Genomic DNA, 56,971 nt, shown 5'->3' with positions numbered 1-56,971 from the left:
GGTTCGACCTGTTCGCCAGCCGGCCGATGCGGGAGCAAAACCTGCTGTGGATAAGTCTGCGCGAAGTGGACCCACGGGCTGTTATCCACAAGCTTCTTCAAGCGCTGATTGAACGCGCGGCTCACCGCATATTGGCCACCCGACACAGTCCGGAATTGCGCCGTCAGCACCACGCCATTCAGGTCCATCTTGTCGACGCCAAATACATCGAGCGGCCCTTGCAGGTTGTACTTGAGGAACGTGTCGTCGCGGATCGAATCCCCGGCCTCGCGAATCAGCTCGATGGCCTTGTCGACGTCGGTGTCATAAGTGAACTGCACCGAGAAGAACGCATAGGCAAACTGCCGCGATTGGTTGGTCACAGCCTTGATCTGGCCGAACGGCACCGAATGCACAAAGCCCTTGCCGTCGCGCAGGCGCAAGGTGCGAATGGTCAGCCCTTCGACAGTGCCGGCGTGGCCGGAATCGAGCACCACCCAATCGCCAATCGACAGTGTGTCTTCGATGATGATGAACAGGCCGGTGATCACGTCTTGAACCAACTGCTGCGAACCGAAACCGATCGCCAGACCAACCACCCCGGCACCGGCCAGCAGCGGCGCGACGTTGATCCCCAGATTGGCCATGGTGGTGATCGCGCAAATCACCACGAGGATGATTTTGATCGCGTTGCGCAGCAGCGGCAGGATGGTTTTGACCCGCGTACTCGGCTGACGCGCCGAGCGTTTGTTGACCGGCGGTTTCAGCGCTTCCTGGATCGCGGTGTCGAGCACCACCCAGAACAGCCACGTCACCAACAGGATCAAACCGATGCTGCTCAGCGAATTGCTGATCGCCCGGCCAATCGAATTCTGCTCGGCGAATTCAAACAGCGACACGCCCCAGATGCGCCCGAGAATCTCGATGAACGCCACGGCCATCACGATGCGCAGCAAGGCGTGCAGCAAACTGAGAAAACGTTCCTTGTAGGCACTGCTGCGCTGCAGCCGCTCGGCTTTTCGCGACTTGAACAGGTGCTGGAAAATCGTGCTGAGGAACACCGTGGTAATCAGCAAAATGGTGGTGAACAACGCACAGCGCAGGGCTTTCTGGTTGTCCTCGCCGACGCCGATCAGGTTGATCGCCGAGACCATCACCATCAGCAGGATCGGCCAATACCAGAGCCCGGAAAAGATTCGCAGCGATTCCTGCAATGACGGTTGTTTCAGGCGTTGGCTCAGCGGACGGTTGCGGATCAGGTGCGCGACCGGGCGTCGCAGGCGAATCACCAGCAACCCGAAGATGATCGAGGCGAACAGCCCGGTGAACACCGCGACGCTGCTGGTGATGTTGCCGCCCAGTTGCCGGGCGATCTGCGGGCTGGTCAAGGCGTCGCTGAGCGCGGCGAGGAAGCCGATCAGGAACAGCGGTTTCGGGCAATAGTCGCGGATGATCCGCACTGCCGGGCGTTTGTGGCCGGTGTTGAACATGACGATGACGCACAGCAATATCGACGTTGAAAAGATGCCGCTGCTGGTCGCGTAGGCAAAACACAGCGCCAGCGCGCGGCCTACTGAAGCCGGGAGAAAGTGGCTGACGTATAGCGTCAGCGGCAGGCAGGCGATGGCCGGCAAGGTATACGGCATCAAGTAGCCGAGCAGGTCCTGGCTGCGTTGTCGGGTGCGCAGCCATTTGCCCTGGCTCAAGCGGCTGGCCGCGAGCCCGCCGAGTACGGTAAGCAAGGCAAACGTGCCGAGCCAGACTCCGGACAACATCATGAAATCGCCGGCCACGCTCCAACCGGAACGCGCCGAATGCTGGTTGACCAGTTTGTCGACTTCATCAGCAGCGCGATCAGCGCGCAGGCGCCAGGCATCGACGAGGTTTTCGTTGAGATCGAGTTTGTCCTGCACGTCATCGATGCTCGAACTGATGGCGCCGAGCAAACCGCCCTGCACCAGCGGCTCAGGTTTTTCGGCCTCTTCTGTCGCGGCCGGCATACCCGGCAACGCGGCGGCTTCCAACTCGTTGCTGCCCAGAATCAGCAACGCCCCCAGTAAAATCGCAGTCTTGAACTTGAGCAAAACACCGAACTCCTCGAAAAGGGTCTGTAAGGAACTGATCGGCAAATGCCCGGCAAGTTCGGTTTCCCCCAGATATAACCCCCGACAGCGTCGGCACTCGCAACATTGATGCGACTGACCCACCGCCATCGCGAGCAGGCTCACTCCTACATTTGTCCAAGGTTGAATCAGATAAAAGTCAATCACCGCCAACCCCTGTAGGAGCGAGGCTTGCCCGCGAAGGCGTCGGCACACCCAGCATCGCGGTGCCTGACCCACCGCCATCGCGAGCAAGCTCGGCTCCCACAGGGGCCGGGGTGATTCATTGCTATCTGATTCAACCCTGAGCAAATGTGGGAGCTGAGCTTGCTCGCGATGGCGGTGGGTCAGTCGCATAAATGCTGAATGTGCCGACGCCTTCGCGGGCAAGCCTCGCTCCTACATTTGATGCTTTCGTGGGCAAGTCTTGCTCCTGCAGGGGCGATGCGGGTTGTCGCTGACCGTCCGTAGCCCCGTCGAAACTTCTGGTTTGCCCGGCAGTCAGCAAAAGACGGAGGGCACTCGACGGGAGCACACATGGCGGCGATTCATATTGGTATTTCAGGCTGGCGCTACACACCGTGGCGCGGGGGGTTTTACCCGAAGGGGTTGACCCAGAAGCGCGAACTGCAATTCGCTTCACGGGCCGTCAACAGCATCGAAATCAATGGATCGTTCTACGCCCTGCAACGGCCCGAGCGCTATGTGCAGTGGTACAACGAAACCCCGCCGGGCTTCGTTTTCAGCGTCAAGGCGCCGCGCTTCATCACCCACATCAAGCGTCTGCGCGACGTGCACATTCCCATGGCGAATTTCTTTGCCTCCGGCGTGCTGGAACTCAAAGAAAAACTCGGCCCGATCCTCTGGCAGTTCCCGCCGAGTTTCAAATTCGACGCCGAGCTGTTTGAACATTTCCTCGAACAATTGCCCCACACCACTGCCCAAGCCGCCGCCCTCGCCCGCCAACACGATTCACACTTGCACGGCCCCGCCAGCCTCAAGGCCCACGGCAAACGTGCACTGCGCCACGCGGTGGAAATCCGTCACGAAAGCTTCGTCGACCCAGCTTTTGTGCGCCTGCTCAAGCGCCATAACGTTGCGCTGGTAATCGCCGACACCGGCGGCAAATGGCCGTATCGCGAAGACGTCACCAGCGATTTCGTTTACCTGCGCCTGCACGGCGCCGAGGAGCTCTACGCCAGCGGCTACACCCCACAAGCGCTGAAACGCTGGGGCGACCGCATCGAGGCGTGGAACCACGGCAGCCAACCCGGCGACCCGCAACTGATTGCGCCCAAGCAAAAGCCCAAGGCGCGCAAATCCCGCGAAGTGTTCTGCTATTTCGACAACGACATCAAAGTCCGCGCGCCTTTCGACGCGCGCAGCCTGCTGGAACGCTTCGACCTCGACCAGACGCTCGCCACCCGCCCCGGCGAACCCGTCGCTGAAGGAGTCCTGGCATGAGCATTACCGAACCGCTCGGCAGCACCGACGAGCAGCAAACCGTGCTCACTGCCGTGCGCCGCTTTACCGTGCTGTCGGTCAACACCCACAAAGGTTTCACCGCGCTCAACCGGCGTTTCATCCTCCCGGAATTGCGTGACGCGGTGCGCAGCGTATCGGCCGACGTGGTGTTTTTGCAGGAAGTGCACGGCACCCACGAACAACATCCGCAGCGCTACAGCAACTGGCCGACGATGCCGCAATACGAATTCCTCGCCGACACCTTGTGGCCGCAGTTCGCCTACGGGCGCAACGCGGTGTACCCGGACGGCGATCATGGCAACGCGTTGCTGTCGAAATTCCAGATCATTCGTCACGACAACCTCGACGTCTCGATCAGCGGCCACGAAAACCGCGGCATCTTGCATTGCGTGCTGCGCCTGCCGGGCGATGGCCTGGAAGTGCACGCGATTTGCGTGCACCTCGGGCTGCACGAAACCCATCGCACCGAGCAGTTACGGTTATTGGCCGAACGCTTGAAAGAGCTGCCCAGCGATGCCCCGGTCATTGTCGCCGGCGACTTCAATGACTGGCGCCAGCGCGCTGATGCTTTGCTTAAACCCTGCGGCTTGCGCGAAGTATTCGCCGAGCATCATGGCAAACCGGCGCGCAGTTTTCCCGCGCGTTTGCCGCTGTTACGCCTGGACAGAATTTATGTACGCAACCTCAAGGCCAGCCGTCCGCAAGTATTGGCGGCACGGCCCTGGTCACACCTTTCCGACCACGCACCGCTTTCGGTGGAGATCGAGTTATGAGCAGTCCATCGATGGAAAAAACCAGCGTGGAGCCTTTAGCTGCACCAATCGCCACCCCGCCAACCGTGCGCGAGCCCGGCGTGGTTGACGTTGAGTACGGTTGGCAGGGCAATAACCTGGTGAAAATGCTCGAGAACGGCGAGGCGTATTTCCCTCGGGTGTTCGAGGCGATGCGCGAGGCCAAGACTGAAATCCTCCTGGAGACCTTTATCGTCTTCGAGGACAAAGTCGGCCACGAGCTGCAACAAGTGCTGATCGAAGCCGCCCAGCGCGGCGTGCGCGTCACCGCCAGCCTCGACGGTTTTGGTTGTGGCGAGCTGAGCACCGGTTACCTCACCGCGTTGAGCGAGGCCGGCGTGCGCATCCAGATGTTCGACCCGGCGCCGAAGCGTCTGGGCTTTCGCACCAACTGGTTCCGGCGCTTGCACCGCAAGATCGTGGTGGTCGACGGCACCATCGCGTTTATCGGCGGGATCAACTTTTCCGGCGACCATCTGGCCGACTTCGGCCCCGAGGCGAAACAGGATTACTCGGTGGAAATCCAGGGCCCGGCCGTCGCCGACATTCATCACTTCGCGCTGCTGCAAGCCGGTCGTCCGGCGCGCGCCAAATACTGGTGGCAGCGGCGCCGGCAGAGGCGTTCGGAACTGGCGTTCAGCGACCATGACGGCCAGGTGCGGCTGGTCTATCGCGACAACGGCGACCATCGCACCGACATCGAAGAGGTTTATCGCCAGGTGCTGCGCAGCGCCCAGCGCCGCGTGATCATCGCCAATGCCTACTTTTTCCCCGGCTATCGATTGCTGCGCGAGATCCGCAATTGCGCGCGCCGGGGCGTCGATGTGCGGCTGATTCTGCAAGGTCAACCGGACATGCTGGTGGCGAAACTTGCCGCGCGCATGACCTATGACTATCTGCTCAAGGCAGGCGTGCAGATCTACGAATATTGCGACCGACCGCTGCACGGCAAAGTCGCGTTGGTTGACGAGGACTGGAGCACTGTCGGTTCGAGCAACCTCGATCCGTTGAGCTTGTCGATGAATCTGGAAGCCAACGTGCTGATCCGTGATCACGCGTTCAACCGCGACCTGTTCGAGCGCCTCGAAGAACTGAGCAACAACCATTGCAAAGCCATGTCCCCGGAGAAAGCGCCGCGCGGACGGGTCTGGCACATGACAGTGGGTTTTCTGGTGTTCCACTTCCTGCGGCATTTCCCAGCGTGGGCCGGTTGGCTGCCGGCGCACAAACCGCGACTCAAACCTTTCATTCATAAAACCGGGAGCGATCACCCATGAGCCAGTCTGACGCCCCGGCAGCGCATGCCGAAAGCCCTGACAAGTCGCGTTGGAGCCGCTGGAAAAAACCGCTGACCATGCTGTTTTTTCTCGCCTTGATCGTCTTGCTGACCATGCTCGCGCAACGTCTGGAATGGAACGAGGTGTTCGACACCTTGGCCGATTTCAAGGTGCGCACGCTGATCATTGCCTCGGGCATCACCCTGGTGAGTTTTCTGGTTTATGCCTCGTTCGACCTGATCGGCCGCACCTATATTCGCCAGGATCTGACCTGGAAACAGATCCTCCCAGTGGGCATCATCAGCTACGCGTTCAACCTCAATTTGAGTGCGTGGGTCGGCGGCATTGCCATGCGTTATCGCTTGTATTCGCGACTTGGCGTGAGCAAGGGCAACATCGCGAAGATCCTCGGTTTGACCCTGGCGACCAACTGGTTCGGCTACATGACAATTTCCGGCGCGGTGTTCGCCAGCGGACTGGTGCGCATGCCACCGGGCTGGAAGTTGAGCAGCGACGCCTTGCAAATTGTCGGCGTGGTGTTGCTGCTGGTGAGCGCCGGGTACTTGCTGGCGTGCCGGTTTGCCAAACGCCGCGAGTGGTCGATTCGCGGCGTCGAAATCGACTTGCCATCGCTGCGCATGGCCGTGCTGCAACTGGCGCTCGGCGCCTTGAACTGGTCGCTGATGGCGGCGGTGATTTTCACTTTATTGCCGAGCAAACTCGACTATCCGCTGGTGCTCGGCGTGCTGTTGATCAGCGCGATTGCCGGGGTCATCACGCACATTCCTGCGGGGCTTGGGGTGTTGGAAGCGGTGTTTGTCGCGCTGCTGCAACACGAGACCTCGCGCGGCAGTCTGGTCGCGGGTTTGTTGGCGTATCGGGCGATTTATTTCATCTTGCCGCTGCTGATTGCGCTGGTGATGTATCTGGCGGTTGAGGCTAAAGCCAAGTCGTTGCGGATCAAGAAGAAACCGGCTGAATAAGGGGCTGGGGCCTGTGACGTCTTCGCGGGCAAGCCTCGCTCCTACAGGGATAGCGCGAAACCTGTAGGAGCGAGGCTTGCCCGCGAATCGCCAAAGCACCGCAGATTCAGCTCGACTGAATAATGCTCAACCGCTCGCCCACGACCATTTCGGTAATCCAGTCCACCAGGATCGAGGTATAGGCCTGCTGCGAAACGGGATCACTCAGCGAATGGTCAGAGCCGTCGATGATCCGGTGCGTCAGCGAGTGGGTTTTCTGGCAGGCCGCGCGGTAGCTCATGATCGTTGCGTGCGGCACGTGATCGTCAGTTTCCGATTCCACCAGCAACACATCGCCAGTAAATTCCGAGCAGGCATGCAGCGCGCGGTTGTTCGCCGAGTGCACCAGCGTGCTGCGGTAATCAAGCAAATCGACCTTGTCCAACTGGCGTTTTGGCGTATGCCATTGTTCGTCGCGGTACAGCGCCGGCACGCGTAGCGCCAACCAGCGCACCGGGCGCAACGAGGTAAGAATCGCCGCCAGGTAACCGCCATAACTGGTGCCGACCACGGCAATCGCCGAGGTGTCGAGCGCCGGGTGCGCGAGCAAGCGGTCGTATGCCGCCAGCAGGTCGCGCAGGTTGTCTTCACGGGTGACCTGCGACAACGAAATCCCCTTGCCGCCCGTGTGCCCGCGCAGGTCGAAGGTCAGGCAGACACAACCCAGACCGGCGATGCCTTTGGCGCGTTCCAGATCGCGTTCCTGACTGCCACCCCAGCCGTGCACAAACAGCACGCCCGGGACTTTCGATTTGGGGCTGAGGAAATGCCCGGTCATCTGCTCGCCGTCGATGTCGATTTCAATGGTTTCGCTTCTAGCCGTCATAAGATTTGACCGTTACGTACTTGAGAAGAAAATCACCGTTTTCCGCCGGCCCGCGATACACCTCGATGGCGTCCGCCGGCAGCGCTTGTTCGGTGTAGGTTTCCACCGACGACACGCGAATCGCGCGCATCGCCGGGTCGTTGACGAAGCTCTGCAACGCCGCCACTTCGGCGCTGCTGGCGCCGCCCATGCGCCAAGACTGTTCGAGCACGCCGCTGCGTTGCTGGCCGTTGCTGTCGAGCCCTTGGGCGATGTCGTAGTTGCGCCGCGACGCGTAGAAACCCGGATAGGCTTCATCGGCGGCGCTGTCGAAAACCTGCGCTTGCTGGATCGCCAGACGTACGTCGTCGGGCAGGTCGAGTTCGAGCAAATCCTCGTAATAACCGCGCACCACCAACAGGTTCGAACCGCCGTAGACTTCCTCGCCGTGGCTGTCTTCGGTCAAGTATTGATCACCGCAGTAGCTCAAGACCTTGTCGCCGATAAACGCCTGGCCGACGCTGTGGGTCACGACGTTTTCCAGATGTTGCTCCAGCACTACGCCTTCAGCGAACAGTTGCGCGGCGTCGGCGCGCGCGAGAATGGCGCCGAACTGGTTGGGACTTTTGATCAGTTCCTGACCACGCCCGGCGCAGGCGTGAATCGGCTTGAGGCGAATCGGCCCGTTATCCAGCAAGCGCTCCGCCGCCTCGCGCGCATCATCGATGGAAAACACGCTGAAGCCGTCGAGCACGACTTTGCTGACCCGTTCGGAAAACAGCGTTGACCAGCCTTTCGGTGCTTGCGCGTAAGGCCCGAGCAAGCCGTGGCTGATGGCTTTGGTGCAGATGAAGTCGTGGTCGACATAGCCGCCCCACAGATCATCCGGACCTTTGACGCCCAGTTGCCGAGCGGCTGCGACGCCGACCAGAGTCTGCGTTGGCAGCACGTAAAGTTCTCGGCCGCTGTGCTGGCCGGCATCGTAACTGCCGCCAAATTTGAAACCGAGAATCTGCGCCAGCCACCGGGCCAGCGCGCGATTGGTTTCGACTTCGTGCAGCGGCGCTTCGGGCCGCACGGAGTGAGCGACGACCAGTTTCTTGCGGCCTGGTGGGGTCATGCATCCCCCTTCAAATTGCGCTGATGGGTTTAGCCTGAAGGTGCAGGGATCAGGCCAATCGTCCATTGAAAACAAATGACTTGCAGATCAGGCATTTGCCAAAGCCGTGATGGCTTTGCGCCTGTTTTATTCTGCACGACGCGTTTGATGACTCTAGCACTTTGCACGAAACCGGCTGCGCACAGGGCGCATGAGGCAACGCGTACCTGTAGGAGCGAGGCTTGCCCGCGAAAGCGGCGGGTCAATAGACGTTGATGTTGGCTGTGCAGGCCTCTTCGCGGGCAAGCCTCGCTCCTACATCAATTACGGTCGGACACCAACGGTGCATCCAGCAAAAATCCCCTGTGGGAGCTGAGCTTGCTCGCGATGGCGGTGGGTCGGTTGGCATATTCATCGACTGGATAACCGCCTTCGCGAGCAAGCTTTGCTCCCACAGGGTGGACGGTGCATCCACAAAAATCCCCTGTGGGAGCTGAGCTTGCTCGCGATGGCGGTGGGTCAGTTGGCATATTCATTGACTGAATAACCGCCTTCGCGAGCAAGCTTTGCTCCCACAGGGTGGGCGGTGCATCCACAAAAATCCCCTGTGGGAGCTGAGCTTGCTCGCGATCGCGGTGGGTCAGTTGGCATATTCATCGACTGGATAACCGCCTTCGCGAGCGCCATCACTGGCGAGGCGGCGTCACACCGAAGCGCGTGCGGTAGTCACTTGGCGCCTGCCCGGTGATTTTCTTGAACGTGGCGCGAAATGCGCTGGCGTCGGCATAGCCCACTGTCCAGGCAATGTGGTCGATGGTGCCGTTGGTGAATTCAAGCATTTCCCGCGCCTTGCCGACCCGCAGATGCTGGCAGTACTCGGTCGGTTTGAGCCCGGTCGCCGCGCGAAAACGGCGCAGGAATGTGCGCTCCTCCAGCCCGGCGCGCTCGGCCATCGCCGTCAGCGACACATCGGTGGCGCCGGTGCTTTGCAGCCAGTGCTGGACCTTGAGAATCGACGCATCGCCATGGCTGAGGATCGGCGCAAAGTTGCTGCCGCACTGGCTGGCGCTGTCGCTGTGCTCGATCACAAGAAACCGCGCAGTGCTGGCGGCGATGCTCGGTCCGAGCAAGCGATCAACCATGCGCAAACCCAGCTCGGACCACGCCATCAACCCCGCCGTGGTGATCAGGTCGCCGTCATCAACGATCGGCGTATCCGCTAACAGCTTGATCGCCGGGTAGCGTTCGGCAAAGGATTTTGTCGAAGTCCAATGCGTGGTCGCGCTGCGGCCGTCGAGCAAACCACTTTCGGCCAGCAGAATCGAACCGACGCAAACACCGCCGAGCGTCGCGCCTTGCGCATGTTGCTGACGCAGCCAAGGGATCAATCCCGCCGGCGACTGGCCTTCGGTAAATCCGCCAATCGACGGCGGGATCAGCACCGCAACCAATGCGCGATCCGCGCCGGGGTGGCTGTCGTAGCAGCGCGCGGGCGCCTGAGCATTGTCGACCTGCCAGTGACTGACCCGCAGCAACGGCAATTGCGCCGTTTGATGTTCGGCGGCAATCCGGTTGGCCACACCGAACAGGTCGGTCAAACCATGCACCGCAGCCATTTGCGCGCCGGGATAGATCAACACACCGAGTTCGGCGACTGCCCTTTCTACAGCCATTGTCAGTTTTCCCCCTTCAATTGTCGGTGCGGCCAATCCCCGAAACGTCGACCAGCGCCAATACTCCCCGCCACAGCAACGATCAGCCAACCACCGATCTCAAACCCAACCACTTCAAGGACACACCCATGGCCAAGCAAGCGCTCATCGTAGTCGATATCCAGAACGACTACTTCCCCCAAGGCAAATGGCCCCTGGTCGGCGCCGAGGCGGCAGCGGACAACGCGGTTCGGCTGCTCGACGCCTTCCGCGAGGCCGGTGATCCGGTGGTGCACATCCGCCACGAATTCACCTCCGACGATGCGCCGTTCTTCACGCCGAATTCCGAAGGCGCGAAGCTGCATCCCAAAGTGACGAATCGCGCCGACGAGCCGGTGGTGCTCAAACATTTCGTCAACTCGTTCCGCGAAACCGACCTCCAGGCCATTCTCGATAAGCAAGGCATCAAGCATCTGGTGGTGGTCGGCAGCATGAGCCACATGTGCATCGACGGCATCACCCGCGCCGCCGCCGATTTGGGCTACACGGTCACGGTCATCCACGACGCCTGCGCCACCCGCGACCTGGAATTCAACGGCGTCAGCGTGCCAGCCGCCCACGTTCACGCGGCGTTCATGTCGGCGCTGGGTTTTGCTTACGCGAGCGTGGTTTCTGCCGAGGAATTTCTCGCCGGCAAGCGCTGAGTCGGTGCAGCGCTGAACAAACAAAGCCCGGTGCCGTGCATCGGGCTTTTGCACGAAACGGCTTTCATTCAGGCTCAGAACCAGACAACGACAAGACATACGATTGAAAAGCCGGATAATGACGGCCATTTCGTCTATCCCGTTATTCTGGTAATCCCCCATGGAAATCAAGGTCAACTTTCTCGACAACCTTCGGCTTGAAGCAAAGTTCGATGACTTCACGGTGGTGGCCGATCAACCAATCCGCTACAAGGGCGATGGCTCGGCGCCAGGCCCGTTCGATTATTTCCTGGCCTCATCGGCGCTGTGTGCGGCGTATTTCGTCAAGCTGTACTGCGACACTCGCAGCATTCCCACCGACAACATTCGCCTGTCGCAGAACAACATTGTTGATCCGGAAAACCGCTACAACCAGATTTTCAAGATTCAGGTCGAGTTGCCTGCGGACATTTCCGACAAGGATCGCCAAGGCATCCTGCGTTCGATCGATCGCTGCACCGTAAAGAAAGTGGTGCAAGCCGGGCCTGAGTTTGTCATCGAAGAAGTGGAAAACCTCGACGCCGATGCCCAGGCGTTGTTGATGCCGGCGTCCAGTTCAACGGCGCACACTTTCATCGCCGGCAAAGACCTGCCGCTGGAGCAGACCATCGCCAACATGTCGGCGATTCTGGCGGACCTGGGCATGAAGATCGAAATCGCCTCGTGGCGCAATATCGTGCCCAACGTCTGGTCGCTGCACATCCGCGACGTGCACTCGCCGATGTGTTTCACCAACGGCAAAGGCGCGACCAAAGAAGGCGCATTGGCCTCGGCGCTGGGCGAGTTCATCGAGCGCCTCAACTGCAATTTCTTCTACAACGATCAGTTCTGGGGCGAAGACATCGCCAATGCGCCGTTTGTGCATTACCCGGACGAACGCTGGTTCAAGCCTGGCCGTAAAGACGCATTGCCGACGGAAATCCTCGACGCGCACTGCCTGAAGATTTACAACCGCGACGGCGAACTGCGCGGCTCGCACCTGATCGACACCAACTCGGGCAATGAAGAACGCGGCATCTGCTCGCTGCCCTACGTGCGCCAGTCGGACGGCGAAGTGGTGTATTTCCCGTCCAACCTGATCGAAAACCTGTTCCTCAGCAACGGCATGAGCGCCGGCAACACTTTGGAAGAAGCTCAGGTGCAATGCTTGTCGGAGATTTTCGAGCGCGCGGTGAAACGCGAAATCATCGAAGGCGAATTTGCCCTGCCGGACGTCCCGGCCGAGGTGTTGGCCAAATACCCGGGGATTCTCGCCGGAATTGAGGCGCTGGAAGCACAAGGCTTCCCGGTACTGGTCAAGGATGCGTCGCTGGGCGGCGAATTCCCGGTGATGTGCGTGACCTTGATGAACCCGCGCACTGGCGGCGTGTTCGCCTCGTTCGGCGCGCATCCGAGCCTGGAAGTGGCGCTGGAACGCAGCCTCACCGAACTGCTCCAGGGCCGCAGCTTCGAAGGCCTCAACGACTTGCCGCAGCCGACCTTTGAAGGCCACGCGGTGACCGAGCCGAACAACTTCGTCGAGCACTTCATCGACTCGAGCGGCGTGGTCTCGTGGCGTTTCTTCAGTTCCAAGTCGGATTACGACTTCGTCGAGTGGGACTTCTCCGGCCAGGGTGAAAACTCGAATGCCGAAGAAGCCGCAACCTTGTTCGGCATTCTCAAAGACATGGGCAAAGAAGTGTACATGGCGGTTTACGAGCACATCGGCGCGAAGGCTTGCCGCATCCTCGTGCCGGACTATTCGGAAATCTATCCTGCCGACGATCTGATCTGGGATAACACCAACAAAGCGTTGTTCTTCCGCGCCGACATTCTCAACTTGCATCGTCTCGACGAAGAAGAACTGCAATCGCTGGTCGAGCGCCTGGTCGAAAGCGAACTGGACGACTACACCGACATTACTTCGCTGATCGGCATTGAATTCGACGACAACACGGCGTGGGGTCAGCTGACCATTCTGGAATTGAAACTGCTGATTTACCTCGCCCTGCAGCAATATGAAGAAGCGAAGGAAGCGGTGGAAATGTTCCTGCAGTACAACGACAACACAGTTGAGCGCGGCTTGTTCTACCAGGCGGTCAACGTGGTGCTGGAAATGAAACTGGACGAAGACCTCGAACTGGAAGACTACGAAGCCAACTTCCGCCGGATGTTCGGCAACGAGCGAACCGATGCCGCTATCGGCTCGGTGGACGGTAGCGTGCGCTTCCACGGCTTGACGCCGACCAGCATGAAACTCGAAGGACTCGACCGGCATCTGCGGCTGATCGACAGCTACAAGAAATTGCACTCGGCACGGACGAATGTGACGGTTTCATAAAGCTGAATAACGCCCATAAAAAAAGCGAAGCCAGATAGCTTCGCTTTTTTTTGTCTTGCGGGTCTGAAAAAGAGCTACAGATCAGAACGGGATATCGTCATCAAAGCTGTCGAAATCCGGAGCCGGTTGCGGAGCGGCCTGCTGTGGAGCAGGTGCCTGGCGCTGTTGCGGAGCGGATTGCTGCTGCGGACGCGGAGCCTGTTGCTGGCGTGGTGCCGGCGCGGACTGCTGGTAGTTGTTGCCGCCGCCCTGCTGCTGGTCGCCCTGTTGTGGACGGCCGCCGAGCAGTTGCATGGTGCCTTGCATGTCGACCACGATTTCAGTGGTGTAACGCTTGATACCGTCTTTTTCCCACTCGCGGGTTTGCAGTTTGCCTTCGATGTAGACCTGCGAACCTTTACGCAGGTATTCGCCGGCGATTTCCGCAACCTTGCCGAACATCGACACACGGTGCCATTCGGTCTTCTCGACCTTCTGACCGGTTTGCTTGTCGGTCCACTGTTCGCTGGTCGCCAGACTCAGGTTGGTCACGGCGTTACCGTTAGGCAAGTAGCGAACTTCGGGATCCTGGCCGCAAGTACCGACCAATATGACTTTGTTAACCCCACGGGCCATAACGTTCTCCTAGGCTACGCACGCTGCCTCGGCCGGGTTGTTCACCAGGCGCTCAAGGGTCGTGCGATCCAATAGTTCTGTGTCCAATTTGATGTAAATCGCCGCTTCATCAGCAACGACCACTGCATCTGTTACCCCTACGACAGCCTTGAGGCGCTCGACCAGACCCGCTTCGCGGATTGCCTCGGGAGACAACGGCAAGCGCAGGCTTGTGACGTAAGGAGGTTCGCGCATGGTAACAGCAAAGACCAGCCAAAGTGCAGCCAGGCCGGCGCATCCAAGGAACACAACCGACAAACCGCCATGCTGGAAAAGCCAGCCGCCGAGGATGCCACCCAGCGCCGAACCGAGGAACTGGCTGGTGGAATAGACCCCCATTGCCGTGCCTTTGCCGCCTGCTGGTGAAACCTTGCTGATCAGTGATGGCAATGAAGCTTCGAGCAAGTTGAACGCGGTGAAGAACACCACCGTCCCGATCACCAGAGCCCGCAAGCTGTCACCGAACTGCCAGAAGAATAGCTCAGTGAGCATCAGCGTCGCGACGGCGCCCAATAAAACTCGTTTCATTTTGCGTTTCTTCTCGCCATAGATGATGAACGGGATCATGGCGAAGAAAGAAATCAGCAGCGCGGTCAGGTACACCCACCAGTGCTGCTCCTTGGGCAGCCCGGCTTTTTCGACCAGGGCCAGGGGCAATGCGACGAAGCTCGACATCAACATCGCATGTAACACAAAAATGCCCAGGTCCAGGCGCAGCAGGTCGGGATGCTTGAGTGTCGGGATCAGCGCCTGGCGCGCGACGCCGGACTCTCGATGCTGCAACGGCCCGGTGGCGCGCGGCACCATGAACATCACGATGACGATACCGAGCAGTGCCATGCCACCCGTGGCGTAGAACAGCCCGGACAAGCCGAAAGCACTGGTCAGCAACGGGCCGACGACCATGGCGACAGCGAACGACAGACCGATGGTCATGCCGATCATGGCCATGGCTTTGGTCCGATGCTGTTCGCGGGTCAGGTCTGACAGCAACGCCATGACCGCCGCAGAAATCGCCCCGGCGCCCTGCAGGATTCGCCCGGCGATGACGCCCCAGATCGAATCGGCGTTCGCCGCCAGCACACTGCCCAACGCAAAGACAATCAGCCCCAGATAAATCACCGGGCGCCGGCCAATGCGGTCGGAAATGAACCCGAACGGAATCTGAAACAGCGCCTGGGTCAGGCCGTAAGCGCCAATCGCCAGCCCGATAAGGGCCGGGGTCGCTCCCGCCAGATCCATCCCATAGGTCGCCAAAACCGGCAACACCATGAACATGCCAAGCATACGGAAGGCGAACACCAGGGCCAGACCGCTGGCTGCGCGGGTCTCACTGCCACTCATGCGTTCGCTGTGGGGATCGTGCATGGAAAAACCTCATGTGAACCGGCGGCGATTCTACCAGTCCCATCGATTGACGGGGTATATCGCGACGCTATGACGCGCATAGATGACGCAGTCTTCATGTAAGCCTGCGTTGCCCCGATTTGATAGTGTGCATCCATCCAGTATTTGGCCGTATACTCCTACGTTTTCGACGCCCGCCAAGCGAGGCCACTTTGGACAAGATCCTGATTCGTGGGGCCCGAACCCACAACCTGAAGAACATCGACCTGACCCTGCCACGGGACAAACTGATCGTCATCACCGGCCTGTCCGGATCCGGCAAGTCGTCCCTGGCATTTGACACGTTGTACGCTGAAGGCCAGCGCCGCTACGTCGAATCGCTGTCGGCCTACGCCCGGCAGTTCCTGTCGATGATGGAAAAACCTGACGTCGACACCATTGAAGGTTTGTCGCCGGCGATTTCCATCGAACAGAAGTCGACTTCGCATAACCCGCGCTCGACAGTCGGCACCATCACCGAAATCTACGATTACCTGCGCTTGCTGTATGCCCGCGTCGGTATTCCGCGTTGCCCGGACCACGATATTCCGCTGGAAGCGCAGACCGTCAGCCAGATGGTCGACCTGGTCCTCGCGCAGCCCGAAGGCAGCAAATTGATGTTGCTGGCGCCGGTGATTCGCGAGCGTAAAGGCGAGCATCTGTCAGTCTTCGAAGAACTGCGCGCCCAGGGTTTTGTGCGCGCGCGGGTCAACGGCCGGCTGTGCGAGCTGGACGAGTTGCCGAAGCTGGATAAACAGAAGAAGCATTCGATTGATGTTGTGGTCGACCGCTTCAAGGTCCGCGCCGATCTGCAGCAGCGCCTCGCCGAATCCTTCGAGACGGCGCTGAAGCTGGCGGACGGCATCGCGCTGGTTGCGCCGATGGACGACGAGCCCGGCGAAGAGATCATTTTCTCCGCGCGCTTCGCTTGCCCGATTTGCGGTCACGCGATCAGCGAACTGGAACCGAAGCTGTTTTCCTTCAACAACCCGGCCGGTGCCTGCCCGACGTGCGATGGCCTGGGCGTGAAGCAGTTCTTCGACATCAAGCGCCTGGTCAATGGCGAACTGACCCTTGCCGAGGGCGCGATACGCGGCTGGGACAGGCGTAACGTCTATTACTTTCAGATGCTCGGGTCGTTGGCGTCCCATTACAAGTTCAGTCTTGAAGTGCCGTTCAACGAACTGCCGGCCGACCAGCAGAAATTCATCCTGCACGGCAGCGGTTCGCAAAACGTCGACTTCAAATACCTGAACGACCGTGGCGACATCGTCAAACGCTCGCACCCGTTCGAAGGCATCGTGCCGAACCTGGAACGTCGTTATCGCGAAACCGAGTCCGCCTCGGTGCGTGAAGAGCTGGCCAAGTTCCTCAGCACCCAGCCTTGCCCGGATTGCCGTGGCACGCGTCTGCGTCGTGAAGCGCGGCACGTGTGGGTTGGCGAGAAGACCTTGCCGGCGGTGACCAATCTGCCGATCGGCGATGCCTGTGAGTACTTCGGTGTATTGAAGCTGACTGGCCGTCGCGGCGAAATTGCCGACAAGATTCTCAAGGAAATCCGCGAGCGCCTGCAGTTCCTGGTTAACGTCGGTCTGGATTATCTGTCGCTTGATCGCAGTGCGGACACCTTGTCCGGCGGTGAAGCGCAGCGAATTCGTCTGGCCAGCCAGATCGGCGCCGGTCTGGTTGGGGTTTTGTACATCCTCGACGAACCGTCGATTGGTCTGCATCAACGCGACAACGACCGGCTGCTCGGCACGCTCAAGCATTTGCGCGACATCGGTAACACGGTGATCGTGGTCGAGCATGACGAAGATGCCATTCGCCTTGCCGATTATGTCGTGGACATCGGCCCGGGCGCAGGCGTCCACGGCGGCCACATCGTCGCCGAAGGCACACCGGCCGAGGTCATGGCGCACCCGGACTCGTTGACCGGCAAATATTTGTCGGGCCGGGTGAAGATTGCTGTCCCGGCCAAGCGCACACCGCGTAACAAAAAACTGTCGCTGTCGCTCAAGGGCGCTCGCGGCAACAACTTGCGCAATGTCGATCTGGATATTCCGATCGGGCTGCTGACCTGCGTGACCGGCGTTTCCGGTTCGGGCAAATCGACGCTGATCAACAACACCCTGTTCCCGCTGAGCGCTACTGCACTCAACGGTGCAACCACCCTCGAAGCCGCCGCGCATGACAGCATCAAGGGCCTGGAGCATCTGGACAAGGTTGTCGACATCGACCAGAGCCCGATCGGTCGGACGCCGCGTTCCAACCCGGCGACCTACACCGGTTTGTTCACGCCGATCCGCGAACTGTTCGCCGGCGTGCCTGAGTCGCGGTCGCGCGGTTATGGCCCGGGGCGTTTCTCCTTCAACGTCAAGGGCGGACGCTGTGAAGCCTGCCAGGGCGATGGCCTGATCAAGGTTGAAATGCACTTTTTGCCGGACATCTATGTGCCGTGCGACGTCTGCAAGAGCAAGCGCTACAACCGCGAAACGCTCGAGATCAAGTACAAGGGCAAGAACATCCACGAAACCCTCGAGATGACTATCGAGGAAGCACGGGTGTTCTTCGATGCGGTCCCGGCACTGGCGCGCAAGCTACAGACGCTGATGGACGTCGGCCTGTCGTACATCAAACTCGGGCAATCGGCGACCACCTTGTCCGGCGGCGAGGCGCAACGGGTGAAACTGTCCCGTGAGCTGTCCAAGCGCGATACCGGCAAGACGCTGTACATCCTCGATGAGCCAACCACTGGTTTGCACTTCGCCGATATTCAGCAATTGCTCGACGTCCTGCATCGACTACGCGACCACGGCAACACTGTGGTGGTGATCGAGCACAACCTGGACGTTATCAAGACCGCCGACTGGTTGGTGGACCTTGGCCCGGAAGGTGGTTCGAAAGGCGGGCAGATCATTGCCGTCGGTACGCCGGAAGAAGTCTCGGAGATGAAGCAGTCTCACACCGGCTTCTACCTCAAGCCGCTGCTGGCTCGCGACAAGGCCTGAATCAGGCCCACGAAAAAGCCCCTGTCACTTCATCAGTGCCAGGGGCTTTTTTGTATGCGGGTGTTTTATTACTGCTGTGGTATCGGGGATCAGAACTGCGATTGCAGGTAGTTCTCCAGACCGATCAGCTTGATCAGGCCCAACTGCTTCTCCAGCCAGTAGGTGTGATCTTCTTCAGTGTCGTTCAGCTGAACGCGCAGGATCTCGCGGCTGACGTAGTCTTTGTGCAACTCGCAAAGCTCGATGCCTTTGCAGAGTGCGGCGCGGACTTTGTATTCCAGTCGCAGGTCGGCAGCCAGCATTTCCGGCACCGTGGTGCCGACATCGAGGTCGTCAGGACGCATGCGCGGCGTGCCTTCGAGCATCAGGATGCGGCGCATCAAGGCGTCAGCGTGCTGCGCCTCTTCTTCCATCTCGTGGTTGATACGTACGTAGAGCTCGGTGAAACCCCAGTCCTCATACATCCGCGAGTGAACGAAATATTGGTCACGCGCGGCCAGTTCGCCGGTCAGCAACGTGTTGAGGTAATCGATTACGTCTGGGTGGCCTTGCATCGCCCTACATCTCCCTGCTTGAAAGTCTGTAGTTTGAACCAACCGGACTGATTGGTCACCCTGCACGCGCGATAAAAGCGAAGATATTCAGAGAAAAGTGGCTTAAAAAACGCAAAAACCGCCCAAATGAGGGCGGTTCTGCTTCTCGTTTAGACTTCGTTAAGCTGTACGCCCAACGCCTTCGCGATTGCTTCTCCATACGCCGGGTCGGCGCGGTAGAAATGCTGCAGTTGACGATCAATCACGTCCGGCGTAACGCCAGCCATTGCACCGGCGATGTTGTTGATGAGCAGAGTTCTTTGCTCATCATTCATCAACCGGAACAGCGCACCGGCGTGGCTGTAGTAATCGGTATCTTCGCGGTGATCGTAGCGATCAGCCGCACCACTCAAGGCCAACGCCGGTTCGGCGTAACGCGGCGCTTGTTTTGGCGATTCGATGTAGCTGTTCGGCTCGTAGTTTGGCGCTGCACCGCCGTTGCTGCCGAACGCCATCGAACCATCGCGCTGATAGGTGTTGACCGGGTTGCGCGGCGCATTCACCGGCAGTTGCTGGTGATTGGTGCCAACGCGATAGCGGTGCGCATCGGCGTAAGCAAATACCCGTCCCTGCAACATGCGATCCGGAGACAGGCCAACACCCGGAACCATGTTGCTCGGGCCGAACGCGGCTTGCTCGACTTCGGCAAAGTAGTTCTGCGGATTACGGTTGAGTTCCAGTTCACCCACTTCAATCAGCGGGAATTCCTTCTGCGACCAGGTCTTGGTCACATCGAACGGGTTCTCGTAATGCGCTGCAGCCTGAGCCTCGGTCATGATCTGGATGCAGACCCGCCATTTCGGGAAATCACCGCGTTCGATCGCACCAAACAGGTCGCGCTGCGCGTAGTCCGGATCGGTCCCGGCCAAGCGAGCAGCTTCTGCCGGCGCCAGGTTCTTGATCCCTTGCTGGGTCTTGTAGTGCCATTTCACCCAGTGACGCTCGCCCGTCGCGCTGATCAGGCTGTAGGTGTGGCTGCCGAAGCCGTGCATGTGCCGGTAGCCGTCAGGGATGCCGCGATCCGAAAACAGGATCGTGACCTGGTGCAGCGCCTCTGGGGAATGCGACCAGAAGTCCCACATCATCTGCGCACTTTTCAGGTTGCTTTGCGGCAGGCGCTTCTGTGTGTGGATAAAGTCGGGGAATTTCAGCGGGTCGCGAATGAAGAACACCGGCGTGTTGTTACCAACAATGTCCCAGTTGCCTTCTTCGGTGTAGAACTTCAGGGCGAAGCCACGTGGATCGCGCTCGGTATCAGCCGAACCGCGCTCGCCACCGACGGTGGAGAATCGCAGGAAGGTAGGTGTTTGCTTACCAACGGATTCGAACAACTTGGCGCTGGTGTACTGAGTAATGTCGCGGGTTACGGTGAAAGTACCGTAAGCGCCTGAGCCCTTGGCGTGGACGCGGCGTTCCGGAATATTTTCACGATTGAAGTGAGCCAGCTTCTCGAGCAGGTGGAAATCGTCGAGGAGCAGCGGGCCACGCGGGCCGGCGGAGCGGGAATTCTGGTTATCGGCGACGGGCGCGCCACTGGCGGTGGTCAGCGTTTTATTTTGGCTCATGCGATCTCTTCCTCAGTCAGTCTTGAACTGCCGGCTAATCGGCGTGGGAGGAGTATTGACCACTGATCGGGTTGCTTACAAATTCATTAATTTGTGTCGATCAATAGAAAATTACTAACAACAATCCCGCGCACATAGTGATGGCATCGACCGCAAGGAAGCTTGTACGAACCGCGCATTTCTTACAGACACAAAAAACCGGGCACTAGGCCCGGTTCTTCGTTTCAGACTGACGTCTTACTCAGCGGATACAGCTTCACCGCCAACTGGACGATCAACCAACTCGACGTACGCCATAGGCGCGTTGTCGCCAGTGCGGAAACCGCACTTGAGGATGCGCAGGTAGCCACCCTCACGGGTAGCGTAACGCTTGCCCAGGTCGTTGAAGAGCTTGCCAACGATAGCTTTCGAACGAGTACGGTCGAAAGCCAGACGGCGGTTAGCCAGGCTGTCTGTCTTGGCCAAAGTGATCAGCGGCTCAGCAACGCGACGCAGTTCTTTAGCTTTCGGCAGTGTAGTTTTGATCAGCTCGTGCTCGAACAGCGACACTGCCATGTTTTGAAACATGGCCTTGCGGTGCGAGCTAGTGCGGCTCAGGTGACGACCACTTTTACGATGACGCATGGTTCATTCCTTACCAAACACAACGTTCGGTGATTACGACGATCAGGCAGTCGCCTTGTCGTCCTTCTTAAGACTTGCAGGCGGCCAGTTGTCGAGGCGCATGCCGAGGGACAGACCGCGGGAGGCCAGAACGTCCTTGATTTCAGTCAAGGATTTCTTGCCAAGGTTCGGAGTCTTCAACAGCTCTACTTCGGTGCGCTGAATCAGGTCACCGATGTAGTAGATGTTTTCCGCCTTAAGGCAGTTAGCCGAACGTACAGTCAGTTCCAGATCGTCAACCGGGCGAAGCAGGATCGGATCGATCTCGTCTTCCTGCTCGACAACCACTGGCTCACTGTCACCTTTGAGATCGACGAACGCAGCCAACTGCTGTTGCAGAATGGTTGCAGCGCGGCGGATAGCCTCTTCAGGATCCAGGGTACCGTTGGTTTCCAGATCAATAACCAGCTTGTCCAGGTTAGTACGCTGCTCGACACGGGCGTTTTCCACCACGTATGCGATACGGCGAACCGGGCTGAACGAAGAGTCAAGCTGCAAACGACCAATGCTGCGGCTTTCGTCTTCATCGCTCTGACGCGAGTCTGCCGGTTCATAACCACGACCACGAGCTACGGTGAGCTTCATGTTCAGGGCGCCGTTAGACGCCAGGTTAGCGATTACGTGATCGGGATTAACGATCTCGACATCATGATCCAGCTGAATATCGGCAGCGGTAACCACCCCCGAACCCTTCTTCGACAAGGTCAGCGTAACTTCGTCACGGCCGTGCAGCTTGATAGCCAGACCTTTAAGGTTCAACAGGATTTCAATTACGTCTTCCTGTACACCTTCGATGGCGCTGTACTCATGGAGCACACCGTCAATCTCGGCCTCGACTACTGCGCAGCCGGGCATTGAGGACAACAGGATGCGTCGCAGCGCGTTGCCCAGGGTGTGGCCGAAACCACGCTCGAGAGGCTCGAGAGTGATCTTGGCGCGGGTTGGACTGACAACCTGCACATCAATATGGCGGGGTGTCAGGAACTCATTTACCGAAATCTGCATGGATGCACCTATTTTCTAGCCCTTACTTGGAGTAGAGCTCGACAATCAGGCTTTCGTTGATGTCGGCGGACAGATCACTGCGAGCAGGAACGTTCTTGAAAACGCCCGACTTCTTCTCAGTGTCTACTTCTACCCATTCTACGCGGCCACGTTGGGCACACAGATCGAGAGCTTGGACAATGCGAAGTTGGTTCTTTGCTTTCTCGCGAATCGCTACCACGTCACCAGCACGAACCTGGTACGACGGCACGTTTACGGTCTGACCGTTAACGCTTACGGATTTGTGCGATACCAGCTGACGGGATTCGGCACGAGTAGAGCCAAAACCCATACGGTATACAACGTTGTCCAGACGGCATTCGAGCAGTTGCAACAGGTTTTCGCCAGTTGCACCTTTCTTGCCAGCAGCTTCTTTGTAGTAGCCGCTGAATTGACGCTCGAGAACGCCGTAGATACGACGGACCTTCTGCTTTTCACGCAGTTGGGTGCCGTAATCGGACTGGCGACCGCGGCGTTGGCCGTGGATACCAGGTGCTGCTTCGATGTTGCACTTCGATTCGATCGCGCGCACGCCGCTCTTCAGGAAGAGATCGGTGCCTTCGCGACGAGCGAGTTTGCATTTTGGACCAATGTAACGAGCCATTCTTTACAATCTCCTGGATTACACGCGGCGCTTCTTCGGCGGACGGCACCCGTTGTGCGGGATTGGCGTCACGTCGGTGATGCTGGCGATCTTATAGCCACAGCCGTTCAAAGCACGGACAGCAGACTCACGACCTGGACCTGGACCTTTGACGTTAACGTCGAGGTTTTTCAGGCCGTATTCCAGCGCAGCTTGACCAGCACGTTCAGCAGCTACTTGAGCAGCAAACGGGGTGGACTTGCGGGAACCGCGGAAACCCGAACCACCGGAGGTAGCCCAAGAAAGCGCGTTACCTTGACGGTCGGTAATGGTCACGATTGTGTTGTTAAAAGAAGCATGGATGTGGGCGATGCCATCAACCACTGTCTTTTTAACTTTTTTACGAGGACGAGCAGCAGGTTTTGCCATGATAATTTTCCTGTCGATTCGCTGGGGCGATTACTTGCGGATCGGCTTACGCGGACCTTTACGGGTACGCGCGTTAGTCTTGGTACGCTGACCGCGTACTGGAAGACCACGACGATGACGCAGACCGCGATAGCAACCGAGGTCCATCAAACGCTTGATTTTCATGTTGATTTCGCGACGCAGGTCACCTTCAGTGGTGAACTTCGCCACTTCGCCACGCAGCTGTTCAATCTGCTCGTCGCTCAGATCTTTGATCTTTGCTGCTGGGTTTACCCCAGTCACTGCACAGATCTTCTGTGCAGTAGTGCGACCAACACCATAGATGTAGGTCAGCGAGATAACAGTATGCTTGTTATCTGGAATGTTAACGCCTGCAATACGGGCCATTCAGTGGGACTCCAATTGACAGCTACCTACGCCCCGGAAGCCAAGAAATAGGGCGCGAGATAATATCGCTGTAATAACAAATAATCAACCCGGTAGCGCACTAGCTACCGGGCTTGAAGCACAATCACACTCAGCCTTGGCGCTGTTTGTGACGCGGTTCCGCGCTGCAAATTACTCGAACAACACCTTCGCGGCGAATAATCTTGCAGTTACGGCACAGCTTTTTCACCGATGCACGAACTTTCATCACCAACTCCTCGAACCTTATGGGTACTCAGCGCAACATGCCGCTGCCGTAACCCTTCAGGTTGGCTTTCTTCATCAGGGATTCGTACTGGTGCGAAACGAGGTGCGATTGTACTTGGGACATGAAGTCCATCACAACCACGACGACGATCAGCAACGAGGTCCCGCCAAGGTAGAACGGTACGTTTGCTGCAACCACCAGGAACTGGGGCAGCAGGCACACGGCCGTCATGTAAAGAGCACCGAACATGGTCAAACGAGTCAGAACGCCATCAATGTAGCGCGCAGACTGCTCGCCTGGACGGATGCCCGGAATAAAGGCACCGGACTTCTTCAGGTTTTCCGCTACGTCTTTCGGATTGAACATCAACGCCGTATAGAAGAAGCAGAAGAAAATAATCCCTGCACTAAACAGCAGAATATTCAACGGCTGACCAGGAGCGATCGACTGCGAGATGTCCTGCAACCAGCCCATACCTTCAGACTGACCAAACCAGGCACCCAACGAAGCCGGAAACAGCAAAATGCTGCTCGCGAAAATAGCCGGAATAACACCGGCCATGTTCACTTTCAGCGGCAAGTGGCTAGTCTGCGCAGCAAAAACCTTACGGCCCTGCTGACGCTTGGCGTAGTGAACAGCAATACGACGCTGACCACGCTCAATGAACACCACGAAACCGATAATCGCTACTGCCAGCAAACCGATGGCTACCAAAGCGAAGATGTTGATATCGCCCTGACGTGCAGACTCGAAAGACTGCCCGATCGCTCTCGGAAGACCGGCGACGATACCCGAAAAAATCAACATCGAGATACCGTTGCCAACACCACGCTCAGTAATCTGCTCACCCAGCCACATCATGAACATCGCACCAGCCACAAAAGTGGATACCGCGACGAAATGGAAGCCAAAGTCACCATTGAACGCAACACCCTGCCCCGCCAGACCTATGGACATGCCAATAGCCTGAACGAGAGCGAGGATGACAGTGCCGTAGCGGGTGTACTGGCTTATCTTGCGACGGCCAGCTTCACCTTCCTTCTTCAACTGTTCCAGCTGCGGGCTGACGGCGGTCATCAGTTGCATGATGATCGATGCCGAAATGTACGGCATGATCCCCAGTGCAAAGATGCTCATCCGTTCCAGCGCGCCGCCGGAAAACATGTTGAACAAGCTAAGAATGGTCCCCTCATTCTGTCGAAACAGGTCCGCGAGTCGGTCCGGGTTAATACCTGGAACCGGGATGTGTGCGCCTATTCGGTAGACGATAATCGCCAGGAACAGAAAACGCAGACGAGCCCAGAGTTCAGACATACCGCCTTTGCCGAGCGCAGAGAGAGCACCTTGCTTAGCCATTTATTCCTCGAACTTGCCGCCAGCTGCTTCGATAGCCGAACGCGCACCTTTGGTGGCGCCGATTCCCTTTCCGATGGTGACAGCGCGAGTAACTTCGCCGGACAACATGATTTTCACACGCTGTACGTTGACGTTAATTACGTTGGCATCTTTCAGGGACTGCACGGTAACGATGTCGCCTTCCACTTTGGCCAGCTCGGACAAACGCACTTCTGCGCGATCCATGGCTTTCAGGGAAACGAAACCGAACTTCGGCAGACGACGATGCAGCGGCTGTTGACCGCCTTCAAAGCCTGGTGCGATGGTGCCACCGGAGCGGGAGGACTGACCTTTGTGGCCACGGCCACCGGTCTTGCCCAAACCACTACCGATACCACGGCCCGGACGATGCTTTTCGCGACGGGAACCCGGCGCTGGACTCAGATCATTGAGTTTCATCGATTAACCCTCGACACGCAGCATGTAGTAAGCCTTGTTGATCATCCCGCGATTCTCGGGAGTATCAAGTACTTCTACAGTGTGACCGATGCGACGCAGACCCAAACCCTTAACGCACAATTTGTGGTTAGGGATGCGGCCGGTCATGCTTTTGATCAGCGTAACTTTTACGGTAGCCATGATCAGAAGATCTCCTTGACGCTTTTGCCACGCTTGGCGGCAATGGATTCAGGAGACTGCATAGCTTTCAAACCTTTGAAAGTGGCGTGAACCACGTTTACCGGGTTAGTCGAGCCGTAGCACTTGGCCAGAACGTTCTGAACGCCAGCAACTTCGAGGACAGCACGCATAGCGCCGCCAGCGATGATACCGGTACCTTCAGAAGCAGGCTGCATGTACACCTTCGAAGCGCCGTGACCGGACTTCATTGCGTACTGCAGAGTGGTGCCGTTCAGATCAACTTGGATCATGTTGCGACGAGCAGCTTCCATTGCCTTCTGGATCGCAGCAGGCACTTCACGTGACTTGCCACGGCCGAAGCCAACACGCCCTTTACCATCACCAACCACGGTCAACGCGGTGAAAGTGAAGATACGGCCGCCTTTAACGGTTTTGGCTACGCGATTAACTTGAACCAGCTTCTCAATGTAGCCTTCGTCGCGCTTTTGGTCGTTATTTGACATAACTTAGAACTCCAGCCCAGCTTCACGAGCAGCATCAGCCAGCGCCTTGACGCGGCCATGGTACTTGAAGCCAGAGCGGTCGAAAGCCACCTGCGAGACGCCAGCGGCTTTTGCACGCGTAGCGACCAGCTGGCCAACCTTAGTGGCCGCGTCGATGTTGCCAGTGGCGCCATCACGCAGTTCTTTATCCAAAGTCGAGGCAGATGCCAGGACTTTGTTGCCGTCGGCCGAAATGACCTGGGCGTAGATGTGCTGCGACGAGCGGAACACGCAGAGACGCACGACTTCGAGTTCGTGCATTTTCAGGCGTGCTTTGCGAGCGCGACGCAGTCGAGTAACTTTTTTGTCGGTCATTTGCTATGCCCTACTTCTTCTTGGCTTCTTTACGACGGACGACTTCGTCCGCGTAGCGCACACCTTTGCCTTTGTACGGCTCTGGTGGACGGAAGTCGCGGATCTCGGCGGCCACTTGACCTACCAGCTGCTTATCGATGCCCTTGATCAGGATATCGGTCTGGCTAGGAGTCTCAGCGGTGATGCCTTCCGGCAGTTCATAATCCACTGGGTGCGAGAAGCCAAGAGCCAGGTTCAGCACTGTGCCTTTTGCTTGCGCTTTGTAACCAACACCGACCAGCTGGAGCTTGCGCTCGAAGCCTTGGCTTACGCCTTGGACCATGTTGTTTACCAACGCACGAGTGGTACCAGCCATTGCGCGAGTTTGTTGATCGCCATTGCGAGCAGCGAAACGCAGCTCACCAGCTTCTTCAACAATCTCAACGGACGAATGGATGTTCAGTTCGAGAGTGCCCTTGGCACCCTTCACCGAAAGCTGTTGGCCTGCGAATTTTACTTCGACACCGGCCGGCAGCTTAACGGGGTTCTTAGCGACGCGTGACATGCTTATCCCCCCTTAGAACACAGTGCAAAGAACTTCGCCGCCGACACCGGCAGCGCGCGCAGCACGATCCGTCATCACACCTTTGTTGGTGGAGACGATAGACACACCGAGACCGCCACGAACTTTTGGCAAATCATCGACGGACTTGTACTGACGCAGGCCTGGACGGCTAACGCGCTTCACTTCTTCGATAACCGGACGGCCTTCGAAGTATTTCAGCTCGATAGACAGCAGTGGTTTTGTTTCGCTGCTGATCTGATAACCCGCAATGTAACCTTCGTCCTTCAGGACTTTGGCAACAGCTACCTTCAACGTAGAAGATGGCATGCTTACGACGGACTTTTCAGCCATCTGGGCATTACGGATTCGAGTTAGCATGTCCGCTAACGGGTCCTGCATACTCATGGGCTAGGCGCTCCTAATACAAAAAAATAAGCCTTGCGGCTACTACCTTCGCCGAGAACCTCCGCGCGAAAAAAGCACGGGCTCAGGCGAGCCGGGTATTCTAGACACACCCCACAAATGAATCAAGCCCCAAAAGGGGCTTGATTCAAGTTCTAGGTCACCGGCGGTCAGTATCTTGCGAAACCGAACGCCGAGACTTTGATAGTGCTTACCAGCTGGCTTTAACCAGACCAGGTACGTCACCACGCATTGCAGCTTCACGCAATTTGTTACGGCCGAGGCCGAACTTGCGGTAAACGCCGTGTGGACGACCGGTCAGGCGGCAGCGGTTACGCATGCGCGAGGCGCTTGCGTCACGTGGCTGCTTCTGCAGAGCTACTGTAGCTTCCCAACGCGCTTCTGGACTTGCGTTCAGATCAACGATGATAGCTTTCAGTGCTGCACGCTTTTTGGCGTACTTGGCAACCGTGAGCTGACGCTTCAGCTCGCGGTTTTTCATGCTCATCTTGGCCATTTTCCTACTCCAATCAGTTGCGGAACGGGAATTTGAAAGCACGCAACAGGGCGCGACCTTCATCATCGTTCTTGGCAGTGGTGGTCAGGGTAATGTCCAGACCGCGGAGAGCATCGATCTTGTCGTAGTCGATTTCCGGGAAGATGATCTGCTCTTTAACGCCCATGCTGTAGTTACCACGACCATCGAAGGACTTGGCATTCAGGCCGCGGAAGTCGCGGACCCGAGGCAGGGAGATCGACAGCAGACGATCCAGGAATTCGTACATACGCTCACGGCGCAGGGTCACTTTGACGCCGATCGGCCAACCTTCACGGACTTTAAAGCCAGCGATGGATTTCCGAGCGTAAGTCACAACGACTTTCTGACCGGTGATCTTTTCCAGGTCGGCAACAGCGTGCTCGATGACTTTTTTGTCACCGACCGCTTCGCCCAGACCCATGTTCAGGGTGATTTTGGTAACGCGTGGAACTTCCATCACGTTCGAAAGCTTAAGTTCTTCCTTAAGTTTCGGTGCGATTTCCTTCCAGTAAATCTCTTTTAGTCGTGCCATGGTCTTCTACCTAGCAGTGTTCAAGCATCAACCGCTTTTTGGGTCGACTTGAAGACACGAATTTTCTTGCCGTCTTCTACTTTGAAACCAACGCGATCAGCCTTGTTGGTTTCGCCGTTGAAAATGGCGACGTTAGAAGCGTCCAGTGGAGCTTCTTTTTCGACGATACCGCCTTGTACGCCCGACATCGGGTTAGGCTTGGTATGACGCTTGACCAGGTTCAGACCGCCGATAACCAGACGGTTATTAGCGAGAACCTTAAGCACCTTACCGCGCTTACCTTTGTCTTTGCCGGCGATCACGATGATCTCGTCGTCACGACGAATCTTTTGCATGTCGGATCTCCTTACAGCACTTCTGGGGCGAGCGAGACGATCTTCATGAACTTCTCAGTACGAAGTTCACGGGTCACTGGCCCAAAGATACGGGTGCCGATCGGCTCTTGCTTGTTGTTCAGAAGAACAGCAGCGTTGCCATCAAAGCGGATAATGGAGCCATCAGCACGACGTACGCCGTGACGAGTGCGGACTACAACAGCAGTCATCACTTGGCCTTTTTTCACTTTACCGCGAGGAATTGCTTCCTTGACGGTAACTTTGATGATGTCACCGATACCAGCGTAACGACGATGGGAGCCACCCAGCACCTTGATGCACATAACGCGGCGTGCGCCGCTGTTATCGGCCACATCGAGCATGGATTGAGTCTGAATCATATAATTTCTCCGACCCCTAGTCCTTAGACTTCCACAGCGCGTTCGAGAACATCAACCAGCGCCCAAGACTTAGTCTTGGCCAAAGGACGAGTTTCACGAATAGTGACTTTGTCGCCGATGTGGCACTGATTGGTTTCGTCGTGCGCGTGCAGCTTAGTCGAACGCTTAACGTATTTACCGTAGATCGGGTGCTTAACGCGACGCTCGATCAGAACGGTGATGGTCTTGTCCATTTTGTCGCTGACAACACGGCCAGTCAGCGTACGGACGGTTTTTTCGGCTTCAGCCATGATTACTTACCTGCCTGCTGTTTGAGCACAGTCTTCACGCGAGCGATGTCACGCTTAACTTGCCGGAGCAGGTGAGACTGCCCCAACTGGCCAGTTGCTTTCTGCATGCGCAGATTGAACTGGTCGCGCAGCAGGCCGAGCAGTTGCTCGTTAAGCTGCGGCGCGTCTTTTTCACGAAGTTCGTTCGCTTTCATCACATCACCGTCCGTTTAACAAAGGCGGTGGCGAGCGGCAGCTTTGCAGCAGCCAGGGCAAAAGCCTCACGCGCCAGCTCTTCAGAAACGCCCTCGATTTCATACAGGACTTTGCCTGGCTGAATCTGGGCAACCCAGTACTCCACACTACCCTTACCTTTACCCATCCGAACTTCGAGTGGCTTCTTGGAAATAGGCTTGTCCGGGAATACACGGATCCAGATCTTGCCGCCACGTTTAACGTGACGGGTCAGTGCACGACGCGCTGACTCGATCTGACGAGCGGTGAGACGACCACGAGCTACAGACTTCAGCGCGAACTCGCCGAAGCTGACTTTGCTACCGCGCTGTGCCAGACCACGGTTGTGGCCTGTCATCTGCTTGCGGAACTTCGTACGCTTTGGTTGCAACATTTGGCGTACCCCTTACTTAGCAGCTTTTTTACGAGGCGCTGGTGCTTGTGGTTTCAGTTCTTCTTGGCGACCACCAATTACTTCGCCCTTGAAGATCCAAACCTTTACACCGATCACACCATAAGTGGTGTGAGCTTCGTAGTTGGCATAGTCGATGTCGGCACGCAGGGTGTGCAGTGGCACACGACCTTCGCGATACCATTCAGTACGTGCGATTTCAGCACCGCCGAGACGACCGCTCACTTGGATTTTGATGCCTTTGGCACCAATGCGCATGGCGTTCTGTACAGCGCGCTTCATAGCGCGACGGAACATTACGCGGCGCTCCAGCTGCTGAGCTACGCTCTGCGCAACCAACATACCGTCGAGTTCCGGCTTGCGGATTTCTTCGATATTGATGTGCACAGGCACACCCATTTGCTTGGTCAGGTCCTGACGCAGTTTCTCAACATCTTCACCTTTCTTCCCGATAACGATACCTGGACGAGCGGTGTGGATGGTGATACGTGCAGTTTGAGCCGGACGATGGATATCGATACGGCTTACGGACGCGCTTTTTAGTTTGTCTTGGAGATACTCACGCACCTTCAGATCAGCGAACAAATAGTCCGCATAAGTCCGACCGTCTGCGTACCAGACGGAGGTGTGCTCCTTGACGATTCCCAGGCGAATGCCAATGGGATGTACTTTCTGACCCATCTCTTCGACTCCGTTACTTGTCAGCAACCTTGACAGTGATATGGCAAGACCGCTTGACGATGCGATCAGCACGGCCTTTGGCACGTGGCATGATTCGCTTCAGCGAACGCCCTTCGTTGACGAAAACGGTGCTGACTTTAAGGTCATCAACGTCTGCGCCTTCGTTATGCTCGGCGTTGGCTACGGCCGACTCCAGCACTTTCTTCATGATCTCGGCGGCTTTCTTACTGCTGAAAGCCAACAGGTTGAGCGCTTCGCCCACCTTCTTCCCGCGGATCTGGTCGGCGACCAAGCGGGCTTTCTGGGCGGAGATTCGAGCGCCCGACAACTTAGCGGCTACTTCCATCGTTCCTTACCCCTTAACGCTTGGCTTTCTTGTCTGCCACGTGCCCACGATATGTGCGGGTACCGGCAAACTCGCCTAGTTTGTGGCCGACCATGTCTTCGTTCACGAGAACTGGAACATGTTGACGACCGTTATGCACTGCAATGGTCAAACCGACCATTTGTGGCAGGATCATCGAACGACGCGACCAGGTTTTCACCGGTTTGCGATCGTTCTTTTCCGCCGCCACTTCGATCTTCTTCAGTAGGTGAAGATCAATAAAAGGACCTTTTTTCAGAGAACGTGGCACTGTCGTATCCCTCTATTTACTTGCGACGACGGACGATCATTTTGTCGGTACGCTTATTACCACGAGTCTTCGCGCCCTTAGTCGGGAAGCCCCATGGCGATACCGGATGACGACCACCAGAGGTACGACCTTCACCACCACCATGTGGGTGGTCAACCGGGTTCATGGCAACACCACGAACGGTTGGGCGAACGCCACGCCAGCGTTTGGCACCAGCCTTACCCAGCGAACGCAGGCTGTGCTCGGAGTTCGAGACTTCACCCAGGGTCGCGCGGCATTCAGCCAGCACTTTACGCATCTCACCAGAACGCAGACGCAGGGTCACGTAGACACCTTCACGAGCGATCAGCTGAGCCGAAGCACCAGCGGAACGAGCGATTTGCGCGCCTTTACCTGGCTTCAATTCGATGCCGTGTACGGTGCTACCAACTGGAATGTTACGCAGTTGAAGAGCGTTGCCCGGCTTGATCGGTGCCAAAGCACCTGCGATCAGCTGGTCGCCAGCACTCACGCCTTTAGGGGCGATGATGTAGCGGCGTTCGCCATCTGCGTACAGCAGCAGAGCAATGTGAGCAGTACGGTTTGGATCGTATTCAATACGCTCGACAGTGGCAGAGATGCCATCTTTGTCGTTGCGACGGAAATCGACCAGACGATAATGCTGCTTATGGCCACCACCGATGTGACGAGTGGTAATGCGACCATTGTTGTTACGACCACCAGTCTTCGATTTTTTCTCGAGCAGCGGTGCGTGAGGAGCGCCTTTATGCAGCTCCTGGTTGACCACCTTGACCACAAAACGGCGGCCAGGGGAAGTCGGTTTGCATTTAACGATTGCCATGATGCACCCCTTCCTTACTCAGCACTGCTGCTGAAATCGAGATCTTGGCCTGGCTGAAGGGAGATAACTGCCTTCTTCCAGTCATTACGCTTGCCCAGACCGCGAGCAGTGCGCTTGCTTTTACCCAAAACATTCAGGGTAGTAACACGCTCTACTTTCACGCTGAACAGGCTTTCGACGGCCTTCTTGATTTCCAGCTTGGTTGCGTCAGTTGCAACCTTGAAAACGAACTGGCCTTTCTTGTCAGCCAGAACCGTAGCCTTTTCGGAAACGTGCGGGCCAAGCAGAACTTTAAATACGCGTTCCTGGTTCATCCCAGCAGCTCCTCGAATTTCTTCACGGCCGACACGGTGATCAACACCTTGTCGTATGCGATCAGACTAACTGGATCGGAACCTTGCACGTCACGTACATCAACGTGTGGCAGGTTACGAGCAGCCAGGTACAGGTTCTGATCAACAACTTCGGACACGATCAAGACGTCAGTCAGGCCCATGCCGGTCAGTTTGTTCAGCAGATCTTTGGTCTTCGGTGCATCAACAGCGAAGTCCTGAACCACAACCAGACGATCAGTACGCACCAGCTCAGCAAGGATGGAACGCATTGCTGCGCGATACATCTTCTTGTTCAGCTTCTGGGTGTGATCCTGAGGACGAGCTGCGAAAGTGGTACCGCCGCCACGCCAGATTGGGCTACGGATAGTACCGGCACGAGCACGGCCAGTACCTTTCTGACGCCAAGGGCGCTTACCGCCACCACGAACGTCGGAACGGGTCTTTTGCTGCTTGCTACCTTGACGGCCGCCGGCCATGTAGGCCACGACTGCTTGGTGAACGAGCGTCTCGTTGAATTCGCCGCCAAATGTCAGTTCGGAAACTTCGATCGCTTGAGCGTCATTTACATTTAATTGCATGTCAGCTTCCCCTTAACCGCGAGCCTTGGCTGCTGGACGTACAACCAAGTTGCCGCCAGTAGCGCCAGGAACAGCACCCTTGACCAACAACAGATTGCGTTCAGCGTCCACGCGCACTACTTCGAGGGACTGCACGGTCACGCGCTCAGCGCCCATATGACCGGACATTTTTTTGCCCTTGAATACACGACCAGGAGTCTGGCACTGGCCGATAGAGCCTGGAACGCGGTGGGACACGGAGTTACCGTGCGTATTATCTTGCCCGCGGAAGTTCCAACGCTTGATCGTACCCTGGAAGCCTTTACCCTTGGACTGACCGGTTACATCAACCAGTTGACCAGCGGCGAAGATTTCAGCGTTGATCAGATCGCCGGCCTGGTACTCGCCTTCTTCAAGACGGAATTCCATTACGGTACGACCAGCGGCAACGTTCGCTTTAGCGAAGTGGCCAGCTTGAGCAGCTGTAACACGCGAAGCACGACGCTCACCTACAGTGACTTGCACTGCACGATAGCCATCGGTCTCTTCAGTTTTGAACTGGGTGACGCGATTCGGTTCGATCTCAATGACCGTGACCGGAATGGAGACACCTTCTTCGGTGAAAATACGGGTCATACCGCATTTACGACCGACTACACCAATAGTCATGTTGTAAACCTCATGAGTGTACGGGGCTTTCACCCGCTATGGCCGCCCATTTCAGAGCGTTACACGACTAAGACCGAGTCTTAGCCGAGGCTGATCTGTACTTCCACACCGGCCGCAAGGTCGAGCTTCATAAGAGCGTCAACGGTTTTATCCGTTGGCTGGACGATGTCCAGAACGCGCTTGTGAGTACGGATCTCGTACTGGTCACGCGCGTCTTTGTTGACGTGCGGGGAGACCAGAACGGTGAACCGCTCTTTGCGGGTAGGCAGTGGAATAGGACCACGCACTTGAGCACCAGTACGTTTCGCGGTTTCCACGATTTCCTGGGTGGATTGGTCGATCAGGCGATGGTCAAAAGCCTTCAACCTGATACGGATTTGCTGATTTTGCATTGGATTTCAGACTCCGGCTGCTATTCCCAGCGAGCGCAATACGCCCGTTAAAAGGAGGCGCAATTCTATAGACGGGCTACTACAGTGTCAACCCAATAAAAAAGCCCCCGCTAGGCGGGGGCTTTTTCAAGTCATCACTTATTAAGCGATGATTTTGGCTACGACGCCAGCGCCGACGGTACGACCGCCTTCACGAATAGCGAAACGCAGACCATCTTCCATTGCGATGGTTTTGATCAGGGTGACAACCATTTTGATGTTGTCGCCTGGCATTACCATTTCAACGCCTTCCGGCAGTTCGCAGTTACCGGTCACGTCAGTGGTCCGGAAGTAGAACTGTGGACGGTAGCCTTTGAAGAACGGAGTGTGACGACCGCCTTCTTCTTTGCTCAACACGTACACTTCGGCTTCGAAGGTAGTGTGCGGCTTAACCGAACCCGGCTTGACCAGAACCTGGCCACGCTCAACGTCGTCACGCTTGGTGCCGCGCAGCAGCACGCCGCAGTTCTCGCCAGCACGACCTTCGTCGAGCAGCTTACGGAACATTTCAACACCGGTGCAGGTGGTGACGGTAGTGTCACGCAGACCAACGATTTCCAGTGGATCCTGAACCTTGACGATACCGCGCTCGATACGGCCAGTTACAACAGTACCGCGACCGGAGATCGAGAATACGTCTTCGATTGGCATCAGGAACGGCTTGTCGATAACACGGACTGGATCTGGGATGTAGCTGTCCAGAGTCTCAACCAGTTTACGAACGGCAGTGGTGCCCATTTCGTTGTCGTCTTGGCCGTTCAGAGCCATCAGAGCCGAACCGATGATGATCGGAGTGTCGTCACCTGGGAAGTCGTAAGTGCTCAGCAGATCGCGCACTTCCATCTCAACCAGTTCCAGCAGCTCAGCGTCGTCAACCATGTCAGCCTTGTTCAGGAAGACAACGATGTACGGAACGCCAACCTGACGGGACAGCAGGATGTGCTCACGGGTTTGTGGCATCGGACCATCAGCGGCCGAACAAACCAGGATAGCGCCGTCCATTTGAGCAGCACCGGTGATCATGTTCTTCACATAGTCAGCGTGACCTGGGCAGTCAACGTGAGCGTAGTGACGGATCAACGAGTTGTATTCAACGTGTGCGGTGTTGATGGTGATACCACGAGCCTTTTCTTCTGGAGCGCTGTCGATTTTATCGAAAGCAACAACAGCCGAACCGAAAACTTCGGAGCAGACGCGAGTCAGAGCAGCGGTCAGCGTGGTTTTACCGTGGTCAACGTGACCAATGGTGCCAACGTTGACGTGCGGGAGGGTACGGTCAAATTTTTCTTTAGCCACGACAATTAACTCCTAGCCTAAAGGGGCTGAATCAGCCTTGTTTTTTGGTAACGGTTTCGACGATGTGCGACGGAGCCGTATTGTATTTTTTGAATTCCATAGAGTAGCTTGCGCGACCTTGGGACATGGAACGGACGTCGGTCGCATAACCGAACATCTCACCCAGCGGAACCTCGGCACGAATTACTTTGCCGGAAACCGTGTCTTCCATACCCAGGATCATGCCGCGACGACGGTTAAGGTCGCCCATCACGTCACCCATATAGTCTTCAGGTGTAACAACCTCTACTGCCATGATTGGTTCAAGCAACTCACCACCGCCCTTCTGGGCCAGTTGCTTGGTAGCCATGGAAGCAGCCACCTTAAACGCCATCTCGTTGGAGTCGACGTCGTGGTAGGAACCATCAAACACAGTAGCCTTCAGGCCGATCAGCGGATAGCCGGCAACAACGCCGTTCTTCATCTGCTCTTCGATACCCTTCTGGATAGCCGGGATGTATTCCTTAGGAACCACACCACCCACTACTTCGTTCACGAATTGCAGACCTTCCTGACCTTCGTCAGCAGGAGCAAAACGGATCCAGCAGTGGCCGAACTGACCACGACCGCCGGACTGGCGAACGAACTTGCCTTCGATTTCACAGTTCTTCGTGATGCGCTCACGATACGAAACCTGAGGCTTGCCGATGTTGGCTTCGACGTTGAACTCACGGCGCATCCGGTCAACCAGGATGTCCAGGTGAAGCTCGCCCATGCCGGAGATGATCGTTTGACCAGTCTCTTCATCAGTCTTGACGCGGAAAGATGGATCTTCCTGAGCAAGTTTGCCCAGTGCGATACCCATTTTTTCCTGGTCATCCTTGGTCTTAGGCTCAACGGCAACCGAAATAACCGGCTCCGGGAAGTCCATACGAACCAGGATGATTGGCTTGTCAGCGCTGCACAAGGTTTCGCCAGTGGTGACGTCCTTCATGCCGATCAAGGCCGCGATGTCACCAGCGCGTACTTCCTTGATTTCTTCACGGGCGTTTGCGTGCATTTGCACCATACGACCCACGCGCTCTTTCTTGCCTTTAACCGAGTTGATCACGCCGTCGCCGGAGTTCAACACGCCCGAGTAAACGCGGACGAAGGTCAAGGTACCCACGAATGGGTCGGTAGCGATCTTGAACGCCAGAGCCGAGAACGGCTCGTCATCGTTTGCATGACGCTCCATCTGCTTTTCCTCGTCATCCGGGTCAGTACCCTTGATGGCAGGAATATCAGTTGGAGCAGGCAGGTAATCGATAACGGCGTCGAGAACCAGGGGAACGCCCTTGTTCTTGAAGGAAGAACCGCAAACAGCCAAGACGATCTCACCAGCGATAGTACGCTGACGCAGAGCGGCCTTGATTTCCGCGTTGGTGAGTTCTTCACCTTCGAGGTACTTGTTCATCAGCTCTTCGCTGGCTTCGGCCGCAGCCTCAACCATGTTGCCGCGCCACTCGTCAGCCAGCTCCTGCAGTTCAGCAGGGATAGGCTTACGAACTGGAACCATACCTTTGTCGGAATCGTTCCAGTAAACAGCTTCCATAGCCATCAGATCGATCTGACCCTGGAAGTTGTCTTCGGAACCGATAGCCAACTGGATTGGCACCGGGGTGTGACCCAGACGCTGTTTGATCTGACCGATCACGCGCAGGAAGTTCGCACCAGCACGGTCCATCTTGTTTACGTAAACAAGACGTGGAACGCCGTATTTGTTGGCTTGACGCCATACGGTTTCCGACTGAGGCTCAACGCCCGAAGTACCACAGAACACAACGACCGCGCCGTCGAGTACACGCAGGGAACGTTCAACTTCAATAGTGAAGTCAACGTGGCCCGGGGTATCGATTACGTTGAAGCGGTATTGGTCTTTGTGCTGCTTCTCGGAACCCTGCCAGAAGGCGGTAATAGCAGCAGAAGTAATGGTAATACCACGCTCCTGCTCCTGAACCATCCAGTCTGTGGTCGCGGCGCCGTCATGCACCTCGCCCATCTTGTGACTTTTGCCAGTGTAAAAAAGGACGCGCTCGGTGGTGGTGGTTTTACCAGCATCCACGTGAGCGACGATACCGATGTTACGGTAGCGACTAATCGGAGTAGTACGAGCCATAAAGCCCTCGCAAAATTAGTGAAGCTGAAATTAGAAGCGGTAGTGCGAGAAAGCTTTGTTGGCTTCGGCCATACGGTGCACGTCTTCACGCTTCTTAACAGCAGCACCTTTACCTTCAGCAGCGTCCAACAGTTCGCCAGCCAAACGCAGAGCCATAGACTTCTCGCCGCGCTTGCGGGCGAAGTCTACCAACCAGCGCATTGCCAGGGCGTTACGACGGGACGGACGAACTTCGACCGGAACCTGGTAAGTAGCACCGCCTACACGGCGCGACTTTACTTCGACCAGCGGAGCGATGGCGTCGAGAGCTTTCTCGAAGATTTCCAGGGGGTCGCTGTTCTTGCGTTCTTTAACCTTTTCCAGCGCGCCATAAACGATACGCTCGGCAACGGCTTTCTTGCCGCTTTCCATAACGTGGTTCATGAACTTGGCCAGAATTTGGCTTCCGTATTTTGGATCGTCAAGCACTTCGCGCTTGGCTGCTACGCGTCTTCTTGGCATGGATAAGCCCTCAAACGGTCTTCAGGTTCGCTCGGAATCGGTGCCCTTTCGGGACGCCTCCGACCTTACTCTTATCGACTCAGAAAAATAGAAAATCAGTTCTTACAAAAAGCCGCTACTACTTAGGCTTCTTGGTACCGTACTTCGAACGACCCTGGTTACGACCTTTAACGCCGGAAGTATCCAAAGAACCGCGCACGGTGTGGTAACGAACACCTGGCAAGTCTTTTACACGACCGCCGCGGATCAGTACCACGCTGTGCTCTTGCAGGTTGTGGCCTTCACCGCCGATGTACGAGGAAACCTCGAAACCGTTGGTCAGACGCACACGGCATACTTTACGCAGTGCCGAGTTAGGTTTTTTCGGCGTGGTGGTATACACACGGGTGCATACGCCACGACGTTGCGGGCAGTTCTGCAGCGCAGGTACGTCGGATTTCTCGACGATACGCTTACGCGGCTGACGTACCAGCTGGTTGATAGTTGCCATCTACTAGCTCCACTGTTGTCTTGCGACGCTATTGTCTTGCAAGAAAAGCAAAATGGCAGGAACGAATTCCCGCCAAATTTAGGGGTACAAGAGTCTAAAGAGGATCTTGTCCCCAGTCAAGGCAAGGCCCCGACCTCCCCGCTCATCCAACCTCGACAAATTGTCTCGATTCGATGAACGGCTAGACCGGGGCCCCACGCTCATTTACCGCAGAACTCAGTTACCGCTCGAGTTCAGTGCTTCGGTCAGTGCAGCTTCCACTTCACTGGCGCTAACGCGCAACGGTTTGTCAGCATCACGGCGGCGCTTACGCTCGCTGTGGTAAGCCAGACCGGTACCGGCCGGGATCAGACGACCCACGACTACGTTTTCTTTCAGGCCGCGCAGGTAATCGCGCTTGCCGGTTACCGCCGCTTCGGTCAGTACACGGGTGGTTTCCTGGAAGGAAGCCGCCGAGATGAACGATTCGGTGGACAACGACGCCTTGGTAATACCCAACAGCACGCGAGTGAACTTGGAAACGAACTTCTCGTCGCCCGCCAGACGCTCGTTCTCTACCAGAACGTGAGTCAATTCCATCTGGTCGCCCTTGATGAAAGTGGAATCGCCGGATTCAGCGATTTCAACTTTACGCAGCATCTGACGCAGGATGGTCTCGATGTGCTTATCGTTGATCTTCACGCCTTGCAGACGATAAACGTCCTGGATCTCGTTCACGATGTACTTGGCCAGCGCACTCACACCCAGCAGACGCAGGATGTCGTGTGGATCGCTCGGGCCGTCGGAGATAACTTCGCCGCGGTTTACCTGTTCGCCTTCGAAGACGTTCAGGTGACGCCACTTCGGAATCAGCTCTTCGTACGGATCGCTACCGTCGTTCGGGGTAATGACCAGACGGCGCTTGCCTTTGGTCTCTTTACCGAACGCGATGGTGCCGCTGACTTCAGCCAGAATCGAGGCTTCTTTCGGACGACGGGCTTCGAACAAGTCGGCAACACGCGGCAGACCACCGGTGATGTCACGGGTTTTCGAAGTTTCTTGCGGGATACGGGCGATAACATCACCGATCGCAACCTGCACACCATCCGCTACACCGACCAGGGCGTTAGCCGGCAGGAAGTACTGAGCCGGTACGTCGGTACCTGGCAGCAGCAGATCCTTGCCATCGACACCAACCATCTTCACGGCAGGACGGATGTCTTTACCGGCAGCTGGACGGTCTTTCGCGTCGAGTACTTCAATGTTGGTCATACCGGTCAATTCGTCAGTCTGACGCTTGATCGTGATGCCTTCTTCCATGCCCACGTAGGTCACGGTACCTTTCATTTCGGTAACGATTGGGTGAGTGTGCGGATCCCACTTGGCCACGATTGCGCCAGCGTCGACCTTGTCACCTTCTTTAACCGAAATCACAGCACCGTACGGCAGCTTGTAACGCTCGCGCTCACGACCGAAGTCATCAGCGATTGCCAGCTCACCGGAACGGGACACAGCAACCAGGCAACCATCCACTCGCTCAACGTGTTTCAGGTTGTGCAGACGGACAGTACCGCCATTCTTCACCTGAACGCTGTCAGCTGCGGAGGTCCGGCTTGCCGCACCACCGATGTGGAACGTACGCATGGTCAGCTGGGTACCCGGCTCACCGATGGACTGGGCAGCGATAACGCCGACCGCTTCACCGATGTTCACCTGGTGACCACGAGCCAAGTCACGGCCGTAGCACTTGGCGCAGATGCCGTAGCGGGTTTCGCAGCTGATCGGCGAACGCACGATCACTTCGTCGATGCTGTTCAGCTCGATGAACTCGACCCACTTCTCGTCTACCAATGTGCCGGCAGGAACGATGATTTCTTCGGTACCTGGCTTGAACACGTCACGGGCAATAACTCGACCCAATACGCGCTCACCCAGTGGCTCAACAACGTCACCGCCTTCAATGTGCGGAGTCATTACCAGGCCGTGCTCGGTGCCGCAATCGATCTCGGTCACAACCAGATCCTGCGCCACGTCTACCAGACGACGAGTCAGGTAACCGGAGTTCGCAGTTTTCAACGCGGTATCCGCCAAACCTTTACGAGCACCGTGAGTAGAGATGAAGTACTGAAGTACGCTCAAACCTTCACGGAAGTTCGCAGTAATCGGCGTTTCGATGATGGAACCGTCCGGCTTGGCCATCAGGCCACGCATACCGGCGAGCTGACGGATCTGCGCAGCAGAACCCCGTGCGCCCGAGTCGGCCATCATGTACATCGAGTTGAAGGACTCTTGATCGACTTCGACGCCATGACGGTCGATGACTTTCTCTTTCGAGAGATTGGCCATCATCGCCTTGGAAACTTCGTCGTTCGCCTTGGACCAAAGGTCGATCACTTTGTTGTACTTCTCGCCCTGGGTTACCAGGCCGGAGGCGTACTGACTTTCGATCTCTTTCACTTCATCAGTAGCAGCATTGATGATGCGGGCTTTTTCATCCGGGATAACGAAGTCGTTAACGCCGATGGAAACGCCGGAAATGGTCGAATAGGCGAAACCGGTGTACATCAACTGGTCAGCGAAGATCACGGTCTCTTTCAAACCAACCACGCGGTAGCACTGGTTGATCAGCTTGGAGATCGCCTTTTTCTTCATCGGCTGGTTGACGACGTCGTACGACAGGCCAGGTGGAACAACCTGGAACAACAGCGCACGGCCGACAGTGGTGTCGACGATACGAGTGTTCTTGACGCTGCCACCATCACGATCGTTAACGGTTTCGTGGATCCGCACTTTGACTTTAGCGTGCAGTGCGGCTTCGCCAGCACGGAACACACGGTCAACTTCTTGCAGATCCGCGAACACACGACCTTCGCCCTTGGCGTTGATCGCTTCACGAGTCATGTAGTACAGACCCAATACAACGTCCTGCGACGGAACGATGATTGGCTCACCGTTGGCTGGCGACAGAATGTTGTTGGTCGACATCATCAACGCACGCGCTTCCAACTGGGCTTCCAGTGTCAGCGGTACGTGCACGGCCATTTGGTCGCCGTCGAAGTCGGCGTTGTACGCAGCACAGACCAGAGGGTGCAGCTGGATAGCCTTGCCTTCGATCAGTACCGGTTCAAACGCCTGAATGCCCAGACGGTGAAGGGTCGGTGCACGGTTGAGGAGAACCGGGTGTTCACGGATCACTTCAGCGAGAACGTCCCAAACCTCTGGCAGTTCGCGCTCGACCATTTTCTTGGCAGCTTTGATGGTGGTCGCGAGACCACGCATTTCCAGCTTGCCGAAAATGAACGGCTTGAACAGCTCGAGAGCCATCTTCTTCGGCAGACCGCACTGGTGCAGACGCAGGGTCGGACCTACGGTAATTACCGAACGACCGGAGTAGTCAACACGCTTACCGAGCAAGTTCTGACGGAAACGACCTTGTTTACCCTTGATCATGTCAGCCAGGGATTTCAGAGGACGCTTGTTCGAACCGGTGATAGCGCGGCCACGACGACCGTTATCGAGCAGTGCATCGACAGCTTCCTGCAACATACGCTTTTCGTTGCGCACGATGATGTCCGGAGCGGACAGATCAAGCAGGCGCTTCAAGCGGTTGTTACGGTTGATCACTCGACGATACAGATCGTTGAGGTCGGAAGTCGCGAAGCGACCGCCATCCAGCGGGACCAGTGGACGCAGATCTGGCGGCAGAACCGGCAGAACGGTCAGCACCATCCATTCTGGAAGGTTGCCGGAACCCTGAAAGGCTTCCATCAACTTCAGACGCTTGGACAGCTTCTTGATTTTGGTTTCGGAGTTGGTTTGCGGAATTTCTTCGCGCAGACGGCCAATCTCGTGTTCCAGGTCGATAGCGTGCAGCAGTTCGCGGACAGCTTCGGCACCCATGCGGGCATCGAAATCGTCGCCAAACTCTTCCAGCGCTTCGAAGTACTGCTCGTCGTTCAGCAGCTGACCTTTTTCAAGGGTGGTCATGCCTGGGTCGATAACGACGTAGCTCTCGAAGTAGAGAACGCGTTCGATATCACGCAGGGTCATGTCCATCAGCAAACCGATACGCGACGGCAGCGATTTCAGGAACCAGATGTGAGCAACCGGCGAAGCCAGTTCGATGTGCGCCATGCGCTCACGACGAACTTTGGCCAGTGCGACTTCAACGCCACACTTCTCGCAGATCACACCACGGTGCTTCAAGCGCTTGTACTTACCGCACAGGCACTCGTAATCCTTTACCGGGCCAAAGATCTTGGCGCAGAACAGGCCGTCACGTTCTGGTTTGAACGTACGGTAGTTGATCGTTTCCGGCTTTTTAACTTCACCGAACGACCACGAACGGATCATCTCAGGCGATGCCAATCCAATACGGATGGCGTCGAACTCTTCGACTTGACCCTGGTTTTTCAGCAAATTCAGTAGGTCTTTCAAGGCCTTTCCTCCTGGCGGAGCAGAGAGCGGGCAATCCAGCCCCGCTCTCGATTCGCGTCACGTGTTATTCGGTTTCCAGATCGATATCGATGCCGAGGGAACGAATTTCCTTGATCAACACGTTGAAAGACTCGGGCATGCCCGGCTCCATACGGTGATCGCCGTCCACGATGTTTTTGTACATCTTGGTACGGCCGTTCACATCGTCCGACTTCACTGTGAGCATTTCTTGCAGAGTGTAAGCAGCACCGTATGCTTCCAGTGCCCAGACCTCCATCTCCCCGAAACGCTGACCACCGAACTGTGCCTTACCACCCAGCGGCTGCTGGGTAACCAGGCTGTACGAACCGGTAGAACGAGCGTGCATCTTGTCGTCTACCAAGTGGTTCAGCTTCAGCATGTACATGTAGCCAACAGTAACCGGGCGCTCGAACTTGTTGCCGGTACGGCCGTCGGTCAGCTGCATCTGGCCGCTTTCTGGCAGGTCAGCCAGTTTCAGCATGGCCTTGATTTCGCTTTCCTTGGCACCGTCGAACACTGGAGTGGCCATTGGAACGCCGCCACGCAGGTTCTTCGCCAGATCCAGGATTTCCTGGTCGGAGAAGCTATCCAGATCTTCGTTACGACCGCCGATCTGGTTGTAGATCTCGTCGAGGAATTTACGAAGCTCGGCGACTTTGCGCTGCTCTTCGATCATCCGGTTGATCTTCTCGCCCAGACCTTTGGCCGCGAGGCCGAGGTGGGTTTCAAGGATCTGACCAACGTTCATACGCGAAGGTACGCCCAACGGGTTGAGGACGACGTCGACCGGGGTGCCATTGGCATCGTGCGGCATGTCTTCAACCGGCATGATCACGGAGACCACACCTTTGTTACCGTGACGACCGGCCATCTTGTCGCCCGGCTGGATGCGGCGACGGATTGCCAGGTAAACCTTGACGATTTTCAGCACGCCTGGAGCCAGGTCATCGCCCTGCTGCAGTTTGCGCTTCTTGTCTTCGAACTTGTCGTCCAGCAGACGGCGGCGATCAACGATGTAGGCCTGAGCCTTCTCGAGCTGCTCGTTCAGAGCATCTTCAGCCATGCGCAGTTTGAACCACTGACCATGCTCAAGACCGTCGAGAACTTCGTCGGTGATGTCCTGACCTTTCTTCAGGCCGGCGCCGCCTTCAGCCTTGTGGCCTACGAGAGCGGAACGCAGACGTTCGAAAGTTGCGCCTTCAACGATACGGAACTCTTCGTTCAGGTCCTTGCGGATCTCGTCGAGTTGAGTCTTCTCGATCGACAGTGCACGAGCATCACGCTCAACGCCGTCGCGGGTGAAGACCTGTACGTCGATGACGGTACCCTTGGTGCCGGTAGGCACGCGCAGGGAGGTGTCTTTAACGTCGCTGGCTTTTTCACCGAAGATGGCACGCAACAGCTTCTCTTCTGGAGTCAGTTGGGTCTCGCCTTTCGGAGTGACCTTACCGACCAGAATGTCGCCTGCGCCAACTTCAGCACCTACGTAAACGATACCGGCTTCGTCCAGCTTGTTCAGTGCAGCTTCACCCACGTTCGGGATGTCTGCAGTGATTTCCTCTGGCCCAAGCTTGGTGTCACGTGCCACACAGGTCAGTTCCTGAATGTGGATCGTGGTAAAGCGATCTTCTTGAACAACTCGTTCCGACAGGCAGATGGAGTCTTCGAAGTTGTAACCGTTCCAGGCCATGAACGCGATGCGCATGTTCTGACCCAGCGCCAGTTCACCCATGTCGGTGGACGGGCCGTCAGCCATGATGTCGCTACGCTGAACCCGATCACCTTTACGCACCAGCGGACGCTGGTTGATGCAGGTGTTCTGGTTGGAGCGGGTGTATTTGGTCAGGTTGTAGATGTCGACACCAGCTTCACCGGTCTCAACTTCATCATCAGCAACACGAACCACGATACGGCTGGCGTCGACGGAATCGATAACGCCGCCACGACGAGCCACGACGCAAACGCCGGAGTCACGAGCTACGTTACGCTCCATGCCGGTACCGACCAGCGGCTTGTCAGCGCGCAGGGTTGGTACAGCTTGACGCTGCATGTTCGAACCCATCAACGCACGGTTGGCGTCATCGTGCTCGAGGAACGGGATCAGCGACGCTGCAACAGAAACAACCTGCTTCGGCGAAACGTCCATCAGGGTGACGTCTTCCGGCGCCTTGACGGTGAACTCGTTCAAGTGACGAACAGCTACCAGTTCGTCGACCAGCATTTTCTTGTCGTTCATCGTGGCCGAAGCCTGAGCGATCACGTGATCAGCTTCTTCGATGGCGGACAGGAACACGATCTCGTCGGTGACCAGAGCGTCTTTCACCACACGGTACGGGCTCTCGAGGAAGCCGTACTGGTTGGTGCGCGCATAAGCGGCCAGGGAGTTGATCAGGCCGATGTTCGGACCTTCCGGCGTTTCAATCGGGCATACACGACCGTAGTGAGTCGGGTGTACGTCACGAACTTCAAAGCCAGCACGCTCACGAGTCAAACCGCCAGGGCCGAGTGCAGACACACGACGCTTGTGGGTGATCTCGGACAGCGGGTTGTTCTGGTCCATGAACTGGGAAAGCTGGCTGGAACCGAAGAACTCTTTCACCGCCGCAGCCACTGGCTTGGCGTTGATCAGGTCTTGCGGCATCAGGCCTTCGCTTTCAGCCATCGACAGACGCTCTTTGACCGCACGCTCAACACGTACCAGGCCAACGCGGAACTGGTTCTCGGCCATTTCGCCTACGCAGCGAACACGACGGTTACCCAGGTGGTCGATGTCATCGACGATGCCTTTACCGTTACGGATGTCGACCAGAGTCTTCAGTACCGCGACGATGTCTTCCTTGCACAACACGCCCGAACCTTCGATCTCGGTACGACCGATACGACGGTTGAACTTCATCCGGCCGACCGCAGACAGGTCATAGCGCTCAGGGCTGAAGAACAGGTTGTTGAACAGAGTCTCGGCAGCGTCTTTGGTTGGCGGCTCGCCTGGACGCATCATGCGATAGATCTCGACCAGCGCTTCCAATTGGTTGCTGGTGGAGTCGATCTTCAGAGTGTCGGAGACGAACGGTCCGCAGTCGATATCGTTGGTGTACAGAGTTTCGATGCGAACAACCTGAGCCTTGGCAATTTTTGCCAGGATCTCGGTGTTCAGCTCGGTGTTGCACTCTGCCAGGATTTCGCCGGTTGCCGGATGCACGATGGCCTTGGCGGTAGTGCGACCCAGGACGTAGTCCAGAGGCACTTCCAGGGTCTTGAGACCGGCTTTTTCGATCTGGTTGATGTGGCGCGCAGTAATACGACGACCCGCTTCAACGATGACCTTGCCTTTCTCGTCCTGAATATCAAGAACAGCGATTTCACCACGCAGACGCGAAGCAATCAGTTCCAGACTGAGGGTTTCGCCGCTCAGGTGGAAAACGTTGGTGGTGTAGAACGCGTCCAGCACTTCTTCGGTGGTATAGCCGAGTGCGCGCAGCAGCACGGATGCCGGCAGCTTGCGACGACGGTCGATACGCACGAACACGCAGTCTTTCGGGTCGAACTCGAAGTCCAACCACGAACCGCGGTAAGGAATGATGCGCGCGGAGTACAGCAGTTTACCGGAGCTGTGCGTCTTGCCACGGTCGTGGTCGAAGAACACGCCCGGGGAACGGTGCAGCTGGGAAACGATTACACGCTCGGTACCGTTGATTACGAAGGTACCGTTCTCAGTCATCAGGGGGATTTCACCCATGTAGACTTCTTGCTCTTTGATGTCCTTGATCGCTTTGTTCGACGATTCTTTGTCGAAAATGATCAGGCGCACTTTTACCCGCAAAGGTACGGCGTAAGTTACACCGCGCAATACGCATTCTTTGACATCAAATGCCGGTTCGCCCAGGCGATAACCGACGTACTCCAGCGCAGCATTGCCGGAGTAGCTGATGATCGGGAAAACGGATTTGAAGGCCGCATGCAGGCCCACGTCGCGGAACTGATCTTTAGTCGCTCCCGCTTGCAAGAATTCACGATACGAATCCAGCTGGATGGCCAGGAGGTACGGCACATCCATGACGTCCGGCAACTTGCTAAAGTCCTTGCGGATACGTTTTTTCTCAGTATATGAGTAAGCCATCAGCGTTCCCCAGCTTGGTCACCTGCTTGTTTGGCCCCTCCCGACGGGAGCAGCCAGAAAATCGTGCAAACCCCATGGTTTGCTCCACCGCATCGGGTGGTTACAGCTCGTTATCAGCACCGACCCAGTCGGCTGCCAATAACGGAAAAAGGCCGGTGGCAAGAGCCACCAGCCATCAGCCTTTCGCTTAACGCTCGGGCTGGAGACGCAAAGTCGATGCTTACTTCAGCTCGACTTTAGCGCCTGCTTCTTCCAGAGTGGCTTTGGCTTTGTCAGCTGCGTCTTTCGATACAGCTTCCAGAACCACGCCAGGAGCGCCGTCAACTACAGCCTTGGCTTCTTTCAAGCCCAGACCGGTCAGTTCACGTACTGCCTTGATCACGTTAACTTTCTTCTCGCCAGCTTCCAGCAGCATGACGTTGAATTCAGTTTGCTCTTCAGCAACGGCAGCAACAGCAGCTGGACCAGCGGAAGCAGCGGCAGCGGAAACGCCGAACTTCTCTTCCATAGCCTTGATCAGCTCAACGATTTCCAGAACGGATTTTTCGCCGATTGCTTCGATGATTTGGTCGTTAGTCAGAGACATGACTATAAATTCCTGTATTGGGGTGACAGCCTACGCGGCCATCGAAATAAACAATAAACGCTGAAAGGAGTTGCTCAGCCTTAGGCTGCGGCAGCTTCTTTCTGGTCGCGAAGGGCCGCCAGAGTACGAGCCAATTTGCTGGTTGCGCCTTGAATCACGCTCATCAGCTGAGAAATTGCTTCGTCACGGGTCGGCAGACTTGCCAGTACGTCGATCTGATTAGCTGCGAGGAACTTGCCCTCGAACGCAGCTGCCTTGATCTCGAACTTATCCTGACCTTTTGCGAACTCTTTGAAGATACGAGCAGCAGCGCCCGGATGTTCTTTGGAGAATGCAATCAAGGTCGGGCCAGTGAACACGTCGTTGAGCACGTCATATTGAGTGCCAGCAACGGCGCGCTTGAGCAGGGTGTTACGTACAACACGTACGTAAACGCCAGCTTCACGAGCCTCTTTACGGAGTCCGGTCATAGCGCCAACTGTCACGCCGCGGGCATCAGCCACAACAGCAGACAGGGCAACATTGGCAGCCTCGTTGACTTCAGCGACGATGGCCTTCTTGTCTTCGAGTTTAATTGCCACGGGTTTAACTCCTGCTTGTTACCGTTTCATCCAACCGAAGCCGGATGTCGTTTTGGTGTCTGATTCGGTAAGGAACCGGGAGCACCATCTGCGTAGGCTTGAGGTTTAAGACTTGCGTCGCCTACGGTCTTGGATAGCCCCCGCCAGGCAGGGACCCCAATCTTTCAATTGGCGCAATCACTTGCGCCAACCTTTGTCTTACGCGTCGAGCGAGCCTTGGTCGATGACCAGACCTGGACCCATGGTGGTGCTCAGGGTAACGCGCTTGACGTAAATGCCTTTCGAGGAAGCTGGCTTGATACGCTTCAGATCAGCGATCAGGGCTTCAACGTTTTCCTTCAGCTTGACAGCGTCGAAACCGACTTTGCCAACGGAAGTGTGGATGATGCCGTTTTTGTCGGTGCGATAACGAACCTGACCAGCCTTGGCGTTTTTAACCGCGGTAGCTACGTCTGGAGTTACGGTGCCGACTTTAGGGTTAGGCATCAGGCCACGTGGACCGAGGATCTGACCCAACTGACCAACAACGCGCATTGCATCCGGGGATGCGATAACTACGTCATAGTTCAGGTCGCCGCCTTTCATTTCGGCAGCCAGATCGTCCATACCTACACGGTCAGCGCCGGCAGCCAGAGCGGCCTCAGCAGCTGGACCCTGGGTGAACACTGCAACGCGAACAGTCTTGCCAGTACCGTGTGGCAGCACAGTAGCGCTACGAACGACCTGATCAGATTTACGCGGGTCAACGCCCAGGTTTACAGCAACGTCGAAGGACTCGCTGAACTTGACAGTCGACAGCTCAGCCAACAGAGCAGCAGCGTCTACAAAGTTGTAGGACTTGCCAGCTTCGATTTTGTCGGCGATAGCCTTTTGACGTTTGGTCAACTTAGCCATTACACACCCTCCACGTTAAGGCCCATGCTACGAGCAGAACCGGCGATAGTACGCACGGCTGCGTCCATATCAGCTGCAGTCAGATCCGCGTTTTTGGTTTTCGCGATTTCTTCCAGCTGAGCACGGGTCACGGTGCCAACCTTAACGGTGTTCGGACGAGCGGAACCGCTAGTCAGACCAGCAGCTTTCTTCAGCAGAACCGAAGCAGGTGTGGATTTTGTTTCGAAAGTGAAGCTACGGTCGCTGTAGACAGTGATGATCACTGGAGTCGGCAGACCTGGTTCAATACCCTGAGTACGGGCGTTGAAAGCCTTGCAGAATTCCATGATGTTCACGCCGTGCTGACCCAAAGCAGGACCAACAGGTGGGCTTGGGTTAGCCTGAGCGGCCTTCACTTGCAGCTTGATGTAAGCGGTAATCTTCTTGGCCATGAGGCACTCCAATTACGGGTTCGAACGCCTCGAAAGGCTCCCCGGTTACTTGCGCGTTTATCCCAGTGACGACAAAACCCCACAGCCTAGGGCTGCGGGGTTGGGATGCTTGCTCAGCTAGACCTTTTCGACCTGGCTGAACTCTAGCTCTACCGGAGTAGAGCGACCGAAAATGAGCACCGCCACTTGGATCCGGCTCTTTTCGTAGTTAACTTCTTCAACCGTGCCGGTGAAATCAGCAAACGGCCCATCGTTGACGCGTACCGACTCGCCTGGCTCGAAGAGTGTCTTCGGCTTCGGCTTGTCACTACCATCAGCGACACGACGCAGAATCGCTTCTGCCTCTTTATCTGTGATCGGTGCAGGTTTATCAGCGGTACCGCCGATGAAGCCCATCACCCGAGGAGTATCCTTGACCAAGTGCCAAGTACCCTCGTTCATGTCCATCTGAACCAGCACATAACCTGGGAAGAACTTGCGCTCGCTTTTGCGTTTCTGGCCATTACGCATTTCAACCACTTCTTCAGTGGGAACCAGAATTTCGCCGAAGCCATCTTCCATGCCAGCCAGCTTTACGCGCTCTAACAACGAGCGCATGACATGCTTCTCGTAACCGGAGTAAGCATGCACAACGTACCAACGCTTAGCCACGGGACACCCTTAGCCGACAATCAAGGAAACAAGCCAGCCGAGCAGGGAATCAAGCCCCCACAACAGCAACGCCATAACCAGTACAACAGCCACAACGATCAACGTGGTCTGCGTGGTTTCTTGGCGAGTTGGCCATACGACTTTACGAATCTCGGTGCGAGCTTCCTTTACCAGTACAAAGAAAGACTTGCCCTTGACTGTTTGCAGGCCTACAAAGGCAGCTGCAGCAGCAAGAGCGAGCAATGCTAGTACGCGGTACAGGATTGGCGATGCAGAGTAATACTGATTGCCAACAACGCCAACAACCACCAAAGCGACTACTACTAGCCACTTGAGCAGATCGAAGCGAGAGCCTTGAGCTTCAGCTTTAGGAGTCATCTATGAAGATCCTGTGAAAAGAAAGCCAGACACACCAAGTGAATCTGGCAGGTCAGGAGGGAATCGAACCCCCAACCTACGGTTTTGGAGACCGTCGCTCTGCCAATTGAGCTACTGACCTAAAACAAAATCAGGCCGACCATTATGCCGGCCCGAAAAAGACATTACAACAACTTACTCGATGACTTTAGCTACGACACCTGCGCCGACGGTACGACCGCCTTCACGGATAGCGAAACGAAGCCCATCTTCCATCGCGATGGTTTTGATCAGAGTGACAGTCATCTGGATGTTGTCACCTGGCATTACCATTTCGACGCCTTCTGGCAATTCGCAGTTACCGGTCACATCCGTAGTACGGAAGTAGAACTGTGGACGGTAGCCCTTGAAGAATGGCGTATGACGACCACCCTCCTCCTTGCTCAGAACGTAAACCTCTGCAGTGAACTTGGTATGCGGCTTGACGGTGCCCGGCTTGACCAATACCTGGCCACGCTCAACATCATCACGCTTGGTACCGCGCAGCAATACGCCGCAGTTCTCGCCAGCACGACCTTCGTCGAGCAGCTTGCGGAACATCTCAACACCAGTGCAAGTAGTTTTGACAGTGTCACGAAGACCAACAATCTCAACTTCTTCCTGAATGCGGACAATGCCACGCTCAACACGACCAGTCACAACAGTACCGCGACCGGAGATCGAGAACACATCCTCGATCGGCATCAGGAACGGCTTATCAATAGCGCGTTCAGGCTGCGGAATGTAGCTATCCAGGGTCTCGACCAACTTCTTGACGGCAGTGGTGCCCATCTCGTTGTCGTCTTGACCATTCAACGCCATCAGCGCCGAACCAATGATGATCGGAGTGTCATCACCTGGGAAATCGTAAGTGCTCAGCAGATCGCGCACTTCCATCTCAACCAACTCGAGCAGCTCAGCATCATCAACCATGTCAGCCTTGTTCAGGAAGACAACGATGTACGGAACGCCAACCTGGCGAGAGAGCAGAATGTGCTCACGGGTTTGCGGCATCGGACCGTCAGCAGCCGAGCAAACCAGGATTGCGCCATCCATTTGAGCAGCACCGGTGATCATGTTTTTTACGTAGTCAGCGTGACCTGGACAATCAACGTGCGCGTAGTGACGCACTGCCGAATCGTACTCAACGTGAGCGGTGTTGATGGTGATGCCACGTGCTTTTTCTTCTGGGGCGCTATCGATTTTGTCGAAGTCGACCTTCGCGGAACCGAAAACTTCGGAGCAAACGCGGGTCAGGGCTGCGGTCAAAGTAGTTTTACCGTGGTCTACGTGACCAATAGTGCCTACGTTGACGTGCGGCTTATTACGTTCGAACTTTTCCTTAGCCATCGAAACAACCCCCAGCAGAAGAATTGAGCAAGTAACATCAGCCATTAAAACAAAGGCAGATATTTTCATATCTGCCTTGTTATATGGAGCTCTTGAGCGGATTTGAACCGCTGACCTCACCCTTACCAAGGGTGTGCTCTACCAACTGAGCTACAAGAGCAAAACACTTTGCAGGACCTGCAAACTTGGAGCGGGTAGCGGGAATCGAACCCGCATCATCAGCTTGGAAGGCTGAGGTTCTACCACTAAACTATACCCGCGGAGCTTGCAGCTCTCGCTAAAAATGGTGGAGGGGGAAGGATTCGAACCTTCGAAGTCGTAGACGTCAGATTTACAGTCTGATCCCTTTGGCCGCTCGGGAACCCCTCCTAAGCGAGCCGGCATTCTATATCATGCCAGCCTTCTGTCAAGCATTTTCTCATTAAAAACCTGAGGTTAGCTGCGTTGACCTCGCTTCTCACTGCTGACCGCTAAAGGTCTTCACTGCGAAGCGGGCGCCATTCTATGCAAACTATTCGGCGGGTGCAACCCCCTCGCACGGCATTATTTTATGTTTTAACTCATTGAATTCTTTGGAAAGGTTTTGCAGCTTCGAGTCGTCCAGCAAACGTCGGCTTTCAGGGACCACGCGAACCCAGAATCCAGCGGAATCGAACGAATCCCGCGGCAATGACTGAACAGTGATCTGCAAGCCACTCAACCGACGCTCTACGGCTTGCATGGCTTCCTGGCGAGAAAAACCACCTATATATAGACACTCACTTTCCTGCCGAGGCTTTTCTTTGCCTCGAACGGCATCATTGGTTTCACTCAACAAGCGAATATCCTGCTGAGAACCTCGATACAAACTTAAAGGGGTGACGTCTTTCGCACGAAGCGGCGCCTCTTGTTGATGCCAGATGTAATAAAACACATTAAGAACAAGCAACAGCAGAAACAACCAACGCATAAAAACCTCAAGGCAAAGGACAAGCCATGGCCAAACCTACAAACACTAGGTCAGGAACGACTCTGGCGGCAGGCACGACTCCGCGGACCAAGTCTGCATCTCCACCAGTGAGGAAGACCGTGAAACCATCCCCCAATAGCTGTGCGCCAACTGAAGCTGGGTGAGGACGAATCCTTGAAGCATCAAGGAACAACCTCGCTCGACTGCCTCAACGGTTGTTCGACCCGGCACAAGACTTTCCAAAGCGCGCTCGGCGGCAACATCGCCGTAGCGAATGCGACGAGTGTGAGTGCGCAACTGATTGCGCATCAAAGGCATTCCAGGGCAAATGAATCCGCCAATGTGCTCTCCATCAGCTGCAATGAAGTCAGCCGTGACAGCCGTGCCGAAATCCAGCACCAGGCACGGACCGCCAGCGAGATGGAACCCGCCCAGCATCGCCAGCCAGCGATCAAGACCGAGTTTTTCATAATCTTCGTAGCCGTTACGAACGCCGGACATTTCACGAGCAGGAGCAGCACAGGTTACCGACACTCCAAAAGCATCAGTCAGAAGCGCAATCAACGCACTCGTTTCATCCCCCGTCCTGACACTGACTAATCGACACCGCTTTAGAGTCAGACGATCAAGCTGCTTCAGACCTTGCAGCAGCGCAAGATCCGAATCGACAACGCCTTCGGCGACCACGATCCGAACATCAGCACCCAGCACGCGCCATTTGATAAAACTGTTTCCGCAGTCAAGCTCAAGAATCATCACGCAACCTCAGGCTGAGCTCACCACCACTAAAGACTTTTTCCACACCGTCCACCTGTAGGCGCAGAGCACCCTGACTGTCGATACCCGCAACAACCCCATCAATCCGATTGACGCCGGCAATCAATGAAACCGCCCTTCCCTGCCACAAATGGTTTTGCTCCCACTCAGCATGGATAGCCGCAAATCCTTCGCTTTGATGGCGCTTCAAGTAAGCCTGGAGGACTACACCAAGCTCTGCTACCAGAAGGTTGCGATCAAACACCTTGCCGGACTCAAGCCGCATGGACGTCCATTGCTGATCAACCTCGTCGGCGGTCTGCATGTTCACATTGATCCCAAGACCTAATACCACATGACACACATCCGCCGGATCGCCGACTAGTTCCAGCAATATGCCTGCGATCTTCTTTTGACCAACAAGCAAATCGTTAGGCCATTTGAGCCCCACGCCTGAAACACCCTGGTTGCGCAACGCCTGCATTACCGCTAGCCCGACAACAAGGCTCAGACCTTCCAACTGGCGCATCCCACCCTCAATGCGAAGTACCAGACTGTAATAGAGGTTTTCTGCAAACGGGCTAACCCATTTGCGACCTCGCCTGCCACGACCAGCAGTCTGTCTTTCCGCAAGTATGAGAAATGGCGCAGCCTGGCCTCGCTCGATTGCGCGCAAGGCTTCGGCATTGGTGGAGTCGATGGAATCAAAGACCTGCACAGGCCAGCTATTGGCAGGCGGCTTGGCATCGATTTCTCCAGGATCCAACAGCGTCAGCGGTGCAGCTAATTGGTATCCGCGGCCACGCACCTTATGAATGGAAAGACCCAACTCTGCTTCCAGGTGCTGTAGCTGTTTCCATACGGCAGTACGACTGATGCCAAGAGCTGCGCCCAAGGCCTGACCGGAATGGAATCGCCCATCCTTCAGAAGTTTTAACAACGTCAGCATGCAAGTCTCGCCTCACAATGAGGCCCGAATGATAGCCATGCCCCGAGCCGTTGCATAGAAACCCTGATGGTCGGATTTTTCTTCGGGCAAAACAAAACCCCTACCTGCATACGCAGATAGGGGTTTCGGAATTTAATCTTGACGATGACCTACTCTCACATGGGGAAACCCCACACTACCATCGGCGATGCATCGTTTCACTGCTGAGTTCGGGATGGGATCAGGTGGTTCCAAAGCTCTATGGTCGTCAAGAAATTCGGGTACCAAATCGTGGCCAGATGGCCGCGCTTCAGCAAATTGGGTATGTGACAGCTTCGGTATTTGTGTGTGGCTTTGTGCACAGTCGAACTTTCGGTTCATTGCGTCTTCACACACCGCAATCTGATGCTCTTTCGAGTAGTCAAATTGCTTGGGTGTTATATGGTCAAGCCTCACGGGCAATTAGTATTGGTTAGCTCAACGCCTCACAGCGCTTACACACCCAACCTATCAACGTCGTAGTCTTCGACGGCCCTTCAGGGGACTCAAGGTCCCAGTGAGATCTCATCTTGAGGCTAGTTTCCCGCTTAGATGCTTTCAGCGGTTATCTATTCCGAACATAGCTACCCGGCAATGCCACTGGCGTGACAACCGGAACACCAGAGGTTCGTCCACTCCGGTCCTCTCGTACTAGGAGCAGCCCCTCTCAAATCTCAAACGTCCACGGCAGATAGGGACCGAACTGTCTCACGACGTTCTAAACCCAGCTCGCGTACCACTTTAAATGGCGAACAGCCATACCCTTGGGACCGGCTTCAGCCCCAGGATGTGATGAGCCGACATCGAGGTGCCAAACACCGCCGTCGATATGAACTCTTGGGCGGTATCAGCCTGTTATCCCCGGAGTACCTTTTATCCGTTGAGCGATGGCCCTTCCATACAGAACCACCGGATCACTAAGACCTACTTTCGTACCTGCTCGACGTGTCTGTCTCGCAGTCAAGCGCGCTTTTGCCTTTATACTCTACGACCGATTTCCGACCGGTCTGAGCGCACCTTCGTACTCCTCCGTTACTCTTTAGGAGGAGACCGCCCCAGTCAAACTACCCACCATACACTGTCCTCGATCCGGATAACGGACCTGAGTTAGAACCTCAAAGTTGCCAGGGTGGTATTTCAAGGTTGGCTCCACGCGAACTGGCGTCCACGCTTCAAAGCCTCCCACCTATCCTACACAAGCAAATTCAAAGTCCAGTGCAAAGCTATAGTAAAGGTTCACGGGGTCTTTCCGTCTAGCCGCGGATACACTGCATCTTCACAGCGATTTCAATTTCACTGAGTCTCGGGTGGAGACAGCGCCGCCATCGTTACGCCATTCGTGCAGGTCGGAACTTACCCGACAAGGAATTTCGCTACCTTAGGACCGTTATAGTTACGGCCGCCGTTTACCGGGGCTTCGATCAAGAGCTTCGCGTTAGCTAACCCCATCAATTAACCTTCCGGCACCGGGCAGGCGTCACACCCTATACGTCCACTTTCGTGTTTGCAGAGTGCTGTGTTTTTAATAAACAGTCGCAGCGGCCTGGTATCTTCGACCGGCATGAGCTTACGGAGCAAGTCCTTCACCCTCACCGGCGCACCTTCTCCCGAAGTTACGGTGCCATTTTGCCTAGTTCCTTCACCCGAGTTCTCTCAAGCGCCTTGGTATTCTCTACCCAACCACCTGTGTCGGTTTGGGGTACGGTTCCTGGTTACCTGAAGCTTAGAAGCTTTTCTTGGAAGCATGGCATCAACCACTTCGTGTTCTAAAAGAACACTCGTCATCAGCTCTCGGCCTTAGAATCCCGGATTTACCTAAGATTCCAGCCTACCACCTTAAACTTGGACAACCAACGCCAAGCTGGCCTAGCCTTCTCCGTCCCTCCATCGCAATAACCAGAAGTACAGGAATATTAACCTGTTTTCCATCGACTACGCTTTTCAGCCTCGCCTTAGGGACCGACTAACCCTG

General features: G+C 56.3%; 58 protein-coding genes, 4 tRNA genes, 2 rRNA genes and 1 pseudogene (2 of these 65 running past the window's edge). 7 read left to right on the top strand and 58 right to left on the bottom strand.

The window, feature by feature from the left end:
- Positions 1-2,063: the 5' portion of a mechanosensitive ion channel family protein gene (locus BLU01_RS16290; protein ID WP_092277455.1), read on the bottom strand. Its footprint begins 52 nt before the window's first position; the window shows 2,063 of its 2,115 coding nt (coding positions 1-2,063); its start codon is at positions 2,061-2,063; its stop codon lies beyond the left edge, outside the window.
- 555 nt (positions 2,064-2,618) lie between these two features.
- Between BLU01_RS16290 and BLU01_RS16285 the strand changes: the two genes are divergently transcribed.
- The 4 genes from BLU01_RS16285 to BLU01_RS16270 are packed head-to-tail and all read left to right on the top strand — an operon-like array spanning position 2,619 to position 6,617.
- The gene (locus tag BLU01_RS16285) at positions 2,619-3,545 is read left to right on the top strand and encodes a DUF72 domain-containing protein (protein WP_092277452.1); all 927 of its coding nucleotides are present in this window, start codon (positions 2,619-2,621) and stop codon (positions 3,543-3,545) included.
- A complete protein-coding gene (locus tag BLU01_RS16280) occupies positions 3,542-4,339 on the top strand; it encodes an endonuclease/exonuclease/phosphatase family protein (RefSeq protein ID WP_092277449.1) in 798 nt (265 codons plus the stop codon). Before BLU01_RS16285 ends, BLU01_RS16280 begins: the two co-directional genes overlap by 4 nt.
- Positions 4,336-5,634: a cardiolipin synthase ClsB gene (gene clsB, locus BLU01_RS16275; RefSeq protein WP_092277446.1), complete on the top strand. Its 1,299-nt coding sequence runs from the start codon at positions 4,336-4,338 to the stop codon at positions 5,632-5,634. The genes BLU01_RS16280 and clsB overlap by 4 nt, the downstream gene beginning before the upstream one ends.
- On the top strand, positions 5,631-6,617 hold the full coding sequence (locus BLU01_RS16270) for a lysylphosphatidylglycerol synthase domain-containing protein (RefSeq protein ID WP_092277443.1): 987 nt from the start codon (positions 5,631-5,633) through the stop codon (positions 6,615-6,617). The genes clsB and BLU01_RS16270 overlap by 4 nt, the downstream gene beginning before the upstream one ends.
- Before the next feature lie 106 nt (positions 6,618-6,723).
- On the opposite strand, the gene BLU01_RS16265 is transcribed toward BLU01_RS16270, so the two are convergent.
- From BLU01_RS16265 to BLU01_RS16255, 3 genes are all read right to left on the bottom strand, one after another.
- Entirely contained in the window at positions 6,724-7,482 is a 759-nt protein-coding gene (locus BLU01_RS16265; protein ID WP_092277440.1) for an alpha/beta hydrolase family protein, read from the bottom strand.
- A complete protein-coding gene (locus tag BLU01_RS16260; protein WP_092277437.1) occupies positions 7,472-8,581 on the bottom strand; it encodes a DUF3182 family protein in 1,110 nt (369 codons plus the stop codon). Before BLU01_RS16260 ends, BLU01_RS16265 begins: the two co-directional genes overlap by 11 nt.
- A gap of 665 nt (positions 8,582-9,246) precedes the next feature.
- Entirely contained in the window at positions 9,247-10,233 is a 987-nt protein-coding gene (locus BLU01_RS16255) for a GlxA family transcriptional regulator (protein ID WP_092277434.1), read from the bottom strand.
- Positions 10,234-10,361: 128 nt separating this feature from the next.
- Between BLU01_RS16255 and BLU01_RS16250 the strand changes: the two genes are divergently transcribed.
- Both BLU01_RS16250 and BLU01_RS16245 read left to right on the top strand, forming a co-directional pair.
- Complete coding sequence (locus tag BLU01_RS16250; RefSeq protein WP_092277431.1) at positions 10,362-10,916, top strand: cysteine hydrolase family protein; 555 nt, start codon at positions 10,362-10,364, stop codon at positions 10,914-10,916.
- A 160-nt stretch (positions 10,917-11,076) separates the two neighbouring features.
- Positions 11,077-13,275, top strand: a complete 2,199-nt coding sequence (locus BLU01_RS16245; RefSeq protein WP_092277428.1) for an OsmC domain/YcaO domain-containing protein — start codon at positions 11,077-11,079, stop codon at positions 13,273-13,275.
- A gap of 81 nt (positions 13,276-13,356) precedes the next feature.
- Here BLU01_RS16245 and BLU01_RS16240 read toward each other — a convergent pair whose 3' ends face one another.
- Entirely contained in the window at positions 13,357-13,890 is a 534-nt protein-coding gene (locus tag BLU01_RS16240; RefSeq protein WP_092277424.1) for a single-stranded DNA-binding protein, read from the bottom strand.
- Between the two features lie 9 nt (positions 13,891-13,899).
- Positions 13,900-15,297, bottom strand: coding sequence for an MFS transporter (locus tag BLU01_RS16235; RefSeq protein WP_092277421.1), 1,398 nt, complete (start codon positions 15,295-15,297; stop codon positions 13,900-13,902).
- A 191-nt stretch (positions 15,298-15,488) separates the two neighbouring features.
- Here BLU01_RS16235 and uvrA point away from each other — a divergent pair, with 191 nt between their 5' ends.
- Entirely contained in the window at positions 15,489-18,323 is a 2,835-nt protein-coding gene (uvrA, locus tag BLU01_RS16230; RefSeq protein WP_092277418.1) for an excinuclease ABC subunit UvrA, read from the top strand.
- An 89-nt stretch (positions 18,324-18,412) separates the two neighbouring features.
- Here the strand turns inward: uvrA and bfr are convergent, their stop codons facing one another.
- The 52 genes and pseudogenes from bfr to BLU01_RS15970 form a co-directional block, all read right to left on the bottom strand.
- The gene (gene bfr / locus BLU01_RS16225; protein ID WP_092277415.1) at positions 18,413-18,877 is read right to left on the bottom strand and encodes a bacterioferritin; all 465 of its coding nucleotides are present in this window, start codon (positions 18,875-18,877) and stop codon (positions 18,413-18,415) included.
- A gap of 149 nt (positions 18,878-19,026) precedes the next feature.
- Positions 19,027-20,481 (bottom strand): catalase, encoded by a 1,455-nt coding sequence (locus BLU01_RS16220; RefSeq protein ID WP_092277412.1) that lies wholly within the window; start codon positions 20,479-20,481, stop codon positions 19,027-19,029.
- A gap of 237 nt (positions 20,482-20,718) precedes the next feature.
- Positions 20,719-21,105 (bottom strand): 50S ribosomal protein L17, encoded by a 387-nt coding sequence (gene rplQ, locus BLU01_RS16215; RefSeq protein ID WP_007896790.1) that lies wholly within the window; start codon positions 21,103-21,105, stop codon positions 20,719-20,721.
- Positions 21,106-21,147: 42 nt separating this feature from the next.
- Entirely contained in the window at positions 21,148-22,149 is a 1,002-nt protein-coding gene (locus BLU01_RS16210; protein WP_003186012.1) for a DNA-directed RNA polymerase subunit alpha, read from the bottom strand.
- Between the two features lie 22 nt (positions 22,150-22,171).
- The gene (rpsD, locus tag BLU01_RS16205) at positions 22,172-22,792 is read right to left on the bottom strand and encodes a 30S ribosomal protein S4 (RefSeq protein WP_003210056.1); all 621 of its coding nucleotides are present in this window, start codon (positions 22,790-22,792) and stop codon (positions 22,172-22,174) included.
- 18 nt (positions 22,793-22,810) lie between these two features.
- Positions 22,811-23,200, bottom strand: a complete 390-nt coding sequence (gene rpsK, locus BLU01_RS16200) for a 30S ribosomal protein S11 (RefSeq protein WP_002555466.1) — start codon at positions 23,198-23,200, stop codon at positions 22,811-22,813.
- A 30-nt stretch (positions 23,201-23,230) separates the two neighbouring features.
- Positions 23,231-23,587, bottom strand: coding sequence for a 30S ribosomal protein S13 (gene rpsM, locus BLU01_RS16195; RefSeq protein WP_003186020.1), 357 nt, complete (start codon positions 23,585-23,587; stop codon positions 23,231-23,233).
- A 130-nt stretch (positions 23,588-23,717) separates the two neighbouring features.
- Entirely contained in the window at positions 23,718-23,834 is a 117-nt protein-coding gene (gene rpmJ, locus BLU01_RS16190; RefSeq protein ID WP_002555468.1) for a 50S ribosomal protein L36, read from the bottom strand.
- A 27-nt stretch (positions 23,835-23,861) separates the two neighbouring features.
- Complete coding sequence (secY, locus tag BLU01_RS16185) at positions 23,862-25,190, bottom strand: preprotein translocase subunit SecY (protein ID WP_092277409.1); 1,329 nt, start codon at positions 25,188-25,190, stop codon at positions 23,862-23,864.
- Positions 25,191-25,628 (bottom strand): 50S ribosomal protein L15, encoded by a 438-nt coding sequence (rplO, locus tag BLU01_RS16180; RefSeq protein WP_010467269.1) that lies wholly within the window; start codon positions 25,626-25,628, stop codon positions 25,191-25,193.
- Between the two features lie 3 nt (positions 25,629-25,631).
- Positions 25,632-25,808, bottom strand: a complete 177-nt coding sequence (rpmD, locus tag BLU01_RS16175; protein ID WP_003186033.1) for a 50S ribosomal protein L30 — start codon at positions 25,806-25,808, stop codon at positions 25,632-25,634.
- Positions 25,809-25,810: 2 nt separating this feature from the next.
- Positions 25,811-26,311 carry a 30S ribosomal protein S5 gene (gene rpsE / locus BLU01_RS16170; protein WP_007943782.1) on the bottom strand — a complete coding sequence of 167 codons (501 nt, stop codon included), beginning with the start codon at positions 26,309-26,311 and terminating at the stop codon, positions 25,811-25,813.
- Positions 26,312-26,314: 3 nt separating this feature from the next.
- Positions 26,315-26,665 carry a 50S ribosomal protein L18 gene (gene rplR, locus BLU01_RS16165; RefSeq protein ID WP_003186037.1) on the bottom strand — a complete coding sequence of 117 codons (351 nt, stop codon included), beginning with the start codon at positions 26,663-26,665 and terminating at the stop codon, positions 26,315-26,317.
- A gap of 10 nt (positions 26,666-26,675) precedes the next feature.
- Positions 26,676-27,209, bottom strand: a complete 534-nt coding sequence (rplF, locus tag BLU01_RS16160; RefSeq protein ID WP_003176412.1) for a 50S ribosomal protein L6 — start codon at positions 27,207-27,209, stop codon at positions 26,676-26,678.
- Between the two features lie 12 nt (positions 27,210-27,221).
- A complete protein-coding gene (gene rpsH / locus BLU01_RS16155; protein WP_008065722.1) occupies positions 27,222-27,614 on the bottom strand; it encodes a 30S ribosomal protein S8 in 393 nt (130 codons plus the stop codon).
- A gap of 208 nt (positions 27,615-27,822) precedes the next feature.
- On the bottom strand, positions 27,823-28,128 hold the full coding sequence (rpsN, locus tag BLU01_RS16150) for a 30S ribosomal protein S14 (RefSeq protein WP_003176414.1): 306 nt from the start codon (positions 28,126-28,128) through the stop codon (positions 27,823-27,825).
- A 13-nt stretch (positions 28,129-28,141) separates the two neighbouring features.
- Complete coding sequence (gene rplE, locus BLU01_RS16145; protein ID WP_003176415.1) at positions 28,142-28,681, bottom strand: 50S ribosomal protein L5; 540 nt, start codon at positions 28,679-28,681, stop codon at positions 28,142-28,144.
- Between the two features lie 20 nt (positions 28,682-28,701).
- The gene (gene rplX, locus BLU01_RS16140) at positions 28,702-29,016 is read right to left on the bottom strand and encodes a 50S ribosomal protein L24 (protein ID WP_003176416.1); all 315 of its coding nucleotides are present in this window, start codon (positions 29,014-29,016) and stop codon (positions 28,702-28,704) included.
- A gap of 11 nt (positions 29,017-29,027) precedes the next feature.
- The gene (gene rplN / locus BLU01_RS16135) at positions 29,028-29,396 is read right to left on the bottom strand and encodes a 50S ribosomal protein L14 (protein ID WP_002555479.1); all 369 of its coding nucleotides are present in this window, start codon (positions 29,394-29,396) and stop codon (positions 29,028-29,030) included.
- A 23-nt stretch (positions 29,397-29,419) separates the two neighbouring features.
- Entirely contained in the window at positions 29,420-29,686 is a 267-nt protein-coding gene (gene rpsQ, locus BLU01_RS16130; RefSeq protein ID WP_003176419.1) for a 30S ribosomal protein S17, read from the bottom strand.
- Positions 29,687-29,688: 2 nt separating this feature from the next.
- Positions 29,689-29,880 carry a 50S ribosomal protein L29 gene (gene rpmC, locus BLU01_RS16125; RefSeq protein WP_008030901.1) on the bottom strand — a complete coding sequence of 64 codons (192 nt, stop codon included), beginning with the start codon at positions 29,878-29,880 and terminating at the stop codon, positions 29,689-29,691.
- Positions 29,880-30,293 carry a 50S ribosomal protein L16 gene (gene rplP / locus BLU01_RS16120; RefSeq protein WP_007896757.1) on the bottom strand — a complete coding sequence of 138 codons (414 nt, stop codon included), beginning with the start codon at positions 30,291-30,293 and terminating at the stop codon, positions 29,880-29,882. The genes rpmC and rplP overlap by 1 nt, the downstream gene beginning before the upstream one ends.
- A gap of 12 nt (positions 30,294-30,305) precedes the next feature.
- Positions 30,306-30,992, bottom strand: a complete 687-nt coding sequence (rpsC, locus tag BLU01_RS16115) for a 30S ribosomal protein S3 (RefSeq protein ID WP_003176422.1) — start codon at positions 30,990-30,992, stop codon at positions 30,306-30,308.
- 13 nt (positions 30,993-31,005) lie between these two features.
- The gene (gene rplV, locus BLU01_RS16110; RefSeq protein WP_003103908.1) at positions 31,006-31,338 is read right to left on the bottom strand and encodes a 50S ribosomal protein L22; all 333 of its coding nucleotides are present in this window, start codon (positions 31,336-31,338) and stop codon (positions 31,006-31,008) included.
- Positions 31,339-31,351: 13 nt separating this feature from the next.
- A complete protein-coding gene (rpsS, locus tag BLU01_RS16105; RefSeq protein WP_002555486.1) occupies positions 31,352-31,627 on the bottom strand; it encodes a 30S ribosomal protein S19 in 276 nt (91 codons plus the stop codon).
- A 16-nt stretch (positions 31,628-31,643) separates the two neighbouring features.
- The gene (gene rplB, locus BLU01_RS16100) at positions 31,644-32,468 is read right to left on the bottom strand and encodes a 50S ribosomal protein L2 (protein ID WP_003176423.1); all 825 of its coding nucleotides are present in this window, start codon (positions 32,466-32,468) and stop codon (positions 31,644-31,646) included.
- Positions 32,469-32,482: 14 nt separating this feature from the next.
- Positions 32,483-32,782 carry a 50S ribosomal protein L23 gene (rplW, locus tag BLU01_RS16095; protein WP_002555488.1) on the bottom strand — a complete coding sequence of 100 codons (300 nt, stop codon included), beginning with the start codon at positions 32,780-32,782 and terminating at the stop codon, positions 32,483-32,485.
- Positions 32,779-33,381: a 50S ribosomal protein L4 gene (rplD, locus tag BLU01_RS16090; RefSeq protein ID WP_007896707.1), complete on the bottom strand. Its 603-nt coding sequence runs from the start codon at positions 33,379-33,381 to the stop codon at positions 32,779-32,781. Before rplD ends, rplW begins: the two co-directional genes overlap by 4 nt.
- A 12-nt stretch (positions 33,382-33,393) precedes the next feature.
- Positions 33,394-34,029, bottom strand: coding sequence for a 50S ribosomal protein L3 (gene rplC, locus BLU01_RS16085; protein WP_003186059.1), 636 nt, complete (start codon positions 34,027-34,029; stop codon positions 33,394-33,396).
- Between the two features lie 80 nt (positions 34,030-34,109).
- Entirely contained in the window at positions 34,110-34,421 is a 312-nt protein-coding gene (gene rpsJ, locus BLU01_RS16080) for a 30S ribosomal protein S10 (RefSeq protein WP_003186070.1), read from the bottom strand.
- 141 nt (positions 34,422-34,562) lie between these two features.
- The gene (gene tuf / locus BLU01_RS16075; protein ID WP_008145495.1) at positions 34,563-35,756 is read right to left on the bottom strand and encodes an elongation factor Tu; all 1,194 of its coding nucleotides are present in this window, start codon (positions 35,754-35,756) and stop codon (positions 34,563-34,565) included.
- A 31-nt stretch (positions 35,757-35,787) separates the two neighbouring features.
- Positions 35,788-37,893 carry an elongation factor G gene (gene fusA / locus BLU01_RS16070; protein ID WP_092277406.1) on the bottom strand — a complete coding sequence of 702 codons (2,106 nt, stop codon included), beginning with the start codon at positions 37,891-37,893 and terminating at the stop codon, positions 35,788-35,790.
- Positions 37,894-37,923: 30 nt separating this feature from the next.
- On the bottom strand, positions 37,924-38,394 hold the full coding sequence (rpsG, locus tag BLU01_RS16065) for a 30S ribosomal protein S7 (protein WP_002555493.1): 471 nt from the start codon (positions 38,392-38,394) through the stop codon (positions 37,924-37,926).
- A gap of 118 nt (positions 38,395-38,512) precedes the next feature.
- The gene (rpsL, locus tag BLU01_RS16060) at positions 38,513-38,884 is read right to left on the bottom strand and encodes a 30S ribosomal protein S12 (protein ID WP_002555494.1); all 372 of its coding nucleotides are present in this window, start codon (positions 38,882-38,884) and stop codon (positions 38,513-38,515) included.
- 216 nt (positions 38,885-39,100) lie between these two features.
- Positions 39,101-43,300 carry a DNA-directed RNA polymerase subunit beta' gene (rpoC, locus tag BLU01_RS16055; RefSeq protein WP_092277403.1) on the bottom strand — a complete coding sequence of 1,400 codons (4,200 nt, stop codon included), beginning with the start codon at positions 43,298-43,300 and terminating at the stop codon, positions 39,101-39,103.
- A gap of 64 nt (positions 43,301-43,364) precedes the next feature.
- Positions 43,365-47,438 (bottom strand): DNA-directed RNA polymerase subunit beta, encoded by a 4,074-nt coding sequence (gene rpoB / locus BLU01_RS16050; protein ID WP_092277400.1) that lies wholly within the window; start codon positions 47,436-47,438, stop codon positions 43,365-43,367.
- 220 nt (positions 47,439-47,658) lie between these two features.
- Positions 47,659-48,024, bottom strand: a complete 366-nt coding sequence (gene rplL / locus BLU01_RS16045; RefSeq protein ID WP_092277397.1) for a 50S ribosomal protein L7/L12 — start codon at positions 48,022-48,024, stop codon at positions 47,659-47,661.
- Positions 48,025-48,104: 80 nt separating this feature from the next.
- The gene (gene rplJ / locus BLU01_RS16040; RefSeq protein WP_007896629.1) at positions 48,105-48,605 is read right to left on the bottom strand and encodes a 50S ribosomal protein L10; all 501 of its coding nucleotides are present in this window, start codon (positions 48,603-48,605) and stop codon (positions 48,105-48,107) included.
- A 198-nt stretch (positions 48,606-48,803) separates the two neighbouring features.
- The gene (rplA, locus tag BLU01_RS16035) at positions 48,804-49,499 is read right to left on the bottom strand and encodes a 50S ribosomal protein L1 (RefSeq protein ID WP_028621538.1); all 696 of its coding nucleotides are present in this window, start codon (positions 49,497-49,499) and stop codon (positions 48,804-48,806) included.
- Positions 49,499-49,930: a 50S ribosomal protein L11 gene (rplK, locus tag BLU01_RS16030; protein ID WP_003210097.1), complete on the bottom strand. Its 432-nt coding sequence runs from the start codon at positions 49,928-49,930 to the stop codon at positions 49,499-49,501. The genes rplA and rplK overlap by 1 nt, the downstream gene beginning before the upstream one ends.
- Positions 49,931-50,047: 117 nt before the next feature.
- Positions 50,048-50,581 (bottom strand): transcription termination/antitermination protein NusG, encoded by a 534-nt coding sequence (gene nusG, locus BLU01_RS16025; protein WP_054052239.1) that lies wholly within the window; start codon positions 50,579-50,581, stop codon positions 50,048-50,050.
- 9 nt (positions 50,582-50,590) lie between these two features.
- Positions 50,591-50,959, bottom strand: coding sequence for a preprotein translocase subunit SecE (gene secE / locus BLU01_RS16020; RefSeq protein WP_092277394.1), 369 nt, complete (start codon positions 50,957-50,959; stop codon positions 50,591-50,593).
- Between the two features lie 45 nt (positions 50,960-51,004).
- Positions 51,005-51,080: transfer RNA gene (locus BLU01_RS16015), tRNA-Trp, on the bottom strand.
- A 53-nt stretch (positions 51,081-51,133) separates the two neighbouring features.
- Complete coding sequence (gene tuf / locus BLU01_RS16010; RefSeq protein WP_092277391.1) at positions 51,134-52,327, bottom strand: elongation factor Tu; 1,194 nt, start codon at positions 52,325-52,327, stop codon at positions 51,134-51,136.
- A gap of 84 nt (positions 52,328-52,411) precedes the next feature.
- Positions 52,412-52,487 (bottom strand) — tRNA-Thr (locus BLU01_RS16005).
- A 26-nt stretch (positions 52,488-52,513) separates the two neighbouring features.
- A tRNA-Gly gene (locus BLU01_RS16000) sits at positions 52,514-52,587 on the bottom strand.
- 24 nt (positions 52,588-52,611) lie between these two features.
- Positions 52,612-52,696, bottom strand: a tRNA-Tyr gene (locus tag BLU01_RS15995).
- A 142-nt stretch (positions 52,697-52,838) separates the two neighbouring features.
- A complete protein-coding gene (locus tag BLU01_RS15990) occupies positions 52,839-53,276 on the bottom strand; it encodes a hypothetical protein (protein WP_092277388.1) in 438 nt (145 codons plus the stop codon).
- A 7-nt stretch (positions 53,277-53,283) separates the two neighbouring features.
- Positions 53,284-54,032, bottom strand: a pseudogene (locus tag BLU01_RS15985) (pantothenate kinase).
- Entirely contained in the window at positions 54,022-54,981 is a 960-nt protein-coding gene (gene birA / locus BLU01_RS15980) for a bifunctional biotin--[acetyl-CoA-carboxylase] ligase/biotin operon repressor BirA (RefSeq protein WP_092277385.1), read from the bottom strand. Before birA ends, BLU01_RS15985 begins: the two are co-directional and overlap by 11 nt.
- A 136-nt stretch (positions 54,982-55,117) precedes the next feature.
- Positions 55,118-55,233: ribosomal RNA gene (gene rrf / locus BLU01_RS15975) — 5S ribosomal RNA — on the bottom strand.
- 168 nt (positions 55,234-55,401) lie between these two features.
- Positions 55,402-56,971 (bottom strand): 23S ribosomal RNA (locus BLU01_RS15970) (it continues 1,322 nt past the right edge of the window).

The organism is Pseudomonas prosekii (assembly GCF_900105155.1).
GTDB classification, from domain to species: Bacteria; Pseudomonadota; Gammaproteobacteria; order Pseudomonadales; family Pseudomonadaceae; genus Aquipseudomonas; species Aquipseudomonas prosekii.
Note: the sequence above shows the minus strand (reverse complement) of the source record. Positions and strands in the feature narration are given on the sequence as shown.

Coding starts and splice junctions, on each gene's coding strand:
- rplK (WP_003210097.1), bottom strand. CDS start 49,930: ATGGCCAAGAAGATTACCGCTTACATCAAGCTGCAAGTGAAGGCCGCT.
- rpsM (WP_003186020.1), bottom strand. CDS start 23,587: ATGGCCCGTATTGCAGGCGTTAACATTCCAGATAACAAGCATACTGTT.
- rplR (WP_003186037.1), bottom strand. CDS start 26,665: ATGACCGACAAAAAAGTTACTCGACTGCGTCGCGCTCGCAAAGCACGC.
- rplO (WP_010467269.1), bottom strand. CDS start 25,628: ATGAAACTCAATGATCTGAGTCCAGCGCCGGGTTCCCGTCGCGAAAAG.
- rplA (WP_028621538.1), bottom strand. CDS start 49,499: ATGGCTAAGTTGACCAAACGTCAAAAGGCTATCGCCGACAAAATCGAA.
- BLU01_RS15990 (WP_092277388.1), bottom strand. CDS start 53,276: ATGCGTTGGTTGTTTCTGCTGTTGCTTGTTCTTAATGTGTTTTATTAC.
- BLU01_RS16250 (WP_092277431.1), top strand. CDS start 10,362: ATGGCCAAGCAAGCGCTCATCGTAGTCGATATCCAGAACGACTACTTC.
- rplB (WP_003176423.1), bottom strand. CDS start 32,468: ATGGCAATCGTTAAATGCAAACCGACTTCCCCTGGCCGCCGTTTTGTG.
- rpsJ (WP_003186070.1), bottom strand. CDS start 34,421: ATGCAAAATCAGCAAATCCGTATCAGGTTGAAGGCTTTTGACCATCGC.
- rpmD (WP_003186033.1), bottom strand. CDS start 25,808: ATGGCTACCGTAAAAGTTACGCTGATCAAAAGCATGACCGGCCGCATC.
- BLU01_RS16260 (WP_092277437.1), bottom strand. CDS start 8,581: ATGACCCCACCAGGCCGCAAGAAACTGGTCGTCGCTCACTCCGTGCGG.
- rpsQ (WP_003176419.1), bottom strand. CDS start 29,686: ATGGCTGAAGCCGAAAAAACCGTCCGTACGCTGACTGGCCGTGTTGTC.
- BLU01_RS16265 (WP_092277440.1), bottom strand. CDS start 7,482: ATGACGGCTAGAAGCGAAACCATTGAAATCGACATCGACGGCGAGCAG.
- rpsC (WP_003176422.1), bottom strand. CDS start 30,992: ATGGGTCAGAAAGTACATCCCATTGGCATTCGCCTGGGAATCGTCAAG.
- rpsK (WP_002555466.1), bottom strand. CDS start 23,200: ATGGCAAAACCTGCTGCTCGTCCTCGTAAAAAAGTTAAAAAGACAGTG.
- rpmJ (WP_002555468.1), bottom strand. CDS start 23,834: ATGAAAGTTCGTGCATCGGTGAAAAAGCTGTGCCGTAACTGCAAGATT.
- rpsN (WP_003176414.1), bottom strand. CDS start 28,128: ATGGCCAAGATGAGCATGAAAAACCGCGAGCTGAAGCGTCAGCTCACG.
- secE (WP_092277394.1), bottom strand. CDS start 50,959: ATGACTCCTAAAGCTGAAGCTCAAGGCTCTCGCTTCGATCTGCTCAAG.
- rplD (WP_007896707.1), bottom strand. CDS start 33,381: ATGCAATTAAATGTAAATGACGCTCAAGCGATCGAAGTTTCCGAACTG.
- rplW (WP_002555488.1), bottom strand. CDS start 32,782: ATGAACCAGGAACGCGTATTTAAAGTTCTGCTTGGCCCGCACGTTTCC.
- tuf (WP_092277391.1), bottom strand. CDS start 52,327: ATGGCTAAGGAAAAGTTCGAACGTAATAAGCCGCACGTCAACGTAGGC.
- rpsD (WP_003210056.1), bottom strand. CDS start 22,792: ATGGCTCGTTACATTGGTCCAAAATGCAAACTCGCTCGTCGCGAAGGC.
- BLU01_RS16270 (WP_092277443.1), top strand. CDS start 5,631: ATGAGCCAGTCTGACGCCCCGGCAGCGCATGCCGAAAGCCCTGACAAG.
- clsB (WP_092277446.1), top strand. CDS start 4,336: ATGAGCAGTCCATCGATGGAAAAAACCAGCGTGGAGCCTTTAGCTGCA.
- rpmC (WP_008030901.1), bottom strand. CDS start 29,880: ATGAAAGCGAACGAACTTCGTGAAAAAGACGCGCCGCAGCTTAACGAG.
- rplP (WP_007896757.1), bottom strand. CDS start 30,293: ATGTTGCAACCAAAGCGTACGAAGTTCCGCAAGCAGATGACAGGCCAC.
- rplN (WP_002555479.1), bottom strand. CDS start 29,396: ATGATTCAGACTCAATCCATGCTCGATGTGGCCGATAACAGCGGCGCA.
- birA (WP_092277385.1), bottom strand. CDS start 54,981: ATGCTGACGTTGTTAAAACTTCTGAAGGATGGGCGATTCCATTCCGGT.
- rplV (WP_003103908.1), bottom strand. CDS start 31,338: ATGGAAGTAGCCGCTAAGTTGTCGGGCGCTCGAATCTCCGCCCAGAAA.
- rpsH (WP_008065722.1), bottom strand. CDS start 27,614: ATGAGTATGCAGGACCCGTTAGCGGACATGCTAACTCGAATCCGTAAT.
- BLU01_RS16240 (WP_092277424.1), bottom strand. CDS start 13,890: ATGGCCCGTGGGGTTAACAAAGTCATATTGGTCGGTACTTGCGGCCAG.
- rpsG (WP_002555493.1), bottom strand. CDS start 38,394: ATGCCAAGAAGACGCGTAGCAGCCAAGCGCGAAGTGCTTGACGATCCA.
- rplL (WP_092277397.1), bottom strand. CDS start 48,024: ATGTCTCTGACTAACGACCAAATCATCGAAGCAATCGGCGAAAAATCC.
- BLU01_RS16280 (WP_092277449.1), top strand. CDS start 3,542: ATGAGCATTACCGAACCGCTCGGCAGCACCGACGAGCAGCAAACCGTG.
- secY (WP_092277409.1), bottom strand. CDS start 25,190: ATGGCTAAGCAAGGTGCTCTCTCTGCGCTCGGCAAAGGCGGTATGTCT.
- rplC (WP_003186059.1), bottom strand. CDS start 34,029: ATGACTATTGGTGTAGTCGGTCGTAAATGCGGTATGACCCGTATTTTC.
- rplE (WP_003176415.1), bottom strand. CDS start 28,681: ATGGCACGACTAAAAGAGATTTACTGGAAGGAAATCGCACCGAAACTT.
- rplQ (WP_007896790.1), bottom strand. CDS start 21,105: ATGCGTCATCGTAAAAGTGGTCGTCACCTGAGCCGCACTAGCTCGCAC.
- rpsE (WP_007943782.1), bottom strand. CDS start 26,311: ATGTCAAATAACGACCAAAAGCGCGACGAAGGCTACATTGAGAAGCTG.
- bfr (WP_092277415.1), bottom strand. CDS start 18,877: ATGCAAGGCCACCCAGACGTAATCGATTACCTCAACACGTTGCTGACC.
- BLU01_RS16255 (WP_092277434.1), bottom strand. CDS start 10,233: ATGGCTGTAGAAAGGGCAGTCGCCGAACTCGGTGTGTTGATCTATCCC.
- rplF (WP_003176412.1), bottom strand. CDS start 27,209: ATGTCACGCGTCGCTAAGAACCCCGTTAAGCTGCCGGCCGGTGTCGAA.
- BLU01_RS16235 (WP_092277421.1), bottom strand. CDS start 15,297: ATGCACGATCCCCACAGCGAACGCATGAGTGGCAGTGAGACCCGCGCA.
- rplX (WP_003176416.1), bottom strand. CDS start 29,016: ATGCAAAAGATTCGTCGTGACGACGAGATCATCGTGATCGCCGGCAAA.
- rpsL (WP_002555494.1), bottom strand. CDS start 38,884: ATGGCAACTATCAACCAGCTGGTACGTCAGCCGCGTAAGCGTATCGTC.
- BLU01_RS16210 (WP_003186012.1), bottom strand. CDS start 22,149: ATGCAGATTTCGGTAAATGAGTTCCTGACACCCCGCCATATTGATGTG.
- BLU01_RS16220 (WP_092277412.1), bottom strand. CDS start 20,481: ATGAGCCAAAATAAAACGCTGACCACCGCCAGTGGCGCGCCCGTCGCC.
- BLU01_RS16245 (WP_092277428.1), top strand. CDS start 11,077: ATGGAAATCAAGGTCAACTTTCTCGACAACCTTCGGCTTGAAGCAAAG.
- BLU01_RS16285 (WP_092277452.1), top strand. CDS start 2,619: ATGGCGGCGATTCATATTGGTATTTCAGGCTGGCGCTACACACCGTGG.
- rpoB (WP_092277400.1), bottom strand. CDS start 47,438: ATGGCTTACTCATATACTGAGAAAAAACGTATCCGCAAGGACTTTAGC.
- fusA (WP_092277406.1), bottom strand. CDS start 37,893: ATGGCTCGTACTACTCCGATTAGTCGCTACCGTAACATCGGTATCGTC.